Origin of the sequence: Pseudomonas fluorescens, assembly GCF_000968015.1 — a bacterium.
Taxonomy (GTDB): domain Bacteria; phylum Pseudomonadota; class Gammaproteobacteria; order Pseudomonadales; family Pseudomonadaceae; genus Aquipseudomonas; species Aquipseudomonas fluorescens_W.
Window position 1 is genome coordinate 1,536 of sequence record NZ_LACH01000036.1, and the last position, 57,671, is coordinate 59,206.

The window sequence follows — 57,671 nt, forward strand, 5'->3', positions numbered from 1 at the left end:
CAGCCGAACGGGGATAAATCCCCTCACCACAGGGCAGCTACGACAGAGCGGAGTGTTATAGCCGGATCACATGCCCTTCGATCGGTGCGATTTGGCCGTGGAACAGTCGGGAAATGACGCTTTGCGCGGCTTCAAAGCCTTTGTCCTCGACCACGTCGAGCAACGGATTTTCAGCCGCCGTCAACTGCCGGTAAAAACGCTGCAAACCCTCGCCAATATGCTGACTAACCCCTTCCGCCCCCCACTCGGCATTGCGCTTGCGGATCTGGATCGGCGCAAAAAAGAACACCGGTTGCGGCCCTTCAATGGCCGTCAATCGAGCCTCATCGGTGCTTTGCGCAGAACCGGCGAAGCAGCTGTAGACCAACTGCCCGGCAAAATGCTGGTGGACCTGATCCCGTAAATCCAGGTCGCCGGAAAAATCTACATACAACGTAGGGCGGTCATTGGCCAGGCTCGCCAGTTCTGCGTAGGCCACCGTTCGCTCGTAACAACCGAGTTTCTCGAAAAACGCCTTGTTGCCGGTCGAGGTCAGCGCCACTCGCTCCAGTCCAGGGTGATTTTCCAGGCAGACCGCCGTGCCATAGGCGGTTTTGCTCGAAGCGCTGGAGAACACCAGTCGGGTTGCGCCAAAGAACTGCTGGTCCTGCAGGAAATCCGCGAGCATCGACGAAGTCAGGAACAACGGTTTCAGCAAGATCTGCAGGTTTTCGGTTTCAGGGCTGTAGTACGAATCCCAACTGCAACGGGTGTATTGGTTGTAAGCCGACGTCAGTGCCTGCCGATGCTCGGCGGCGTCATAGAAGCCACGCTCGGTGACCCGCTCCGGGCGCATCCACAGATGGCTGGCAATCGGAAAATACCCGTAGAAACGCTCCCCGACCTCAATGCCGGCCACATCAGACGCCACGACATCGGCAAACCCCCACGCGGGGACGTGTCCCCATTCCGCCAACCCTGTAGGAAAGAACTCCCAGTAGTTCATCGAATTGCCATAGGCCGCGTAGGTAATGTTGTTGGTGGTCAATGCGCACCGGTCGATCTTGAAAATCACCTCGCCGGCAGCCGGAATCAGGCTACGTTGCTCCTGCTCGATTCGACTTTGGTCAAGGGCGTTTTTGCGGGTAATCAGCCGTGTTACCGTGCTTGGACTTTGCATTGTTCAGACTCCTGCTGCGTATAAGTGGCGGGTCGCACCAGAGTAGTGGCAGCCGATGAAGAGCGGGTTCGGAAATTCCAGGGGCAGCACCTCCACCCTCAATCCCCGCGCCAAGCCGTTGAAACGGCCGAGCCAGGCCCGGGCGATTTTCACCGTAGAGGCGATTTACGAAGCGTTTGTTCGGATTTGGCAACGCGACGGCTGGTCCGGGTTGACCACGCGCGCGGTGGCCCTGGAAGCAGGTGTCGCCATTGGCACGCTGTACGACTATTTCCCGAGCAAGGAAGCCTTGCTGTCAGGTTACGTCCGACATTGCCTGGAGCAGCTGTTGCAGCAGGTGGATGAACAGGTCATACAGCCCACGGATCTGGATTGGCAGACCCGGACCCACCGTCTGATACGCCTGACCTGTGACCCGGTCGAGGCCAGGCAACCGTTGTTCGACTATGAACTGATGACCCTCGAACACCAGATCGCCGAACCCAAACACCATCGGCGAGTGTTCCAGGAGCTGTCGCAGAAGTGGCGCGAAGCCTTCGCAGCCTGCACCGATTTGCCCGTATGCCCTTCAGAAACAACCATCGATGCCTGGCTAATCGCGGCTTGGGGCGGTCGCCGTTATTGCGTCACCGCACAACCTGCGGCGGCGCAAACCGCCGCATGGCTGCTGGAGATAGAATCGATGATCTGTGGCCGGCTCCGTGGCTAAATGAGCGTCATTGCTTTTTATGCTGCTCGACCCACTGCCCATAGGCATTGATGAATTTTTGCAAAAACGGTTTGAGTGACTCGGACAGGTTACCCGCCTCGTCGAACGCTGAACCGGCGCCGCTCAGATAGGCTTCCGGTTGCTGCATGCACGGCACATCCAGAAACACCATGGACTGGCGCAGGTGGTGATTGGCGCCAAAACCACCGATAGCGCCCGGCGAAGCACTGATCACCGCTCCGGGCTTGCCGCTCCAGGCACTCTTGCCATAGGGACGCGAACCCACGTCAATCGCGTTCTTCATCGGCGCAGGCACTGAACGGTTGTATTCGGGGGTGACGAACAGCACCGCGTCGGATGAACTCACTTGTTGCCGGAAAGTGCTGTAGGCTGCCGGCGGTGAAGCACCATCGATGTCCTCGTTGTAGAGCGGCAGATCGCCGATTTCGACGATAACCAGTTTGAGATTGGCAGGCGCCAGTTCGGCCAGGGCCAGCGCCACCTTGCGATTGATCGATTCCTTTCTCAAGCTGCCGACCAGTACAGCGATCGTATAGACGTTGCTCATGGAAGATTCTCGACTGTCCGATGGAAAGAGCTTGTAGTTATAGATGACGATTCAACCCGTGGGCGACTGAAAAACGCCGCCCCTGACTATTTTTTTCCTGTAGGAAAACTTACCTCGCCCAACCACGGTCTACAGAGCCGCAAATTGAGTGATTTATCCCCAGAGGTTCTAAGCAGATGGCAGCAGTACTCGTCGGTCAGTTCCATGCAAGAGACGCGGAAGGCCGCGTTTATTCCGTGCATGAGTTCCAGGAATCCACCCCGTCGGCAGACGGCCTCACTGGCTCGGTGCCTGTCACCACTTATAAGCTGGCCATTGGCGATCGCGTTAAAAAGCTCGATGACAACCAGTTTTTGCTGGTGCAATCGGACGTTACTATCGTGCGCGAGCCCGACACCTATGTCGGCAGCCGGCCGGAAACCAACGTCGCTTCATAACCCCGTGTTATGAGCAGAAGTCATATGCGCGCACTTGAGTTAGGATTCAGCCACTGACTCCCTCACCTGCTGAACATGGACTTCACGCATGCGTTTACGTCATATCGAAGTGATCCAGGCGCTCTTGCAGACCGGTCACCTGGGCACCGCGGCCGAATGGCTGCAGTTGCCTGTGGCCGAAGTCGAAGGGATTTTGCGCGACGCCGAGGATCAGTTGGGTTTCATGCTGTTTTCCAGCGTGCGTGGACGCTTGCAGGCCACGCGCGAGGCGCGGGAGTTGCAGGTCCAGATCGCCCACGTCTATGAAGCGCTCGAGCCGGTGCAGCGCTTGGCCAACAGCCTCAAGCAATATCAGGCTCCGCCCTTGCGGATCGTCTGCACGCCGCCCCTGGCACAGCAGCTATTGCCACAGAGCATTGCCGCCCTGCGCCGCCGTCTCCCTGACGCACCTTGCACCCTTCTGAGTCAACCGACTCGCGAAATCGTCAGAAACCTGCTGCTGCGCGAAAGCGATCTGGGCCTGAGCCTGCATGACCCCGATCACGCCGACATTCATTGCCAGGTGATTGCCCAAGGCAAACTTCAACTGCTGGCACCCCACGGCTGGTTGCAACCCAAACAAAAGTACATCTCGCTGCAGGACCTGGCCGGCCAATCGATGGTGGGCCTGGAAGGTCATGATCCGCTGAGCCCGGCGCTGGAAAACAAGCTGCATGCCCTGCGCCCTGCCCCGGTCATTCAGACCCGGGTACAGACTCACCAGATGATGCGCAGCATGGTCGAGGCCGGTGAAGGTCTGGCCATCGTCGACCCTTTCACCGCCCTAGGGGCCAAATCGACCGGGCTGGATGCCTGCCCGCTGGCGCCGGCCGTGCCGATCAGCCTTTATGCCTTGACCCTCAAGAACGGCGAGCCATCAGCGGCGATTCAGGCACTGCTGGGCATCATCACGGAACAAGCCGTGGCGATGCTGGCGAACTAATCGGCGCTTCCAGCGGGTTATCGAACAATCGATACCAGAACAGCGCCACTTCGGCGGTGTTCGGATCGATCCCGCGATAACGCAGATGATCGATTCCACCCAGGACGTAACCACGGCGCTCATAGAGCCGGCAGGCCCCCAGGTTGTTGTTTTGGGTTTCGAGCATGATGCCCGGCAGTTTCTTTTTGCGGCTCCAGAACTGCGCCACATCCAGCAACGCCTTGGCCACGCCATGACGGCGCGCCGGCGCATGCACCGCCAACTCGTCGATATGGGCAAAGCCGTTCCAGTTGGTACTGACCACCAGATGCCCCACCGGCTCATCATCGAGATAAGCCATGAAAATCGCGCTGTCAGCGGCATCGCGGAAACTGCTGAACTCTTCGGGATCAATGCCGTAGCACTTGCGATAGGGCGTGATCGGCGTCACCGGCCACTGCTCCACCGGTTTGCCGATTTCGGCTGCGCCGTAGGCCGCGACTTCAAAACTGAAATCACTGCCCCAGATGTAGGCTGCGAAACCATCGTCGGCAACGCGCACCGACAGCCCTGGGTATTTCGGATTCATGATCGGTTGCATACTGGGAAAGGTCCTCATTCCTTGATGCAATCAACGGTGTAACACCGTCCATTGCCCTCGTCTTCGTGTTGCAATCCGTGCACATCAGCGACAAACCCCGGAAAGCTGCTATCGAACGTGCGCGCAAATGCCAGGTAATCGATGATCGAGCGCGTCGACTCGGTAAAGCGCTCGCCGGGCATGATCAACGGAATCCCCGGCGGGTACGGCACCAGCATGACAGCAGCGATCCGCCCATCCAGAGCATCGATCGACACGGCTTCAACTTCGCCACGCACCAATTGATCATAGGCGTCAGACGGCTTCATGGCGATTTCCGGCAGCACCGTGTACATGCGCTTGAGGTGTTTGGCCGTGGCATTGCTGCGGTAGCAGGCGTGCAGTTGATCGCATAGATCGCGCAACCCCATGCCCTGATAGCGCGTGACATTCTCTTGCGCCACGCACGGCAGGCACGTCGCGAGGCTGACATTGGCATCGTAGCTGCGCTTGAACTCCAGTAACTCGGTCAGCAACGTGCTCCATTTGCCCTTGGTGATGCCCATGGAGAACAGCACCAGGAACGAATACAGCCCGGTCTTTTCAACGACCAACCCACGTTCCCAAAGGAATTTACTGACCACCGCCGCCGGAATCCCGCGCTCGCTGAGGGCGCCGCCTGCCGTCAGGCCCGGCATCACCAACGTGACCTTGATCGGATCAAGCAGCACGTAGTCGTCGGTCACGCCGCCAAAGCCGTGCCAGTCGGCGTCGGGCTGCAGCAGCCAGTCATCGGTGATCACACGATTGATTCCCTCCACCGACGGCGGCTGCCAGATGGAAAACCACCAATCGTCAGCGGCGATGTGCTGGCGCAAATTGGCCAGCGCCCGGCGAAAACTCAGCGCCTCGTCAAACATTTCCTGCAACAGTGAACGCCCGGCCGGGCCTTCCATCATGGCCGACGCCACATCCAGCGAAGCGATGATGCTGTACTGCGGCGAGGTAGAGATGTGCATCATGAACGCTTCATTGAAGCGATCCCGATCCAGTTGCCGCGCGCCGCCGTCCTGGACGTGAATCATCGACGCCTGGCTGAACGCCGCCAGCAGTTTGTGGGTGGAATGGGTGGTGAACACCAGCGGGCCGTCTTCGCTGCGGGACGTGCCCATGCCGTAACGTCCGGCGAAGAACTCGTGAAACGCCGCGTAGGCGTACCAGGCCTCATCGAAGTGCAAGACCTCGACGCTGTTACCCAACTGCTGCTTGATCAGCTCAGCGTTGTAGCAGAGGCCGTCGTACGTCGAGTTGGTCACCACCGCCAACTTGACCTTGGGCGCCCGGCCCTTGGTCAGCGGGCTGGCGTCGATCTTGGCCTGAATCGATTCGCGGCTGAATTCGCTCAAGGGGATCGGGCCGATGATCCCCAGCTCATTGCGCTCCGGGCACAGGTACAGCGGAATGGCGCCGGTCATGATGATCGAGTGCAATATCGACTTGTGGCAGTTGCGATCCACCAACACCAAGTCATCGCGAGCGACCATCGAATGCCAGACAATTTTGTTGGCAGTCGAGGTGCCATTAATCACGAAGAAGGTGTGATCGGCGCCGAAATTGCGCGCAGCACGGGCCTCGGCTTCTGCCAGCGGACCGGTGTGATCGAGCAAGGAGCCGAGTTCCGGCACCGACACCGACAAATCGGAACGCAGGGTATTTTCCCCGAAGAACTGGTGAAACGCCTGACCCACCGGGCTCTTGTGGTACGCCACGCCGCCACCATGGCCGGGGGTGTGCCAGGAATAATTGGAGTCGGCCGTGTGCTGCACCAGCGCTTTGAAAAACGGCGGCAGCAAACCATCCAGATATTTGCGTGCCGCTCGGGCAACCTGCCTGGCCAGAAAAGGCACGGTGTCTTCGAACAGATAAAGAATCCCGCGCAGCTGATTGAGTTCGGCCATGGCGTCGGCCGGAGCGTTCTCCAGGGTCACCTGCTCACCCAGCGCGAAGATCGGCAAGTCGGGCGCACGCACCCGCGCCAGGCCAATCAGCTCGGCCATGTTGTGCAATAGATGAGAGTGTGTGCTGGCGTCTTCGGCCGCAATCAACATGCAGGAAAGACCGTGATGGGTCGAGGCAACCAGACGCCCCTCGGTGTAATCCACCGCCGAGACAATGCTGAAGCCTTCCTGCTCCAGCTCCCGGGCGATGCCACGCACGCGATCACCGGCGACGGTGTCGGCCTTGATGTCGCGATGGACGATCAGGACCGGGAATTTCAAATCTTTATACATGGGGCTCAGTGTCCTGAGGCGGCAGACCGTGGTCCGCCAATCACCTCAGGGTAGAGGGTTCGAGCGCATGTGGCGAGTGCCGTGCCCCGAAGGAGGTCATCGCGTGCACCACCGTGAAGCGAGGAATCCAAAGTCGAGATGAGTACTTGTGGCGAGGGAGCTTGCTCCCGCTCGGCTGCGCAGCAGTCGCAAATCCTGAAATTCTGGTGTTACTGGAAGAATGCAAAGGGTCGCTAAGCAACCCAGCGGGAGCAAGCTCCCTCGCCACAACAGCCCTTTCACTAAAGGCAGATTTATCAGGCCTGAGCCTTGGCTTCGACCAGTTGTTGCCAGAGCGATGGGGCGCCGGCGGATTTGGCGATGGCTTCCAGGCGTGCCACGTGTTGGGCCAGGTCATCTTCGCTGGCACGGATAATCCGCGTCGGTTGACGATCGCCCGGCAGACGGCGGATCTCGGTGGCGGAATTGTCCGCACCTTCCCCGGAACCGTTGCCGTCGGAAGCATTACCAGCCAGGGACAGGCTGGTCTGGCCGCCCGTCATGGTCAGGTAAACGTCGGCGAGGATCTCGGAGTCGAGCAAGGCGCCGTGCAGTTCACGACCGGAGTTGTCGACGCCATAGCGTTTGCACAAGGCGTCGAGGCTGTTGCGCTGCCCCGGGTGACGTTCCCGGGCCATCATCAGGGTGTCGAGAATCGAGCAATGCTGCGTGATGTCCGCACGATCGTGCTGGCCCATCAGGGCGAATTCGTTGTTGATGAAGCCAACGTCGAACGCCGCGTTATGGATGATCAGCTGCGCACCCTCGATGAATTCAAAGAATTCATCGGCCACTTCAGCGAAGCGCGGCTTGCCGACCAAAAATTCGTTGGTGATGCCGTGGACGCCAATGGCGCCTTCATCACTCTCGCGGTCCGGTTGCAGGTAAACGTGGAAATGCCGGCCCGTCAGGCGCCGACCGATCAACTCGACACAACCGATTTCGACAATCCGGTGACCATCGGTCACTGGCATGCCGGTGGTCTCGGTATCGAGTACTACCATTCTGTTAGCTATAGCTTTGTTAACCGTCATCGCATCGCCGCCTCTGAAAACGCGCCGAATCTTAACATATGGTCAGAAAATCACCGCAATGACCGACGATCAGGTTTAAACAGCAAATGACAGTCGCCAGACCTCTTCGACCCGCCTGGCCAGCGACTGGCCGGGAGGCAAAGCCTGGGCCTCGGCAGATTGGCCAGTCATAAAAAATCCCCGGGTCAAGAACCGGGGATTTTTTTGCCCCGCGAAACAGCTCCGAACGAAAACCCGGTTAGCTTGGCCGCTGCTTGGTCGCATCCAGTTCAGCTTTCTTGCCGGTGGAGATCTCGGTGATCTGCGAGGACTTGGCAATCGCCATGTCGAAAACGTCCTGCATCCTGGCGATAGCCTCAGTGGACGTCCCCTTCAATCCGCCGCTGGCCGCCCAATCGAAGTTCCACACGCCGGACAGGGTGTCGGCACCCGCAACGTCGTGGGTTTCAATGGCCGTGTACACATCCGGATGGAGCTGCATGTACCTGGCAGCATCAGAAACTTCGACTGGAACGTTGCCCGACGCGTTGTCTGCGAGCTTGATCAGATCCGCCAGGACGATGCCTTGCTTGCCAGTCTGGCGCAGGTAGTCGGCAATCACTTTGCTCGACTTGGCAATGTCCAACTTGTCATTGAACGTAGAAGTCGAAGACCTCGGGTTACTGGGTAAGCCGCCAGCGGCGGTCACGGTGGTAGACATCGGCGTTGCTCCGTCATTGAATGTGGGCATCAGTCACACTGACGATCCCCCCGTCGGAGACGGTAGCATGGGCAAATGGCCTTTACGCCGCTGGCTCACAACGTTTCACAGCAGGCACGAGAATTCACAGCAATACCTGAATTTTCGAGCCTCGAAACTCAAATCAGCCTGGCCGCCACCAACGCATCGGCCACCGCTTGAAAGGTGTTCTCCGGCACTGGATCGCCGAGCACCGCACGCTTGGCAATTTTTTGCGCCAGTGGCGCATCGCGGTGTCGGGCGATCCCCAAAGTAGCCGCCTCGCTCAGCACCTGCGCGCTCTCCTGCCCTTCAGTCTTGCTGACGACAATCGGCACTGGCGTTTCTCCGCGGACATAACGCACACCGATGACCCAGTCGCCAGCGATGCCAATCATCAACGAAGCCTGCTTGAAACCCAGTTTCGTCGCCAGCGCCTGCATTTCCCGGCGCTGGCGCTGCAACTCACCCTTGATTGTCGGGTCGCCATTGGTGTCCTTGCGCTCGCGTTTCTGTTCGCTGAGCGTCATTTTCATTTCTCGGCCAAACAGCCAGCGCTGCATCAACACGTCCACAGCGCCCACCAGCAAAAACGCCGCCAACACCGTAAGCACCAAGGGTTGGAGTACCAGGTAGAAGGTCGACTCAATACAACCGGCACCGCAACGCGCGGATTCCATCAATGCTTGCAACGACTGTCGACCAATAACGTAGAACGCCACGCCAAGCAGGTGGACCTTGATGAGCCCCTTGATGAACTCCACGAAACTGCGCATGGAAAAAATCCGCTTGAAGCCCTCGACTGGATTGATCCGTTTGAACTCCGGCTTGATCGGTTCGATGGAAAAAATGAAGCCGCGCATGGTCACCAGGTTAGTCAGAACCACCATCACCAATGTCACCGTCACAAACGGCAACGTGATACCGATGACCAGTTGCTGTGCTGCTTCACGCAGCCGTGGCCAGACTGTCGCGAAGGGTTCGACGTAGAGTTGCGCCGTCAGGTCGATCAGCGCCGTCACCTGAGCGTGGGCGCGTGGCGCGATCACCGCGATGCACAGCGTACTGGCCAGGATAACCATGCCCGACACCAGGTCTTGACTCTTGGCAACCTGGCCTTTCTTGCGCGCATCACGGAGTTTCTTGTCCGTGGCTGGCTGCGATTTCTCTTCGCTGGTATCACCCAAGGGCGTGATTTCCTTGCTGGTTATTCATAAGGCACCGGCCAAGGTCTTGAGGATTTCGACAACCCCTCTGAACTCACTGAGCTGGTCGAGCATGACCGGAATCAGAAACGCGATGTAGATGACCATCAGCACCGCAAAACACAGGTTCTTGACGGGCATCGACAGGTCGAAAATGTGCAGGTTCGGCGCCATGCGCGACAGGTAGGCGAGCATCATGTCGGTGATCAACAACGTGATGATCAGGGGCGCAATCATCACCACCCCGATCCGCAACACCTGATCGAGGATAGAAAGTACTGCCAGCAGTGCCGACGCCGCGAACAACGGCGTGAACGCCGCCACCGGCCACAATTGATAGCTGTGGTAATACCCGTCGATAACCATGATGAAACCGCCGGACATGAAGAACAGCGTAATCAGCATGACCGTCAACAGCGTCGCCATGACACTGGACTCACCTGATGACAAGGGGTCGACCAGTTGCGCCATGGTCGAACCCCGTTGCAGGTCGATCATTTCCCCCGCTGCTTCCGCAGCCCAGAAAGGAATGCCGAACAATAAGCCGATGAGCAAGCCGATCAGAAACTCCTTGACCATCAAACCCATGAGAAACAGGCTGCCGTAGTCGTTCATTGATGTGAGCACGCCGAACACCGGCATGAACATCGGAACGGAAATGGCCACGGCGACGCAGCCGCGAATCATCCCGGTGAGGCCCAGGCGATTGAACGCCGGGGTAATCAGTACCAGGCCAGTGGCGCGACAAGCCGCCAGTGCCGCCGAGGTAATGACCGGGTAAGCGACGTCGATGAATTGATTGGCGAGGCCCGCGTCCATATCGAACTCAGCGCGTCCACAGCGGGAAATTGTCCAGCACCAGGCTGCCCAACTCCACGACTTGCCCGGCCAGCAACGGACCGACGAAAACGATCACCAGCAGCACTGCCACCAATTTCACCACTTGCGGAAGTGTCTGGTCCTGGATCTGGGTCAGCGCCTGGAACAACCCCACACTCATGCCCACGAGAATCGCCACACCCAGCGCCGGAGCCGATAAAAGCAGCACAGTCATCAGTGCTTGCTTCATCAGCGAAAGAAACATGTCCTGCCCCATAAAAATCACCCGTAGCTGAGAATCAAGCCGTGCATCAAGCGAGACCAGCCGTTTAATGAAACGAAGAGAAGAAGTTTCAGTGGTATCGAGATCAACGGCGGCGACACCATCGACATGCCCATAGCCATGAGTACGTTGGATACAAGCAGGTCGACCACCAGAAACGGGATGTACAACAGGAACCCGATTTCGAAGGCGCGGGTAAGCTCGGAACTGACGAAGGCCGGGATCAACACCACCAGATCGTCATCACGCAGCTGAGCTCGCGCCTCTTCAGACCAAATGGTCTGAGTAGCCGAAACAAAGAAACCGCGTTCGGTTTCATTGGCGAAACGTGCCAGATGTGCTTGCAATGGCGGGCGCAAGGCTTCACCCAGCTCCTTCAGTTGCTCGACGTTTTCCAAGCTGATTTCCTTGCCCTGAACTTCCTGATAGAGCGTGGTGATCAGCGGCGTGGTGACATACACCGAGAGGATCAGTGCGATGCCATACAACACCATGTTCGGCGGCGTTTGCTGGATACCCAAAGCGTTGCGCACCAGAAACAGCACGACGGAAATTTTCATGAAACCCGTCAGGGTCACCACCGCCAACGGGATCAGTCCGATGGTGGCGACCACCAGAATGATCTCGATCAGGTTGGGCTGAAAACCACTCACGGCTTGGCGAAACTCTGCAATCGCACGCCCAGGCCATCACCGACCTGGACCAGGAAGCCGCGCCCGACACAACGCCCGTTGATCATCAGGTCAACGGTGTCGTGCAGGCCTGTCGTCAACGGCAACACACTACCAGCCCCCAACTGTTGAACCTGTGCCAGCGACAAATCGACCGTCCCGATCTGGCACACCAATTTCAGTTGCAGCTCATTCCATGTCTCATTCACGGCGGATAACTCGTCAGGTGGGTTCATCGGGTTTTCCATGTTCGGATTGACAGGATTCAACGCCTCCAGCAGGCGAACTTTGCGGTCGCTGTGGTGTTCGCCTTGCGCCTGCAGCACATCGTTCAGCACCAGTCTCACGCCCGAAGCTGCGAGCATCACCACATCGCCGGGAACCAGGGAACGTAACTCTGCGAGGCTGAACCAGCTGTGCCCCGCTTCAACGGCGAGGCAAAAACGTATTGCGACAACCTCATCCAGCAGCGGCTGAGCATGAGCACGCAGCAGGTCCGCGATCAGTGCCGCCGCCCCCGGAGTCATGTCCAACTGCAGGGCTTGCTCGGGGGTGTCCGCCAGCGCAACCGTCAATCCCAGGCTCAACACAAACATTGCCGACGAAGCGGCACGTACCTGCAACGGCAAACCGAACAACCCTTCCAAGGGTTCAAGCAACTCCAGCAACGCCAACTCCATCAGCAGCGCATCCAGCTCGGGGTCGAAGGCTTTAAGGGGCAACGAAGCGTTCGGCTGTGCCGCCCACTGCGCCAGTGTGTTTGAGGCAAAGCGCAGCCGCAGACATTCATCACCCAACCACAGCATCAACGACTGCGTTGGCTCGATCGGGGTCTGGACGCCGCCCCAGCGAATCTGGATCCCCTGTCCAGCGAATTGCCCCGCCCAGGTTTCGCACGGGACATGAAGCCGGTTATGCAGTGCCAGCCACTCGACGTCATACGACTCCAGCATGAGGGGTGCGAGATTTTCAATGGAGCGAGAAATCGGTTCGGTTGGCAGGTAGAGAATGCTGTGGTTCATACCGCCCCCGAATCAGCGGCGGAGGGTAACGACACGCCCTCTTCCGCATCATCGCGTTGTTCCGTCGCCCGAAGATCCAGGCTTTGTCGCTGATCGAGCAAACTGTCCCAGGCGTCACACTGGCGTTGACGAGCCATATGCTCCCGTCGATACCCTTCGCGCTCACGTACGTACGCAGCTAGTTTTCGCGTGACGTCGCTGGTGGCTGTCTCCAGCAACGACTGATCGCAGGTCAATTCGTCGAGTCGCGCACGGGCCGCTTGCCATTGGGTTACCGGTAGCCCTTCGGCCAGATCGGCATAAAGGCGATGCGCCTCGAGGGCCAGGTGGTCACGGTGCAGATGCAAACGTGCCTTGGCCGAACTGAGTTCGCACTCAGCCTCCTCGCAGAGTTGCTGCCCGGACAACAATTGGTTGGCCGCTCGCTGCTCGCGCAATTGCCGCAATGCCTGCAAGCTTCGCAATTCGTGATTTTTCATCGGGATTTTCGCTCGTTCAGGAAAAGGCTGAGGTTCATGCGAGCACCTGTCGCATGTGACGCAGAGTGTCTTCGGGGCTCGCTGGCTGCTCGTTACTCTGGCGCAGGAAATCTTCGATTGCGCCGTGCCGGGCAATGGCTTCATCAGCCAGCGGATCGCTCCCTGCGGTGTACTCACCCACCCGTATCAGCAGCTCGATTTCCGAGTAGCGCGCCATCAATTCGCGAATGCGCATTGCCATTTGGCGTTGATCCGGATGGGTAACGTGATCCATCAATCGACTGCGACTGCGCAGCACATCAATGGCCGGAAAGTAGTTACGTTGCGCCAATTCGGCACTCAGGACGATGTGCCCGTCGAGAATCGAGCGCACTTCTTCAGCCACCGGGTCCATTGATGCATCGCCTTCGGTGAGGACCGTATACAACGCACTGATACTTCCTTGTGCTCCGGGGCCCGCGCGTTCAAGCAAGCGCGGCAGCGCCGAAAAAAACGATGGCGGATAACCCCGTCGAGTCGGCGGTTCGCCGACCGCCAGGCCGATTTCACGCTGCGCCCGCGCGAAACGCGTCAGGCTGTCCATCAGCAACAACACGCTGCGGCCCTGATCGCGGTGATACTCGGCCACGGCGGTGGCCACGTAGGCCGCGCGTACTCGTTCGGCGGCTGGCCGGTCAGACGTGGCGACCACCGCCACCGTTCGAGCACGCGCATCGGCATCCAGATGCACATCCAACAGTTCGCGCACTTCCCGACCCCGCTCGCCGATCAACCCAATGACAATCACATCCGCATCCGTGCGGCGAACAATGCTCGCCAGCAACGACGACTTACCGACGCCGGGTTCGCCGAAAATGCCCATGCGTTGCCCCTGGGCCATGGTCAACAGGCCATCGATTGAGCGGACCCCCAGCGACAAGGGATGGCTGATGAGTTGCCGGGTAAAGGGTGACGGTGGCTCCGCATGCAGTGGATACCGCTGGAAGTGACCCTGGGCCGGAGCGCCCTGATGATCGAGAAATTCCCCCATGGAACTGACAACCCGGCCCAACAGGCCATCGCCGACGGCGACTCCCAGGGTTTCACCCGTGGCCACGATCCAGGTGCGGGTCGACAAGCCTTGCAGGGAACCGATGGGCGACAGGATCGCTACGTCCTCTTCGAAACCGATGACCTCTGCCGAGAGCCTGCGCCCGGTATCCGGGTCATTGAGTAGACACAACTCACCAATACGCACTCCTGGCAGGCTGGCACGCAGCAGCACACCCCGAATACTCCGGACGGTATTTCTCATCGGCCGTGGCCGCGCCCCGTTCAGTCGCTCGACCAGTTGCGGCAGCAATGACTCCAGCGGCGAGTTCACGATGCGCGCTCCTCGGCAAAGGGCAACAAGCTGCGGCGAATATGCTGCAGTTGCTCCTCAAGCCCCACCTCTACCGACCCGACCTCTCCGCTCAAGCAAGCTTGCCCTGGGGCCAGTTCTTCATCGGCTTCGACGAACAGCACCGGCCGCCCTATCGGGTCCAGGTTGAGTCGATCACGTACGGCTGCGACCTCCAGGCTCGGCACAAACAACGTCAGTTGCTGATCGCGCCGGAATGCGAGAAGCGCGTTGCGGGTACAGTCCAGCAATACCTCGGGCTTGCTCAGATGCCCCATTACCTGGCGCACCACCCCCAGCACCAGGTCGACCAGCGCCGGTTCTATTCCCGCCAGGTACGCATCGACCTGTGAGGCGACGCTGGCAAGACGTTCGATCATTTGCTCATCCGCTTCCCGGCGAGCCGCTGCGAAACCTTCTTCACGGGCCTCTTGTAGCCAATGGGCAGTGTCATCACGTACCCGTTCGGCCTCATCACGAGCCGCCTGCATAAAGGCGTAGCCGTCAATCCACAGGTCTGCTTCAGCGGCGCGCAGGATGCGCGACGCGGGACGTGTCGGTAGTTTGCTCATGGCTGCGAGGCCTCCTGTTCCTCAAACAGCAGACTGGCGAGTTCGCGAACAACCCTGGCGCCCGTTGGGAGTCGTGCTCGCTCTTCGGTGAACCGTGGCAGACGCAGGCTCAGCCAGCCTTGCAACGCAGGAGTCTGGGTGTGCAGCCAGTCATTGACACAGGCTGCACCGTCGAGATCGATGGCTTCGATCAATTGCGCCGGCTCGCGTAACAGGTTCGCCGCACCGGCAAGATGACGATGCGCCAAGGCGTGGGCGTAGACATCGTCTCCCAAGGCACCACGCAATTGCGTGACGACATCGCTGCGGATCTCCCGACTCAGCGCCGCACCATGCCAAACAGCGCCACACAAGCGCGGCAACTGCGCAAAACGCTCGGGCGTCAGCAGCAATACGGTCAAGTCGCACTCGTCAGAAATTGACAACGAGTCAAGCGGTGCCAGTTGTTGACGCTGCATCAGCAGGTGCAGCAGGCGCTGAGAGAATCGCGGCAACTGCAGCAGTTGCTGTATCTGTGCGCAAGGCGCCGAAGCGCTCAGACAGGCCTGAACCTCGCGCGCAGAAACGAACGCCAGCGGTTGCGCGATCAACTTGTGCCAATGAGCGTGCAACTCACTCATGGCTGCGCCTCCAGGCGATACACCGCCTTGGCTCGATGCCGCGACCAACGTTGTTCGATCAGCACTCCACCGAGCACCAGGGCAATCAGCAATGAACCGCCAAACATCCATCGCGCCTGGGTCAGATTGTCTTCGAGCATCCACAATCCGAGAAAACTGGCGAGCTGAGGTTGACGGCTGGCGTTGCGGGTGGACACGGCGGCTTTAACCGCCGTCACCGATACCCCTTCATAGTTCAGGCCAGAGATGCCATTGGCGACCAGGGTCTTGATGTGTGGAATCAGTTGATTGATGTCCGTCGCCGGATCGTAGCGGACCAGCACTGAGGCCGATGAAGGTGAGATTACCCGCTTGAGCAGGTCGTTGTCGGGTAGCACAACGTGTACTCGCGCCGAAACGATGCCGTCGATTTGAGACACGCTGTGTGACAGCTCTTCACTCAAGGCGTAGACCATTTGCGCGCGTTCCTGCACGGGCGAGGACACCAGGCCGTTACCCTTGAACACCTGGCCCATGTTGGCAAAGGTCTGCTGGGGCAACCCCGCGTTGTCGAGCAACGCCATCGCTTCGGCGAAGCGTTGCTCATCGACCACCACTTTGAGCTGACCGTCGGGCTGAACCTTGCGCGCGGCAGCAATACCGTCACGCAGCAACACCGCGACCATCGAGTTGGCCTCTCGCTCGCTGAGGTTGCTGTACAGGTCCATATCACAGCCCTGCAACAGGCTGATCGTCAGCACGAGACTGATGAATTGCAACGTGGAACGACACCTGCGCATGGCTTATTGCCCCTTGAGTAAGGTGTTGGCTGCACCGGAAATTTGCGTCGCTCCACGCACCACCATCTGCGTTTCGATTGAGTAGTCGAACATTTTTCCCAGCGACTGCACGAGCTGGTCCATCTGTTTTTCGCCGACAGGCTTTGGCGTCTCAGTGCCCGGCGCAGCGGTTTTTTCCGCGCCCGCGCTGGACGCCTGCGCGGCAGGTGTCGGTTTTTTTTCCAGGACCTCGGTGCGTTCGGTAAACCCACGGGAGCGGTCAATGAAGCTGTTGAGTCGTTCCATCAAATTGTCGCCCAATTGCTGTGGACCGCCGCCTTCGGGGACGCTTTTTGCGGTATTGGCCATGTGTTCGAACAGGCTCTGCGAAGCCGCGACGCCTCCCTGCCCTCCCGCCGGCGGCAAGGCCGCCAGCGCTGTATTACCTGCAAGATTGATGGACATGGGTTGACCTCATTCTTCGTCGTCTTCCTGGGCTTCTTTCAACAGGTTTTGCGCCATCGGCATGATGATGAACTGGCCGCCAAGCACCATCGCCTGGGATACCAATTGATCAAGCTCGTCATCACTGAGCTCGCCGGAAGGCTCACCTTTCGCCGTGGCCCTGGTGGTGGCGTTATCCAGTGCGACATTGAAGTTCGCTTCGGCAGCGCTACCGGCAGGTGCGCCGTTTTCGATCGGGTTGACAGACATGGTGTTTCTCCTGGTGGTGATTACGAAGGTTGGGGATAGCTGGCTCGTCGCTTCAAGGGCTGCTGACTTCACTGACGTTACTGCCGCGATACACCCGCATCACGTGCGCACGCACTGGTGCTGCCACTTTGGGTTGCTGCTGATCGACATGCTGCTGGACCAACGCCAGATAGGGTGGCGGGCCGTACACGAACAGCTCGTTGCCATCGGGGCTGCTCCACACCGACAGTTGCTTGCCGGACACGTCCAGTGTGTTCAACCAGGTCGTCAGCTGTTCGAGGTTCACCGACTTTTGGTTGAATAGACGGGTGTCGACTTCGCCCGCGTTATGGACGTACAGCACGTTGCCGTCGAAGTACCAGGTCAGATGGTTGGCATCGCTGAGCAGGGTGAGGAACCCGCCGGCGCTTTCGGCGCGCAGATTGCCCCGCGATCGGCCATGCACCTTGTCCGACAGGACGACCACCAGGCCGAGTTGCTGTCCAAACTCTGCGAGTGCCGCCCGCAGGTCCTGATCTACCAGGACGTAGGGGTAAGGTTGGAAGTACCAGCCCGGCATGCCTCGCGGTCCGTTTTGCGCGGCGACGGTGACCATGGCTACCAGTGCGACGAAACCGACCAGCCGCGAGACGAGCTTGATCAGCGCATTAGCCATGATCGTCTCCTGCGTGCGCAAACAACCGATGCAGGTGCGACAGCCATAAAGAGGTCGCTATTAACCCTAAAATTGGTAGAGTCGCTGGCATGTTCCTCCCCTGCTTCGGTCATCCTCGTGATCCCGCAACCGCAGATGCCACTTACGACTCGAGAGCCCTGTTCATGTGTAAAAACTTCCCTTCTATCCTGCTGCTCGCGGGCGGGCTGTGGCTCAGCGGTTGCGCCAGTCATTCGACGCCCGACGGCAATTACGAGCGCTTCATGCGCCTGGCTGCTGACGTGGAAAAACGCGGCGATCCGGCGACGGCGGCCGCGTTGTACGAGCGTGCGGCCGAGCAGCCTGGCGCCGATGTCGACGTCTGGTTGAAACTCGGCCAGACACGGCTGGCCAGCGGCGATTCGCGCGGTGCAGAACGGGCGTTTCAGCAAGTCCTGGAACTGGCCCCGAAGAATGCTCAAGGGATGCTGGGGCTGGGCAACGCGCAGTTGCGCCAAGGCAAACTGGATCGCGCGATCAATGCCTTGACCCAGGCCGCAAACGTGTCGAGAGAGCCCACTGCTTACAACCTGCTGGGCATCGCGCAAATTCTGCGTGGTCAATCGGGCGAAGCGCAGGCCGCCTTCAAACAAAGCCTCAGCCTGGCGCCCGGCGACCTCGATACCCAAGCCAACCTGGCGTTGGCGTACGCGCTGAGCGGTCAATCGCAACTGGCCCTGAGCAGTATCCGCAACGTTAGCCAGTCGCCCCGTGCCCAGGCGCGCCATCAACGCAATGAGTTGCTCGTGATGGTGCTCGCCGGTCGCGCGCAGGACGTCATGAGCACCTCGCTGGACGACATACCGCCCACCGAGCGCCGGCAACTGATGGCCGAGGCCGAGCGCATCAAGGCAATTGAAGATCCGCAAGCCCAGGCGCGGGAACTCGGGCTGATCGCCACCCACTGAGCCGCAGCGGTTCATTGCCCCTCCCGTGCATTGACGCTCGATTGCTGTTCGGCCTGGCGCCGCCGTAACTCTTCGCGGTCGTAGCCATCAATGTAGACCTGCGCGGCACGCCCCACGGGGGCGGCCATCGTCGGGCCCGTGGCGCGGCCCTGAACAACGTCCTGGCGCTGCTCGACCATCTGCAACAAATTGAGCGCGTTGGCACATCCGGGCGCGAGTGTCGGCCGATAGTCCTCGGCCAGAGCGAACTCATCCGACGCGGAGGGCTTGAGGCACTCGATGGGCGTAAGTTCGACGCGGCCATCGGTGCCGCTCCTGACCTGGTAATCCGCGGAATAGGACACCGGGTCCAGGTGGGTCTTGCAGCCCGCCAATAACGTCAGCGAGAGCACGCAAAACCAGGGTGGGGAAAGCCTCATGGGTGTGCCTCGCTCAGTTCATGTAGAAGCCGAATTTGCCGTTGCTGCGCGGTCCGGCGGAGGCGGCGGCCGCCTCGCCGCGTTGGGCTTCCAACGGCGTGGCTAGAGTGCGCGCACGCACCGGTTCCACTAGATACGGGGTGATCAAAATGACCAGTTCGGTTTCATTGCGTTGAAAACGTTTGGAGCGAAACAGGTTGCCGAGGATCGGCACATCCCCCAGCAGCGGCAGCTTGTCCATGTCCTGACTGCTTTCACGCTGGAACAGACCGGCAATGGCGAACGTCTGGCCGCTCCCGACTTCGACTCGCGTGTCAGCGCGGCGTACACGAAACGAAGGCACGCGGAACTCGCCAAATTCCACGGTATTGCCCATCAGGCTGCTGACCTCCGGGCGCACTTGCAGGGCAATGCGGCCGTTTGGCAACAGGGTCGGCGTGAACATCAGCGAAACCCCGAAAGACTTGTATTCGATGCCCACCACATCGCGATTGACCGGCACCGGAATCGCCACTTCGCCGCCCGCCAGGAAGCTTGCGGTCTGTCCGGTCATGGCCGTGATGTTCGGCTCTGCGAGGATTTCCAGGATGCCGTTGCTTTGCAACGCTTCGAGCAACGTGTCGATATTGACGTTGCCGGAATCGAGACCAGCGCTGATCACGTTGGAGGCACCCGACGCCGCATCCGCTGCCAACGCGCCACCGCTGATCAACCCAAACGAAAACGTGCCGTTGTTGAACAAGGCATTCCAGTTGACCCCATAACGCAGCAGCTCAGAGCGCGACACTTCGGCGAAACGCACACGAATGTTGACTTGGGCTGATCCGGCATAAGTCGCGCTGTTGAGCGCGCTCTGGAAATTCTGGCCTTCGGTGCTGAGCAGTGCATTGAGGTCAGTGGCTTCAGCGACACTGCCCAACTTGCCTTTAGCGACCAGGCGATTACCGCTGGCGTCTATTTGCGCGCCGCTATTGGGGTGTAACGCTTTCAATGGCTGCGTCACCGCTTGCGTGCCGCTGTTGACGCTGACGCCCAGCGCGGCGACTTCCCGTCCCTCGGCGCCCAGAGCAATCAGCGAGGTCAGGCCCGGGGCTTTGCCAAAGACATAGATCACGCCCGGCGAAATCACATGCAAATCAGCGACGGCGGGATCGGCAACCAGCACCGACTCCACGGGGGCCGAGAAGTGCAGCACCTTGCCTTGACTCAGTACAAGGTCGAGCGTCGATTGGGTGCCAGGCCGGATATCCTGGGCGTTGGCCAGCGCTGTTGGCCCCGTCCCGCACAGGGTGATCAGAAGCAGGGCAAAGGGCCGAAACCTTGAGCGACGAATCGCGGGACAATACGTCATGAGGCATTCGCCAGAGGAGTGATCGGCGCGGCAACAGGCTCGCGTCGGTTGGAGATTGCGGTAAGGCCGATGGTGGCGAGGGCTAGCACGTTGTATTCGGTGGCCAGTTCACGGAACGACAGCACCGCCATGTCGAGTTCGCCACGATCCACAAGACGCCGAAGGCTGCGGCGCAGGCCCGGATGCACCAGCAACGCGGCGTTGGCGCCGCGCACCAGCGGTTCACAGGCTTGGCGCAGCTGCTGCAAGAGTGGTCGACTCAGGTCCTCGGTCAATGCGAAACGCCCCAGGTCCTTGCGGCGCAAGCTCGAAAGCAGTTGCTCCTCAAGATGTGGCTCGAGCATAAAGACACTGATGACGCGATGCCCGTCGGCATGCTGGTGACAGAGCTGCCGGGCCAGGGCCGCACGCAGATGTTCGGCCAGATTAGAGGCGTCCGTTTCCTTCGGCCCCCACTCCACCATACCTTCCAGCAACGCACGCTGATTGCGGATCGACACGCCTTCACCGATCAGCAAACGCAACACCTCCGCCATCCGCTGCAACGGCACGCTTCGCAGCACCTCTTTGATCAATTCGTCGAAACGGCCTTCAGCCCGTTCCAGGAACGAGCGGGTTTCCTGGATGCCGACGAAGTCACCCGCATAGCGGCGCAACGTACGGTCGAGCAGGTTGCGCAAGACATCGTCTGGATACAGAAACTCGACACCGGCAGCCTTCAACGCCTCTTCGTGCAGGTGCTCGAGCCAGTGCGCGGGCCGACGGTCGAGAGGCGACGACGCTTCCAGCCACGGGATCTGCAACAAGTGCAAATGAACGGGATCGTCATGCAGCAACAATTGTCCGGCAGGCAATAGACCTTCGTTCACCGGTACACCTTCCAGCTCGATGCGAAACTGATTCCCCGGGGCTGACGGGTCCACGTAAACCTCTGCGATCGGCACATCGATGCCCAATTCGCTACGGAGCTCGTGACTGAGCGATTCCATGCGCTGGCGCAGTCCGTGGGGCGGCGCGGATGCAGCCAGGGCCGACCCCAAAATCAGCAACAAACGGCTGTCCAACGGTTTGCCCAAGTCTTCACTCAATTGCGGGATTGGCTCGGCGCTGTCTTCCTCGACTGCCGCGACATCGCCTGTGGCATCCTGGGGCGTTTTTTGCCGGCGATACATGATCAGCGCCCCCGCCCCGAACACCATCGCGAGGACGATGAATACTGCCGCCGGGAAACCCGGCAACAGACCGATGCCCACCAGCACCAGCGCGGTCAGCGCCAGGGCTCGGTGGTTGGCGCCCAACTGCCGGATGATCTCCGAACCCAGGTCGCCTTGCCCCCCGTCACTGTTGACTCGGGTGACCACCATACCTGCCGCGACAGAAATCATCAGTGCCGGAATTTGCGCGATCAAACCATCGCCCACCGACAGCAATGCATAGGTGCGCGCCGCCTCAGCGAACGCCATGTCACGCTCGACCATGCCGATCAGAAGACCACCGAGTAAATTCACCGCGAGGATCACCAGGCTGGCAATGGCGTCGCCCTTGACGAACTTCATCGCGCCGTCCATTGCGCCGAACATTTGGCTTTCACGCTCGACGCGAGAACGGCGAAGGCGCGCCTGGGGCTGATCGATATCGCCGTTGCGCAGATCGTTGTCGATGCTCATCTGTTTGCCGGGCATCGCGTCCAGGGTGAAACGTGCCGCCACCTCGGCCACACGCTCCGCGCCCTTGGTGATAACGATGAATTGCGCGATGGTGATGATCAGAAACACCACCAGCCCCACCACTACCTGCCCGGCGATCACGAAGTCGCCGAACGCCTTGACGATGTGACCCGCATCACCGTGCAGCAGGATCAGGCGCGTGGTTGTAATCGACAGCGCAAGGCGAAATAGCGTGCTCAGCAAAATCAGCGGCGGTAACGCGGAAAAATCCACCGAGTGGATAATGTAGAACGCCACGATCAGGATCAGCAGGCTGAGCGCGATATTGACGCCAATCAAACCGTCAACCAGAAAGGTCGGCAGCGGAATGATCATCATCGCAATGGCCATCAGCATGAATGCGACGATAATCACGTCGGTACGCTTTGAAGCCACTTGGGCGAGGCCGTTGAGCCGGGCAACTACGCTCATTGAGGAAATTCTCCTTGAGGGGCGCGACGGGCGACCAGATAACGTTTGAAGCACAGCCGCGCTTCGTTCTGGCTGGCGCCGGCCCACAGAGCGCGGCTGCGCAACAGCAGTGAACTCGCCGACTCGCCGTGTAAGGCGACGAGACGATCCACCGCGTTAAGTGCGCGCGGCGCATCGCCGGCGTCGGTAAACAACAATGCCAACCGGCTGAGCAACCCGCCGTCCGCGGGGGCCACGTGAGCGGCGATCAGCAACAGCACCAGGGCTCGCTGCGATTGACCGTTGCGTCGATACAGATCAGCCAGGCCTTTGAGCAATTCGACGCTATCGTGATCGTCTGTGGACATCATTCGCGGACCTGCGAACGTTGCTGCTCCACCGCGCGACGCATCCGCACCTCTTCGCGGATGACATCCTCAGCCAATTGCCGGGTGTGCGGGTCAGTGTCCATCCGCGTCACGATGTGCCGTAACACGTGATCGAGAATGTCCAGGGAACGGTTATTGCCGAAGAGCTCGGCGCTGATGCTCGTACTCTCGTTGAGTTTCTCCAGGTCCCCACGCGTGGAGTGGCCTGCACGCACTTCACGCTTGCCCAACACCGCGTCGAAGCGGCTGGCCTGACGCCCGGCCAGCGATTCGAGCGCTTCCAGTGGCACGGTTCTGATGCTTGGCGACATCTGCTGATGAGGTTCGATTTTCATTCGAAGGCCTGCATGAAAGTAAATCGGGGCAGCTTCAAAGCGTGAGGGTGAAGCGTTCTTCACCGCGAGACAGCACCACTTCGTGAGCTTCGATTCGCTCCAGGACCCAGTTGTCCGGGAGTGCCGCGCCGGGGAACAGGCGCTTACCGTTATCGTTGATCACGTAAGGATCATTGCCGAACCACACCGCTTGGAAACGTACCCTGGGCGCGGCGATTTCGGCCCGCACAGTGACGCTGGAGCGCAAGTTCCACTGCGCACCAAAGCGTTGGTCAAACGCTTGCTGCAAAGCAGACCAGCGGGACTTCTTGCTTCGCTCTACGGAACCCATTGCCACCAGTTGATCGCCGGCTTCAGCCAGTACTACCGAGTGCATGTCTTCGGCCTGCAACCGCTGCTCGACCCATTGCCGGGCCTGCGCCATGGTCACCGCCATGGGCGAAGCCAACGGCGCGGGCGTCGCCGCTACTGACGGCAAAACCTGGTCGGGCTTGTCTTGCAACGCGAACGCCGAACCACCGAGCAACAGCACGGTCAATGCGCACAGACATAGCCATCCTATTTCTCTTGTCGAAGTCAGGCGGCGTGCGCTGGGTGCAGCGCGGGCCGGGTTTTCGGCTTGCGTCAGCGACAAACGAACGCTGCCGATATGGATCTCGACCGGCAATCGCGTGCGATGGCCGCTGCCCATAAGTAATGAAACCGGCTGCGCCCCTTTGCCCACGACAAGAACATCACCGCCCCGCGCCTCGATGGCCACCTCGTGATCACTGACGCGCAGCAGCAAATGCTCTTTCGCAATATCGGCGTCACTGAGCACCAAGTCGCAATGCAGGGCCGATCCGAGGGTGTAAAGCGGCTTGTCGAGCGATAGAACGACGCCCTGATGCACGCCGCCAACGACGCTCAACGCGGGCGATCGGAAATCAGATGGGGAAGAGAGTGAAATCAAGGCAGTCATGATGGGGATACCGCCTATTGAATCAGCCGGGCATGTCGAAGTGACTGCCGAAGAGAAAACTTAAGTTCAAGCATTTAAATGAATATGTGCAACAAACGGGCAGCAATCGCTGCTGCCCGCAGTACGACTTATTAGTTAGGTCGTTGTTTCGTTGCGTCAAGCTCGGCTTTTTTCTGAGTACTGATCAAAGTAATTTGAGAGGACTTCTCAATTGCCATATCAAAAACGGCGGCCATTTTATCAATAGCGCCTTGGGAGTTACCGGAACTTACTGGAGGCACGTCAGCCATTTTTCAATACCCTTAATTATGTATGGAGTTTCTCTGGAGCCAATTGATGCCTGGCGTGTGTGCTCACCATGAAGTCTGTTTGGCTGGCACACTGAAAGACTACTCAGAAACGGCTGTACATCGGTGTGAATCGTTGTGAAAGGTTCTTCGCAACTTCGAAACACATTAAAAACAATGCCAGTCAGCCACGCTCTCGTTCTGATTGAGTTTATATGTGCAAGGCGAATCACAGTGATTGCGCTCACAGTACTGATCGACAATAAACATCCCGAGAGAAGCGATCCACGTCAGGATGGCTAGACCTCGTACTTTGCGTTGTCTTGTTTAAAGCGAAAACCTCGCCACCAGTTTGCTCATGTCCACCGCAAGGCGTGAAAGCTCAAAACTCGCAGCAGTCGTTTGATGAGCTCCCGTGGCACTCTGGATAGAAAGATCGCGAATACTCATCAGATTGACATCGACCGAACGTGCTACTTGGGCCTGCTGCTCCGATGCGGTAGCGATCATCAGGTTCATTTCGTTTATCTCGTTTATTGCTTTCGCTATCAGCGTCAGCGCCGCCCCCGCTTCGTGAGCAATAATCAGCGTTGCCTCAGCCTGTTCACAACTCTCACTCATGGCTTTCGTCGCTTGTTTGGTGCCTTTGAGAATGCCTCCGATCATCTGCTCAATTTCGTGCGTGGATGTCTGGGTTCGATGTGCGAGCGCCCTGACCTCATCGGCTACGACTGCAAAACCGCGTCCTTGCTCTCCTGCCCGCGCTGCTTCGATTGCCGCGTTCAAGGCAAGTAGATTGGTCTGCTCCGCAATCGTGCGGATAACTTCCAGTACTTTACTTATATCTTGGGACTGGACTGCCAGGCGCTCTACGTCGGCGCTGGTGCTCTGTATCGTCCGACCAAGACTTTCGATGGCGTTAACGGTGCTCGTCACCCTGGCGGCGCCGGTACGTGTCGATTGATCAGAGGACTTGGCGGCACCGGACGCGGAGGCGGCGTTACGAGATACCTCATCAACAGCGACGGTCATTTGGTTCACTGCAGTGGCCGCCTGATCGATTTCGTCGTTCTGGCGCAGTAAACCTCTGCTGGACTCTTCAGTGACTGCGTTCATTTCCTCAGATGCTGATGCAAGTTGAGTGGATGAGTCCCCAATCAGTTTGATCGTATCTCGCAGATTGCTCTGCATGGTTTGCGTAGAGCGCAACAGTTCGGAAAATTCGTCATTGCCCGTCACCGTAATGGTGCTACGCAGATCCCCTTTGGCGATGGTTTCGTTAATCCGCAACACCTCGCGCAACGGGACGATGATGCTTTTGGTGAGCACCATTGCCAACACAATAGTTGCCAGTGTCGCCGCTAAAATAATATAGATGATAAACATCAAACCGCTTTGATAGGTTTCCTCGGATGCGCGGCCTGCAATAGCGGCCTCTTCAATGTTCATTTGAACAAGTCCATCCACCGCTTCGGCGAGAACACCCGTGACAGGCCTGATATTAGAATCATTGAAGGCTTGTGCTTCAGTCATTGCATTGCGACTGACGAGCTCTATCACATGATCAATCTCGGTTAAAAATTTCCCACCATTATCCGAAACGGCTTTGAATAATTTAGCCTCTTTCTCGCTGCCCACAAATTGTGTATAGGCTTGAATCTGAGCTTTCAGATTCTCGCGCACAGTATTGATGGTTTTGAGTGTGGTGAAGATTTCTTGCGGGTCAGTCTGAAATATCAGCCGGCGGTTTTCCAATCGCAACTGCAACGTGGCCACTTTGATCTTGTCTGCAATGACGATGCTTGCCATTGAGTTGTTTTCCAGGCTGCTGGCTGTCTCTCTGATTTGCCCCATGTTCCAGACGGAAATACCGCCCAGCGCGACCAGGAGCAGAGCAATAAACGCAAAGCTGAGTGTTGCGCGAACCGATACTCTTAAATTTCTCATCCCCATCGCTCCCAAGACTAGCTTCCAATTGATATCGGCAGTGCATCACTTACCCGAGGTAGGAGCCGTATGCGGTAGGTCCACGCGTATAACTTTGCGTGGGGACGGCGGGTAACGACCGTCCCTTACGCGAGCCATAATTTGCTTTATGGGTTAAAGGCCTAGCGTACGCTGGCTTGACGCAGTTTTGCGGGTGTGAAGTCATCCGACTCCACCGGAACTCCAAACTCGTACGCGACCTCCTCGTTGCTGAGGTTACCGATGCTGTATCGGCCCGCGATCAAGTCATAGCTAGCGTCCCCAACGGTCCACACCAAGGGTTGATCGTAATAATTTATCGTGTAGCTTTCAGCATGTCGCCACAGGACATCGTGGTTGTCGAAGTGATCGGCCGTCAGGATCTGGTAGCTGTCCTCATCCAGGTAGAAATCGCGCTGCTTGTAGATATGTCGCTGACCAGGCTTGAGTTCGGCACGTACATGCCATACACGATGCAACTCATAGCGCGGAAGTTCAGGATTGATATGTCCAGGCCTGATGATGTCGCTGTATTTATTGGTTTTGGCAGCAAACCGGTAGTTGTTATAAGGAACGTAAATCTCAGACTTTCCTATGAGTTTCCAACTGTAGCGATCGAGAGCGCCGGAGAACATGTCGGCACTGTCTACAGTGGTCAGACCGCTGTCAGCCGGCGTGTCATAAGCAATGCTCGGCGTACGCCGAACTCTGCGCTGGCCAGCAGAATAAAGCCAACCTTGGCGCGGCGTTACCACCTGGTTGACCGATTCATGCAACAGCAGCGATTCCCCCGCTACGCGCGCGGGCGCCAACGTAAGCTGCAAGAAATAGAAAAGTATATTTCCATTAGACTTGCTGCTGTCGGAAACATCTTGATTAAAAAGCATGGTCTCGATGGCCTTGGCCACCACAAAATCACCGTTACGTTGAGGTGTTGCACTTGCAAAAACCCGTTTTACCGTCGTACCGCGGTAACGCATCAAGTGATTCCACATCACTTCCATACCCGATTGGGGAATTGGAAAGGGCTGTGCGTGCTTGACGTTTGAAACGCCGTTACCTTCATCGACCAACTTGGCGTTGGTGGCATTGGCTTTTATTTCCCCGTAGACATTGCTCGGATAGGACGCCGAACGCCGAGTGGGATAGATCGACATTTTCCAAGTGTCCGGATAGCGCTTGAGCATCGCCAACTCCCCGGCAGTGAGTTTGTCGCGATACTTTTCGGCGTTGGCTGCGGTAATGGTGAAAAGCGGTTTATCCGCAGCAAAGGGATCTTTGTAGCCAATCGCTGGATCGATGGCGTTACTTTGGACGGCCAGTCCACCCGTCCACGCTGGAATGCTTCCGTCCGCATTCGCGCTGGTTTGCGCCCCAATCGGAGTCAAGTCCTTGCCCAGTCGGGCGACCTGCTCAACGGAAACCTGCGCAAATAGCTGCGGTGAAGCCACCAGGGCCGCGGCTAAAATAGCTGCACGTGAAAAGTCTAATTTGAACATGATTTTTCCTCTGCCCTTAAAAACTGTATTTAGCATTGAAACTGATAAAGTCTTTATCGCGAGCCCCATTATCAGAACCGGAGAAATTTACATATTGGGCGCCTACCGAGAAGCTGTTTTGATAGATCGCATTAATACCAAAAGACGTGCTCCACGCCTCTTCATTCAGCCCGTTGGTTCCAAGAGGTGAAACACCGTTGAACGTGCGTCCGTGGCTGATAGTGGGGACCAAATCGATAGCATCAAACAGGTTGTTGTAGGTCAGAGACATGGTGACAGTGGCACCGTAAGCAGAACTTGTAACCGCTCCGAACTCACCTCCGGAATCAAGGCCCGAAATGTGGCTGGCCACGGCCTCCGCAATAATGTTGGACGAGCCAGCACCCAGCACTCCGACCATGCTGCGAATTGTCCCAAGTGAGGCTTGATACATTTTTTTCTCACGGTAACCGTCAATACGCGTCCCCTTCGGCAAGCCATCAGGGTTAAACAGGGCATTGGATAAGGTAATTCCCGAATCAGTGGCTATTGCGGCGTTAGGTCGATAACTGAGCTCACCAAACAGCGACTGCCCACTGAAAATGCTGTCGCCGCCAATCGTTGTGTTAAAGCTCGCGCCAAACAGATCCCGGTTCTCAAGGTACTCGGCGTAATATCGAGAGCTGCTCGCGTTGGGCACCCCTGGAGCCAATGACGAGCCAACAGATGCACCCAGTAGCGGTGTCTGAGTGCTGTAACGCAGGTAGTAAAGCCCCACTTCGGTTTCGTTTAATTCCGGTAGGTACCAACGTAGCGCCAGACCATATTGATCGGCCGAATCTGCATCAATATCATGACCGCGCGGTACAAATGTGGTCGCCAGAATCGGATTGAGACCAGCCACATCGCTGGGGCTGTCAAAAGCCTTGCCACCGGTAAATGCTTCTTGCAGCTGCGGAACCACCAAGTAATCGCAACCCTTGCCGAGGACGTCTCCCGCAAAATAAGTACCGCAAGGGTCGAGTTGCGTTTTTTCCCAGGCCCAGCCCGGCTGCCAGTAACCTTCAAGCGTCAGGTTCTCGCTTAGGTGGAGAGATCCAAAGGCCATGGCCGTCGGCGTGAAGGCTTCCTTCAACTCGGAACCCGGGGCGCGCAGCGCGCTGAGGTCTACCGGATTGGTAGCGGCGATACCATTTTGATAGAAAAGCCCCTCGCCCCAGTTAATAACCTGTCGTCCTACGCGAGCGCTGACTTCGTGCTCGCTCAAGTCCCAGCTGCCATAAACAAATGCGTCAAGCAATTCAACTGAAGAGCCGGCTTGTTTTTTTCCACCATCACTAAGCTGGCGGTGCCTGAGCTCATCATCTTCCAGTTTGAAGTCGTAAAAAGCACGACCACGGACGAACACTCCATATTTGTCCTGAAACTTCAGATCCATCTCGGAAAGAACTTTTACTACTTCGGAGAACACGTCTCCCTTTCTGAAGTTAAGGTCGCTGTCGTCGCTGTTAATGGTCGCAGCATTAGCACCGCTGCCACCATTGGCTTTGGCAATCAACTTGTTATCCTGACCCGCTGCGCGATAACTCACACCGTAGGAAACGGTAGTGTCGAGAGACATAGCCCAATCGCCTGATGTGTCCTGATAGGCATACGCAAATCCGGACGGCAAAGCGCCCGAAAGCGCCAGACCAGCTATAACAAAAAATCTATCCCTTTTTTCGAACAACCCCGTAGGCGTCCTGTCGGAATCTATCTGCTGGCCACTTATGAACCTATTCATGTCGACCTACCTTTTTTTGTTTTTATTGTATATAAGCTTTGTGCATATAGACGAGTTTACTTATTGCCCGCCTTGTACGCCTCCGCTCTGCCGCACAGCAAGTGTCTCGATTTGCAAACTGGACTCATTACTCCTTTGTTCATTATAGATAATGAATATTTAAACTTTTAAAGCTGACCCTGGACAAGCATTAGCGTTTATCAAAACAGGGGCGGCATTGGCCCGACGCAATAAACTTTGTCAATCGCACCTACTACTGCCGCCACTTCAACTGTTGATGAATTGGACTCTGTTAATTACTTGTTTTGCTGCATTTCGGGCGTTGAAACCGGCGTCCCGATTTTTGCCAACCCATTACTCACATCGGCCAGTTTTGCGTCAGTGATAAGCCCGTCGGACAGCGGTTGCAGGTCACGCAGGCTCATTCCTTTGAGAAGGTCATACATGGGATGCTTGGTCAGCCCCGGGAGATCGTGATCCAGAATTGCCTTCGCAGCAGGATCCTCTACCAATTCCTCAATGGGTGTTTGCAAGGTGTATTTGCTCAGCACTGGGACATTCGATGCAGGTTGGGCAATAAGCGCTGGAGCAGGCTTGGACAACCGGCCAAACTGTACTGGCAGGGCCCCGCCCCGATAGGTTTCACTAATACCATCAAGCCTCTGTGCCCATGGGTCCGCGCTCGCAACCGGGCCTTCGTTGGTAAAGGTCAACAGATTCTTGCCGTCGAACCGCGGCCACGCCTTCAAACCTTTGGCGTTACTCGGGTCACCGGTAGACGCAAACGCAACCCAGTAAGCACTGACGGCTTGGGACAACTGCATATCGCGCTCTTCAAGCTTCCAGGCAGACTCTTTCAACGTCTTGAAAATGTAAGGTTGTTCAGAGGCGTGAGGGGCGCCTTCAAGCATCTTTGGAGCCAGTGCGGAAAGTATCGAAAAACGGTAAAAAAAGACTGGCGCTCGTTTTTCGTGAATCAGCGCCAAGTGCCGAGCAGGTTCGGTGAAAACCAGATCTGAATAAAAGTGCTGATCATAGTCCTCCTTACTTTTGTAACCACTCTCGATACTGCTGATTTGTTCAGGCGTCAAATGAACCCGACGAGGCAATGTCGCCGGGGTATACAGCTTTGGCAGCTCAATATCAGTGGTACCTGTCAGGTACGGCACCGGTGCTTCAAGACCTGCTTCGAACGCGTCACTGACCGGTTGTAGTAGAACCTTGCCATCAAGCATCGGCATTTCACCGTCAAACAGGTCAGGATCGATCTGGTCACGGAGTTTTTCGGCAGGAATCGCACGTAATGTTGCGGCGTCGATTGCTTCTCCGGCGACCATGCTCGCTGCAAATTCGCTTCCCGCTTGCTCGGCCTGTTTGAACGTTAGCGGGCGTTCGCGCCCCAATCCTGACTGACTGATTGCCTTATGGAACAAACCTCTGGCCAGCGGTGAAACCATCAGCGAGTTCACGGATATCCCGCCTGCAGACTCGCCAAAGATGGTGATATTTGAAGGATCACCGTTGAAGCTCTTTATATTGTCACGCACCCATTGAAGTGCCGCAATTTGATCAAGCAGCCCATAATTGCCCACTGGCTCGTCGTGTGCTTCGTTGGTCAAGGCCGGGTGGGCAAAAAATCCGAAACGTCCGAGACGATAGTTGAAGGTGACTACCACTACCCCTTGACGTGCCAACTCGCTACCGTCGTATTGAGCCGCCGTGCCAGAGCCGCCGATGAAACCCCCGCCATGAATCCATACCATTACCGGTAACTTGGCGTTTTTTGCCCCAGCAGGTTTGAACACGTTAAGTGTCAGGCAATCCTCGCTCCCTGGCCCTGGACCGACACCGTTATCGTTGCGCGGCTTTTGCATGCAAATAGCACCCAGCGTCGTGGCCGGGCGTTCGCCCTTCCAGGCTGCAACAGGTTGCGGAGCACGCCAGCGCAATTCGCCCACCGGCGGTTTGGCGTAAGGAATTCCCTTGAAGGAGATCACTCCATCCACATCCTGGCCTTTGACAACCCCCGCAACCGTTTTGGCAAGCGTGTTATCCGGCGAATTGGCGAAGGCTGGCAAGGTGATGAGCAGTGCGCCCAACATGGCGACTAATTTAGTTTGCAGTGAAACGTGCATGACGACCTCTACTGACTCAAAAGACTGACGTATTCAAACCCGATTGCGCTGCGCGATGCTTCCAAGGTGGTAAGCGCTAGGTTTGGGCGTTCGAGCAAATGTCTGAGGATCGACTGCCACCAAGCCAAATTTAGGTTCGAGACCACGGTGCCATTCGTAGTTGTCCAGCAGTGACCAATGGACGTAGCCACGCACGTCGATGCCCTCATCCAGACACGATTGCACCTGCAGCAGAGACCGATCTATAAAATCAATTCGACGTGTATCGTCCGGAGTAGCTACACCATTCTCGGTAACATACACGGGCTTGCCCGTTGCTTTGGCTGCATATCGGATAGTGGCACCAAGGGCCTCAGGGTAATACTCGTACCCCATGGTCGTTAACTCGACACCTGGTTCCGGAGCAAGATTGCCCTCAGAACCCACCAGCTCGCGTGAGTAGGTTTGTACACCTACAAAATCGCTCTGAGCCGCGGCGCGCAACCAAGGCTCATAAACTTCGCGCTGTTTGGCAGCAACCAGGTTGCTAGGTCCGACTCCTTGTTCATCCATGATCGCAAGGCTGACACCAACCGGGAACGTCCCGGGTCCTGCCTTGATTGCCTGATAGGCCTTCGCATGAGCATCCAGCATGATGGCCTCGGCCACATTCGGATCGCTGAAAATAACTGTACCAAACCGATCTGATCCGACTGCTTTGGCCGAAGCAGCAATCATCGCGTCTATTATGGGTTTGGCCCTCCTGACGGTGGGAATCCAGTGCAACTGACGGGCGATATTCGGTTCATTGAATGTTGTGGCTACGGCAAAAAGATCTCCGAGACGCTGGGTAGTTCTTTCCGCAAATCGCGCGAACAAGTCAGCGCCATCAGCGACTTCAAACCCACCGCGAGCGGCGAACCAACGGGGCACCGTGTAATGATTGAAGGTGACCATCGGTGCCAGATTGTGACGGTGACAAGCTTCAAGAACACGGGCGTAATGGTCCAGTTCGGCAATCGAGAAAAATCCCTCTACCGGCTCGATTCGTGACCACTCCAGGCTTAAACGCTGGCAGTTGAACCCAAGGCTCGCAGCCAGGGCAGCGTCCTCCTCGTAACGCGAATAACTGGCACAAGCGTCACCGGAACGTTGCGAAAACATGGTCGGCTTTACGTTTTCCAGTACCCAACTATCTGCGTTGATATTACTGCCTTCGGTTTGATGGCCCGAGGTCGCCGTCCCCCACAGAAAACCTTTAGGCAACCCTTTCATCTTTGGCCCGCTTTTCACATTGAGTTTCTGCCCGGCGGACGATGGGATGGTTGAACTCGCTCCGACTAGAGATGAAGCGCAGATCGCTGCAGCACCGATTGATGCTGCCGCTACAAAGTTACGACGGGAAACGCCTGGGTTAGTCATTCCGAATACCTTTCTTATAATTAGACTGTTCTGTTTGTTTTTAATTGCCAACAAAGCCGTACGTTATCCTTCAGGGCCCTTCAAATCGGCCGGGGTTGGGTAGAGAAGATGCAAAATCATCACTAGTGCATCTACCGAAGCGTGGATCTCTTTACTGGAGCCAGCAAACAGCGAGTCAATAGCCAGGCCTCGCATAGCCGCGACGAATAGGCGCTGAATCGCCGCCCCGTCAGGGCGCAGGTCAAAACCCGCATCTTGCAAGATCATCTTCACACCCTCTCCCGCAGCACGCTCGATGGCTCGCTGCGTAGGTTTTAAACCTTCGGCAAGCGCTGGATCGGAGCGAGAAGCCATCAGAATTTCGGTGACTGCCATACTGTCGGGGCGGCGTAGCACTTCCCACATAATGTGCGGGAATGAAAACAGGATTTCACGGGACGTACCCGCTGTTGATAGCAGACGTTTGTACTGCTCGACCTCATCCTCGAATACATGCTGGACAACCGCCAGCATCAGGTCGACCTTTGTCGGAAACTGGTGTGTCATCGCACCGCGACTGACCTGGGCTTCCTGAGCGACTTTGATAACAGTTGTCGCGCTGTAACCAAGACGATGCAAACAAAAAATCGCCGCAGCGATAAGCTTGGCTTGTGTTTGTGCACTTCGTTCAGCCTGAGGGCGTCGCGAAGGGGTTTTGCGCGCATCGGGTGCATGAATGGCCGCAGCAGCGATCTGAACTTTTTCCACTGCTGTTGATAAAGATTTCATCTCTGTACTTCTCCTTGCCCAACTCAACCCGACAATCAGCAGATGCGCCAATGAAATCGAGAATATGAGCGAATTTACGAACAGTCAAGTCTGTTTTTGTATTTCGTACAGACGGCAGAAATACAGGGATAAGCTGACGATGAAGGGGTATCGATCGACCTTGGGTATACTGCTACTCAGCGCTAAAACGTTACCAACCTAATCATCGGTAAGCAGTGAGTTTATGACCCCGTCAAAACCAATGGGATTGCGCGATAGACGCAAGGCAGAAACCCGGCAAATGATCCTTCAGGCCGCAATTACGGTATTTGGGCAGTTTGGCTTTGAAGGTGCCTCTACTCGAGATATTGCTCAGCGGGCAGGTGTTGGCCAAGGCCTGGTGACCTATCACTTCGAAAACAAGGAGAACCTTTGGCGCGAGACAGTGAAGGCGATCCTCGAGGATTTCTCATTAATCATTTTGCCATTGCCCACCGACCCAACCGCTACCCAGGTGCGCCAGGCATTCAGGGAGTTCGTCCTGCGCTATGCCAGATTTTGCCAGCAGTCAACGGGCATTCCGATGCTGCTCTATCAGCAAAGTAGCCAGAAGGATGAACGCTTCGACTGGTTGGTCACCGATCAGATTCTGCCCTCGCAGCTAGGAATTCGGCCTCTGTACGATGCCTGCGTAGAGACCCGGATCATCAAGCCGATGACGTTCGAACATTTCTGTTTCAGTCTGGCCGGCTTAGTTAATACCTATTTTGCGCTGGCCGACGTTTACCGCAAGGCGACCAATCAAGACCCTCGAAAAGACGACGTGTCCTGCATCATTGCGGATCACATAGAGACGTTGTTTTTTCTTTAAAAGACTCCGACTTGTGCCTGCAGCAAAACCCGTTCCACCCCTCCGCGTCCCGCCTTTGCACTGGCTCTAGACACCCTCCTCGTCCAGCAACATATCTGGTCTGTAGCCCGTTATCACTCAACGGGCGCGCGACCGATGACGATCCCCATTGCTCTTTTGTATTTTATCGACCTATTGACTAAATACAATTCGCATGATTAATGACTGGTCACTTGAGCAGCCAAATGCTGCAGAGACTTCCGGGAGCAGGTCGAAGCTCATGATCAACGCAATGGTAAATAAAACGATCCTCATCACAGGAGCCGCCAGCGGCATCGGGCGAGAACTGGCTTTGCAACTGGGATCACGAGGCAACCGGTTGATACTGGTCGATGTGAACGACGTACCGCTGTACGAAACGGCAATGGTGGTACAGGAAACCAGCGACGCTCAGACGATGATCGCGGTAGTCGATGTTGCGAACGAAGTTGAAATGACTGAATTCGCGCTGACCGCCATCAAGGCGTTTGGGGGGATCGATGTGGTGATCAATAACGCAGGCATCACGCGATTTGGGGATTTCACCTCGACATCGCCAGAGGCTTTTCGCAACGTGATGGACGTTAACTTTTGGAGTGTGGTCTATTCCAGCAGAGCGTTCATCGATGCCCTATGTCTCAGTAAGGGCAGCCTGGTCAATGTATCGAGCCTGTTTGGTTTCATCGGCATTGCAGGCCAGGCTCATTACTGCGCCAGCAAATTTGCAGTGCGAGGCTTTACCGAGGCCCTTCGTTCGGAGTTGACACCTCGTGGGGTGCATGTCGCCTGCGTTCACCCTGGTGGAGTACGCACAAGCATTGCCAGCAATGCCTCATTTGATCAATCACCGGAACTGAAGGATGACTTGGTCAAGCAAATTGAAAAAACAGCTCTGAAACTAACTGCTGGCGATGCAGCCCGCATTATTATCAGGGGTATCGAGCGTCGCCAACTGCGCATTCTGGTCGGGCGCGACGCCAAAGTACTTGATCTTGTTCAGCGTTGCTTCCCGGTCTCCTATCCAAAAATTCTCGGTCTGCTGATGCGTAAAACATCAGCGTTGCGCAAGAAAGTCAGCGCATGATCGAAGAACGTTTCATTCGCGCGCGCTCGTTACGCTCACGGCTGCTATGCATGATCTTGCGCCTGAAACTAAAACCGAAGCTCACTTCGCTGGAGTTTGATGTTCTACGTTTTCGTGCCTGGCTGGAAACCCGTGCGGCTGAAAAAAAACCAGCGGAATCAGTCTCTATCCGAATGATTGATCAACAGTTGGTGAAGGGCGAGTGGCACGTCCCGGTCCATGCAAAATTCGTTCGCTGCATCTTGTACCTGCACGGGGGTGGTTACATCTTCGGCTCGCCAAGAACTTGCCGTACCTTCACTACCCGGCTAGCCGAGCTGTCAGGGATGCCGCTGTTTTCCCTGGACTATCGACTTGCCCCGGAAAACCCATTTCCCGCCGCGTTGAACGACGCCATTGCGGCGTACAAATGGCTGCTTGCTCAAGGATTCAAACCTGAAAATATTGTGCTGGCCGGCGACTCGGCAGGTGGTGGTTTGGCGGTTGCACTGTTACACGCAATCCGCGCAGAAGGTCATCCAACGCCCGCTGGTTGTATCTTGATGTCGCCCTACACCGACCTTCTCGCCACCGGCGAATCGGTCGAGCAGAACAGCAAAAGTTGCGTCATGTTTAATGCGGCGAGTATTCGTCGCGCTGCCGCTATGTACTTGGGCACTGAAAATGGCATGTCACCATTAGCCTCACCACTGTATGGAGATTTTCCCGGGTTTCCTCCGATCTCCATATATGTCAGCGACAACGAGGTTTTACGCGACGACTCCTTGCGTCTCGCACAAAAACTGGATGAAGCGGCTGTACCGGTACATTTAAGTATCTGGAAAGGCCAACCACACGTATGGCCGATTTTTTACCCGGTGCTGCCAGAGGCAGATATTTGCCTTAAAGAAATGGCCAGGTTTGCAAATAAATGTCAGGACCTCTCCTTGTGTGAGAAAACAATAACGTCCAAAGTCGGGGTTGAGTGATGAACTCACAACAAAACAGCGGTGAAAAAATATACGAATATGCCATCATCGGAACTGGATTTTCCGGCTTGGGAATGGCAATTAATCTGAAGAAAACAGGGCGGAATGATTTCGTCGTACTTGAGAAGGCTAGCGATGTTGGGGGGTGTTGGCGGGACAATACTTATCCAGGTTGCGGATGCGATATTCCCTCGCATCTATATTCATTTTCATTTGAGCAAATCCCTGACTGGACGAGAAAATACCCTCCGCAGAAAGAAATCCACGAGTACCTCAGAAACTGCGCGACAAAACACGGCATCAATTCACATATCAGATTCAACTCCACCGTGCAGCGGCTCGTTTACCTTGACGCTGAACGCGTCTGGCAAGTCGAAATCGAGAATGGAACTGTCCTCTTGGCGAGATTCGTCATGATCGGAAAAGGTCCACTGCATGTTCCCTCGATTCCAAATTTACCGGGGTTGCAATCATTCACTGGCAAGGTATTTCATTCCAGCAATTGGGACCACAGTTACGACTTGCGCGGCAAGAAGGTCGCCTCGATCGGAACCGGCGCCAGTGCCATACAGTACATTCCCAAAATAGCGCCGCTCGTGAGCGAACTCACGGTATTTCAGCGTTCTCCTGCGTGGATTTTGCCTCGTCCTGACAGCAAAATCAGTAGGACTATGCAAGCGCTGTTTGCACGATACCCAGCCCTGCAGAACATCTACCGCAAGTCACTGTTCTGGCGTCATGAAATTCGCCTCAAAGCGATGAAAGAAGGTAGCTTCGTCAACCGTATCGCACTCAAACGGGCCACCAAACTAATTGAACAGCAGGTGACTTCAGCGCAAAAGCGAGAAAAGCTCACGCCCTCCTACGTATTAGGCTGTAAACGGATTCTGATCTCTAATAACTTTTATCCGGCTATGGATCGGCCGAACGTGGATTTGATTGCCTCTGGTGTCAGCGAGGTGACTGAACACTGCGTCGTCGCAGCTGACGGCACCCGTAAAGAGGTTGACGCGATAATTTTCGGCACAGGCTTCGAAGTCACGGATGCGATAGTGCCTCCCGGGTTCATTATTGGCCCCAGCGGGGAAGATCTCGGAGAACGTTGGCTGAAAAAAGGCACGACAGCATTCCGTGGTGTTTCAATCTCAGGCATGCCCAATTTGTTTTTCCTGGTCGGCCCTAACAGTGGTCTAGGTCACAACTCGATGGTTTTGATGATCGAAGCGCAAATCCGCTACATCCTCGACTGCCTGGATCACATGCAGAAACACGGTCTAAAGAATTTAGCTGTAAGGGAACAAGCAGCCAAGGAATTCACGTCCCACATGCAGGAATACCTGAAGGATTCGGTCTGGCTGGCCGGGTGCACCAGTTGGTATCTGGATAAGAATGGGGCCAATCTGGCGCTGTGGCCGACGTCAGTTGCAACTTATCAAAAGTTGATGAAATCTGTGCCGCACTCCAGTTACATCTGGACGAAATAGCTGGATATCAGATTGCAGGATAGAATTCCGGAACTGTAAAAACGTTGCAATCCCGTTAAGGAGTTCAAAGAGCAACTCACGTTATCCCGAAGAAGTAAAAATCCAAACACTCACTCAAGGACTTAAATAAATTTCCTGTCGCAGATGTGGCCGAACGCCTGGCCGTTCGGCCACCATGCACATATAAAACAGCTTGATTAAAACGTGCGTCGCCTGACGGGCATCCAGCCGCGCGCTCACAAGATAATTTGATATTTATCCGGCATTACACAACTGGATCAGGGTGTTCCTATTTTCCCAGCACATGGAAAATACGATCACCCGCGAGCCTGTTTTCAAACAGACGTCATACCAGAGACCAGCCCTTTTTATACCCGGTTTTATACTCTTTTATATTGCCTTCATCATCAATAACTTTGATCCTTGTGCCGTCGCCAAGTCCTTTCAAAGCGTCACTCCGCCGATTATAACCGTCGCCCTTGTAATCAATGTGCACTTTATAATCATGCTCTTTGAAAGGCCACTCTGGACTTTCGAAGTCTTCTCTCCTGTAATCAAACACACTTTGATCATCCGGCGTGTCACGTTGGTTATAGCCATGCAAATACGTCTGCAGCCAGACATAATTCCCAGTGCCATTCTCAGCAAGCAGTCCGTCTGCCTGCATTTTCTCCAGGTCTTTATAATTATTCAGCGATGCTTTATGCAATCTGCGGTCTTGATCCACACTCAACATTGCACCGACGAAAGATGTGGCCGCCGCAATCCCGAAACCTATAGGACCTGCCCACGCTGCAACACGACCGCCTTTGCCAAATATCTCCGCGAATGTACCTGCCCCGCCAATCAATCCACCCACACTACCAACAATATCCAGGGAGCCGCCAGCGATCGCGTAGGGATCACCGCTCTTGATGCCTGCTCGAAGGTTCATCGAGCCTAAGGTAATACCCAGAATACTGCCGGCAACGTCGCCTATGCCACCGAGTATTCTGGGCACGGTGGCTGCCACTTGTTTGAGCCTTGAGTTAACGACACCGCTGTTCTTTGCCATGTCTTGTAACTTGTTTGAGTAGGCTTCGCTCACCTTGGAAATATCGTCCGTGGTCAGGCTATTTCCACCGCGGGGGTTTTTACTATCAAAGAGCGTGTCAATGGATGAATTAACATCACCATTGATAACACTCATCGCGAACGCTTCTTTAAAGTCTCGCGGTTTCAAGATGTCCTGAATAGGACGATCCATTCCTAACTCTTTCATCAGTCCAGTCCCACTTAAAGCATCGTGGGTTTTTACACCTAACGTAAAAAAATTACTTGAGCCACTTAGAACACCCATAAAAGCGGCTGCAACCGATAACCGTTCCTGGTGCGTAGCACCCAGGCTACCGCCGCCACCATTGAGCTGGTAAGCAGCTGAAGCAATCGAAAAGGTCCCACCTATTGAACCCAGCGAGCCATTGTCCGCCATGAATTTCAACGCTTCAAAGAGCTTGTTCCTGGACGGTAGTCCACTGCCGGGCACAATACGTTTTTCAAGAATGGTTTTAAGTTCAGCATCTTGTATTTTTCCGTTCTTTGCCCACGTTTCGCCTACGTCTTTGAGAACAGCCCCCCAACTCGGGGACTGGGTCTTGGAGATTTGATTCATTGTCTCTCTCCAGACAATGGCTCCGACTACCCCCATTTTACTTGCACCCATGGCAGCCCTGGTCACATCCTGGGCCGCAAGTCCCATATTTTCATCAGAGATTCCCCCAGGCTCGGATATCAGCCTTTCCATCTCTATCACCAGTCCAGCGGACTCTACCTCTGCTCTAAAAGATTCAGCTTTCTCCGGATCAATAGCTGCGAGCTGAACATAGGTTGTCCGGAAGTCCTGCATTGCCAGGTTTTTGTCGGTTCGCGCCAGATCACTGAGGTATTTGACATAGCTTTCCGATGAGGCGCTGTCGATCAACTTCTGCTGGGTTTCTTTGACTTTTGTATCACCGCCCTGGACTTTTTCCAAGGCCTTGTCCTGATATTTAATAATGTCTTGCTGAATCTTCTCGTCGCCCATCATTTCATTGAGCTTGGTATCAATTTTTTTCTGATCGAAGATTTTCTCGTCAACATCTCGTCCGGTAACGAGCATCGGCTTGCCAATTTTCTTGTCGTTCGCGTGCTCGGGAATTATGTACATTCCGCCGACAGACATTGATTTAGCGTCAATTGCACGAAGGTATTGCGCACGTATGTCATCCGCGCCAATGTCGCCATCTTTTACGCCTTTGCGATAATCATCAATCATGCTTTTAAACGCTAAGTCACCCACGCTCAAGACACTATCGTTTTCGGATTTTTCAGTCGTTGGCAAGTCGTCAACTGAAACATCCTTTAAAGCAGGCAATCCAGCCGCCTGTCGTTTGGTCTCCGCCGTGCCACCGACCATATCCGTAAAAAGCGATGACACCTGTTCGAACAGACCGGGATTATCTTCCTTGCTGACATAGAGCTTTTGCTCAGGCATGCCCGGCTTGTGATAAGTGAACCTGACTACTTCAAAGTTCTGATTATCCTCCAGGATCGTTATATCTTTCACATCAGCTGTACCGGACAAATACATATTGTCATCTGCCTTGACATAGCCGGCGTCCTCGGCCTGCTTAACTTGCACCTCAGCTAAATGCTCACCCTGCAACTGACGCCCCAAGCCTTTATAATAATCATGAGCACTGGGGGTCAGCAGCGAGTCAACGACAACCTTTTCGCCGTTTTTCAACGTCAGCATCAAGTATCCATTAAAAGCTTCCACGCTCGCTGGATCTAACGGCTCAGTGACGGGATTATCATCGCGTAACAGAGTTATTCCGGACCCCGTGCGTTCAGCGTCTCTCAGGATGCCAGCCAGTGGGGTATCTTTACTCTCGTGCAAGAGATTCAGGTAGTCATATAATTGATACCCCTTGTTGTCACCATAGAGGGAGGCATTATCTTTATTATCAAGTTCGCTAAATTTTTCAGCCTGGTCTTTCTGTATTTTGAATTTCTCCCCCTTGTATTCAAAGTAAATTGTCTGTATTCCAGGGTTCTTTGCGACAATTGTAAGTTCACCGACATTCATGTCTGCCGACATCGCCGTTATAGGTCTATATTGGTTTCCATTACTACTCCCAACGTAGAGTTGCTCACCCGCATCATTAACCGCGTTCGGATTGGTCAAATGACCAGCCTCGTCGGGCTTTCGTGTGTAGTCGGAGAATGCCTGAGGAGTCAGGTACTTTGATACGATCAATGTTTTGCCACTTAGCAGGGTGACTTCAGCGACATCGTCCGTTGGCGTACGGACGATAACAGCGCCCTCGCGCAGCTTCCCTTGACTCGCCTCCTCTCGCGACAGAAGTTCATGATTTGGCGTTTTCAAGGAATCTTTAATCAGTTGTTCCGCTGGAGTTCCTCTCGTAGCAAACAGTAATTCGAGCGCCTCTGATCGTGTTTTACCAGAGCTAGGAAAGCCTGGACTGTGAATAAGCGAGGTAACGTCGTCCGTGATTGCAGACTTAGCTAGCCCTTTCTTTTTGTCAGAGGAGTCAACTTGCTTATCGGCAGTTTTTTTTAGCGATGTTTTCTGCAAGCTTTTAACCGAATCAGCTATCCGGCTTTCAAAATCCTTCTTTCCCTGCTGTTCCGGAGTCGATGTTTTAGATGTTTTGTTTTGCGTGCTTTCAATCATTGAATAATCCATCCGAGGAAGTTTCAGCTGACGCGCTGGCGATAAACTGGAAGGTAGCGCGGACAATCGCCCGCGATATACTAGGATAAAGATTTCAGCGGATGATCAATAATTCGCAACATTTCACAAGTATTCTACGGTTGCAGTTTTCCCGTCGCGTTTAACGACGTTAAACTACGATGACTGTGCACGGCATCAACCATGACCTGCGGGCGTTATTAGTCATGTCCTTTCGAGTTTGAATTCCTGACCAACTGGAAAAATTAATGCCCGAATCGAATGCCTCAAAAGCTCTGAAGTTGCCACATGCCCCGCTGTATTTTGGGGCATTCGAACTGTGCCCCCACAGGCTGATGCTTTTCAAGAATGGGCAGGCGGTTCAGATCGGTAACCGTGCGTTATCTGTGCTGATGGCCTTGGCAACACGTCCCTTCGAGCTGGTCGAAAAAGCAGACCTCATTGCCTTCGCGTGGCCGAAGTCTGTCGTCGAAGAATGCAACCTGCGCGCGCAAATCGTGGCGTTGCGTCGAGTATTGGGTGATGGGCACGGCGCTTACGTGATTACAGTTCCGGGAAGGGGTTATCGGCTTGCTGCGTCAGTGACGCGAAAGCTACAGACCCCGCCTGCCGAAGAGAGCTTGCGCGTCACCACTCTCCCTCTGGGCTCGTTGAACATAATTGGTCGCACAGACCAGGTGTGTTTGCTTGGCCAGCAATTGCTCAGCAAGCGCTTCTTGACCATTACCGGGTCGGCAGGGATTGGCAAAACGACGGTGGCACATGCAGTGGCGGATGATGTTGCAGAGCGATTCCCCCAGGGTATCTGCTTTCTCGATATCTCAAGTGTGATTTCGCCGCACTTGATACCTGGCATGTTGGCGGCGGCACTGGGTATCACGTCTGCAATAGATCAGCCATTGCACAGCATTGCCGCAAGCCTCGCCACTAGCCGCATGCTGCTGGTACTGGACAACTGCGAGCATTTGCTGGAAACGGTCGCCGAATCCGTTGCAATCATTTTGCGGGACACTGAGGAAATCTGTGTGCTGGCGACCAGTCGTGAGCCGATAAGAGCGCCAGGCGAATCAGTCCATCGCTTGGCACCCATGACACTTCCGCCTGCTGGGGTTCGACTGACAGCAAAACAAGCGCTGGCATTTTCCGGGATTCAGTTATTCGTAGAACGTGCCAGTGCCCACGACCCTGCGTTTTTGTTCAATGACAATGATGTAAATACAGTAAGCCTCATTTGCCACAAGCTGGACAGCAACGCACTCGCCATCGAAATCGCAGCGGCAAGAGTTCGTACCTTCGGCATTCATGAACTGGTGGTCATGCTCGATGGCACCTTTCGACTGCAAATGACCGGCAAACGAACATCTCTCGAGCGTCACCGAACGCTGAGTACAGCGCTCGACTGGACCTTCTCGATGCTAAGTACCGACGAACAAACCATGCTTTGCCAACTGTCGATATTCCCCGTGGCGTTCACACTTGAAGCCGTTACCGCCGTTGTCGATAAACAGACTTTCTCCCTCCGTGAACCCTTGCCGTTGCTGGACAGCCTCGTCGATAAATCGCTGCTCAGTAGTCTCGATGATGAGCGCGGCCGCTGTTACCGACTTCTCGAGACCACACGTGTTTACGCTCATGAGAAACTAACGCAACGGGGTGACATGAACGCTGTTGCCGCGCGTCACGCACGCTATACCTTACTTAGACTTCGCCAGGCCGGCGAACAATTGAGCACTCTGTCGGTGCAACACTGGTTAGCGTTGTATGGGATGGAAACCGACAGTGTTCGCGCTGCACTCGACTGGGCGTACTCATGGCAAGGCAACCGGTCGCTGGGTATTGAATTGACGCTGCTAAGCGTTCCCCTCTGGTTGAGAAAGCCGCTTATCGGTGAATGCAGGGTTTGGGTGGATATGGGCCTCAAAGCCGGGCCTCACGCAGTTGCGAATTCACCACACCAACGGATGCTGTTGCAGACCGCATTGGCGAGCGTGCTGATGCTCACCTTTGGTGCAAATGAGGAAATACGTACAGCCTGGATGCAGACACTTGAGGATGCAAAGAGACTGAACGATGTCGAGCACCAACTGCGCGCATTGTGGGGACTGTGGAGCTATTGCTGTTGCAGCAATCAATATGAACAGGCGCTCGAACTGGCCAGGCAATATGACGAGATCGTTGACAGCCAACATCAGCACGATTATCAACTATTAGCAAAACGCATGTTAGCGACCGCGCTGTTTTACCGGGGTGACCTGACCAATGCCCGACAGACTGTGCAACAGGCTTTGAGTTCTGATGACGTACCGAATTCGCACCTTATTGACGTTTACTTTGATCAGCGAATTGCTGCCGGATGCCTCTGCGCTCAAATCCAGCTCTCGGATGGAAATATCGAAGATGCCTGGCTGCAGGTCGAGCACAACGTTGCGCAGGCTACGCAACTCACTCATCCACTGACCCTTTGGTACACACTTTGCCTAAGCGCTCTTCCAATGGCATTGATGGTCGACAACATGGCGAAGGCGCGGCATTTTCTTGCGCTGCTGCAAGCAAGCACAGCACGGCATGATTTACCTTTTTGGCGACTGCTCACGCGCAGTTTCGAAAGCATATTGTTGATACGCGAAGGCGACCCTGAGGCGGGGTTGCCACAGTTGGGCGAAGTGATTCATCAGATTCGCGCCAACGGCGGCAGCCCTCTTTTCAGCCTGCTCCAGAGAGAATATGCCGCCGGACTTTCTTCTGTCGGTTTGCACGAACGGGCCGGTGCCATCATTGACGAAACAATACAGATTGCTTCGGCGCGCGAAGAGCAGTGGTTCATGCCGCAATTGCTAACATTAAAAGCGTATCTGGTATGCACGGAGAGCTGAAGCACTAACAAAATGTTGATTGGCATGACACAACAATATCAGGGTGATCGTAATTGACCAGTGAATGGCCAATAACGATCACCCATTTATTGATAGGTAGAACGAGATGGTGTCGACTGTCAAAACATCTTATGCGCAGTCAACACTGTCATCGGAGGCTATCTTTAAACAGACGTCATACCGGCGACCAGCCTTTCTTATACCCGGTCTTTAACTCTTTTATATTGCCTTCATCGTCAATTACTTTGATCCTTGTGCCGTTACCAAGCCCCTTCAAAGCATCACTGCGCCGATTATAACCATCACCGGTGTAATCAATATGCACTTTATAATCATGCTCTTTGAAAGGCCACTCCGGGTTCTCGAAGTCCTCTTTCCTGTAATCAAACACACTTTGATCATCCGGCGCATCACGTTGGTTATAGCCATGCAAATACGTCTGCAGCCAGACATAATTCCCGGTGCCATTCTCAGCAAGCAATCCGTCTGCCTGCATTTTCTCAAGGTCTTTATAATTATTCAGGGAGGCTTTATGCAATCTGCGGTCCTGGTCCACACTCAGTATCGCGCCGACGAACGAGCTGACCGCCGCAAAACCGAAACCTATAGGGCCTGCCCACGCCACCACGCGACCACTTTTGCCAAATATTTCGGCGAAAGTAGCTGCCCCGCCAATCAATCCACCCACACCGCCGCCAATTTCCAGGGAGCCCCCAGCGATCGCATAGGGATCACCACTTTTAATGCCTGCTCGAAGGTTCATCGAACCTAAGGTTACGCCCAGGATGCCGCCACCTACGTCGCCTATGCCACCGAGTATTCTGGGCACCGTGCCTGCCACTTTTTTGAGCCTTGAATCAATGACGCCGCTGTTTTTGGCCATATCTTGCAACTTGTTCGAGTAAGCTTCGCTCACCTTGGAAATATCGCCCATGGTCAGGCTATTTCCACCGAGGGGATTCTTACTGTCAAAGAGCGTATCAATGGATGAATTAACATCACCATTGATAACACTCACCGCGAACGCCTCTTTAAAGTCTTTAGGTTTCCAGACACTCTGAAATGACCGATCTGTGCCCAACTCTTTCATCAGGCCTGTTCCGTTTAAGGCGTCGTAGGTTTTTACACCCAAAGTGAGAAAATGGTTAGAGCCACTTAGAATGCCCATGAAAGCGGCTGCAACCGATAACCGTTCCTGGTGCGTAGCCCCCAGGCTGCCACCGCCGCCACTGAGTTGATACGCGGCTGATACAAGCGAAAAGGTCCCACCCGTTGAACCTAGCACGCCATTGTCCTTCATGAACTTCAGCGCATCAAAGAGCTTATTATTAGAGGGTAATTCACTGCCGGGGTTAATACGTTTTTCGATAATGGCTCGAAGTTCAGCATCCTCGATTTTTCCATTCTTTGCCCAGGTATCGCCAACTTCCTTGAGCACAGCCCCCCAACTCGGGGACTGATTCTTGGAGAGTTCCGTCATTGTTTCTTTCCAGACGCCAAATCCGCGCCGAGGTATACCATCCCCCCACGCTTTGCCTGCGGACAGGGCAGCCTTGGTTACATCCTGGGCCGCAAGCCCCATATTTTCGTCAGAGATTCCCCCTGGCTCGGATATCAACCTTTCCATCTCCAGCACCAGTCCACTGGTCTCTACTTCTGCTCTGAAAGCTTCGGCTTTTTCCGGGTCGATAGCCGCGAGCTGAACATAGGTTGTCCGGAAGTCCTGCATCGCCAGGTCTTTGTCAGTTCGCGAAAGCTCGCTGAGGTAGTTGATATAGGTTTCCGATGAAGCGCTCTCGATCAACTTCTGCTGGGTTTCTTTGACCTTAGCATCGCCGCCCTGGACTTTTTCCAAGGCCTTGTCCTGGTACGTAGCGATGTCTTGCTGAATCTTCTCGTCGCCCATCATCTCACTGAGCTTGGTATCAATTTTTTTCTGATCGAAGATTTTTTCGTCAACATCCCGACCGGTGACGAGCATCGGCTTTGCGATTCTCTTATCGTTCGCATGCTCGGGAATTATGTACATACCATTGATAGACATTGATTTAGCGTCAATCGCACGCAGGTATTGCGCACGTATGTCATCCTCGCCAATGTCGCCGTCTTTTACACCTTTGCGATAATCATCAATCATGCTTTTAAACGCTAAGTCACCGACGTTCATGACACTGTCGTCTTCAAATTTTTCAGTCGTCGGCAGGTCGTCAACTGAAACATCCTTTAAAGCAGGTAATCCAGCCGCCTGCCGTTTGTTCGCAGCCGTGTCAGAGCCCAGTTTTGTATAATTCGAGGCCATTTGTTCAAACAGGTCAGGATTACTTTCCTTGCTGACATAGAGCTTTTGCTCAGGCATGCCCGGCTTTTGATAAGTAAACGTGACCACTTCAAAGCCCTGATTACTCTGCGCGATCGATATATCTTTCACATCAGCCGTATCTGACAAATACAGGTTGTCATCTGCCTTGACATAGCCGGCCTCCTCAGCTTGCTTTACTTGCACCTCAGATAATTGTTCACGCTCCAACTGACGCCCCACGCTTTTATAATAATCGTGAGCATTCGGGGTCAGCAGCGAATCAACGACCACCTTTTCGCCGCTTTTCAACGTAAGCATCAGGTATCCATTGAAAGCTTCCACGCTGGCCGGATCCAACGGTTCGGTGACGGGCTTGTCGTCTCGTAACAGGGTCATTCCGGACCCCTTGCTTTCAGCCTCCCTCAGGATGCCAGCAAGTGGGGTATCTTTGCTCTCGTGCAAAAGATTCAGATAGTCGTAGAGTTGAAAACCCTTGTTATCTCCATTGGAAGAGGTATCGACGTTATCAAGCCCGCTGAGTTTTTCAGCCTGGTCTTTCTGTATCTTGAATTTTTCACCCTTGTATTCAAAATAGATCATCTGCATTTCAGGGTTTTTTGCGACGATTGTGAGTTCGCCCGCATTCATGTCTGCCGGCATCGTCGTTACAGTTTTATACTCACTTCCGTTACTGCCCCCGAAATAGAGACGCTCACCCTGCTCGTTAAGCGCGTTTGGATTGGCCAAATAACCAGCCTCATTGGGCTGTCGCGTATAGTCGGAGAATGCCTGAGGCGTCAGATACTTTGACACGATCAATGTTTTGCCATTCAGCAGTGTAACTACAGCAACATCATCAGTTGGCGTGCGGACGATAACAGCGCCCTCCCGCAGCTTCCCCTGGCTCGCCTCCTCTCGCAGAAGCAGTTCCTGATTCGGCGTTTTGAAGCTATCTTTAATCAACTGTTCGGCTGCAGTCCCTCTCGTAGCGAACAATAACTCAAGCACTTCAGAAAGTGGTTTTCCAGAGCTCGGAAAGCCTGGACTGGCAAAAAGCGTGGCCAGTACATTCTTCGCTGAAGAATCACTCAATTCCCCTTTGGCGTATGAGCGCTCTGCCTGCGCGGGCGCTCCGCGAACACGTGCATCTTGTGTATAGGAGGTGCCTGCACCACCTAGGAAGCGCGCCTCGAGAATTTGATATTTTTCTGCCCCGTATTCGAAATAGATCACCCCGCCTCTTACATCGACAACGTTGACCTTTTCAATATCGACCTTACCCTTGAATGCACTTACTTCCTTGTAATCAGACGGATCAATTGGCTGACTGCCAATCTTTTTTATCAATGAGTTCAGTGAACTTTTTACCGAGTCCGCTACCCGGCTTTCAAAATCATTCTTTTTCTGTCGGTCAGGAATCGACGTCTTAGATGTTTTGCTGTGTGTGCTTTCAATCATTGACTTATCCACCTGTGGAAGTATCCGGCTGACGCATTGGTCGAAAACTGGGAGTGGCGCAGGCAATTGCCGGGCTCATACTAGGACATAGTTTTCAGGGGATGATCAATAATTCGCAACATTTCACAAGTATTCTACAACTGCAGTTTTTTAGTGGCATTTGAACACGTTAAACTGTGATGACAGTGCACGGTATCAGCCCTGCCCTGCGGGCGTTTTTAACCGGGTCTTTTCGGGCTTGAATTCCTGACCCACGGGATAATTAATACCCGAAACCAATGTTTCAAAAGTGCTGATGCAGCCACATGTCTCGCCTCATTTTGGGGCATTGGAACTGTGTAATCACAGGCGCAGCATGATCGACAAGGGACTGAATATCGACAAGGGACTGAAGCACCAGCAGTTGTTGACGATTGGCGCGGAGCCTGCTTACTCAAGCAGTGAAGGTTGCCGATCATTCTATAACGCGTCGGTATAGGGCTATTTATGCAAAACAGTCATCCCTCCCCCATCGCACCGCTGGCGGTAATAGCAGACACAGTCCATTTTGGTGCGTTTGTGTTGTACCCACATCAACAACTGCTGTTCAAGGCAGGCGCATCCGTTACCTTGGGTGGTCGCGCAATAACGTTGCTTATTGCACTGGCGACCCGAAGAGGCGAAACGCTCAAAAAGTCCGAACTGATAGCCATTGCCTGGCCCAAGGTGTTTGTTGAAGAGTGCAACTTGCGCGCGCAAATTCGCGATCTTCGACGCATCCTGATTGATCACGATAAGGTTGAAATTATTGCCACCGTACCGGGCAAGGGCTACCGCTTTGTTGCCCCTGTCACCTTTGATGCGCCCAAGGAGGACACAGCCGTATTTCTTCCGGCGTCCAATCACGTCATTGGTCGGGCCGAGCTGATCCAGACATTAGGCTATCAACTGAACATGCGGCGCTTCGTGACGCTGCTGGGACCTGGTGGTGCTGGAAAAACCACCGTGGCAAAAGCAATAGCATCGGAAATGACAGGGGAATTTGCTGGCAGCGTGTGCTTTGTTGACCTGGCACCCGTGACGTCATCAGACCTGGTGCCCGGCGTAATTGCATCTGCAATGGGTATTAGCTGTGCGACCAGCACGCCCTTGCGCAGCGTTACTGAGAGCTTGGGCCTACGCCGTTTTTTTCTTGTTCTCGACAACTGTGAACACCTGCTGACCGTGCTGGCGAGCATCGTTGAAACCATCCTGTTGAATGCTCCCCATGCCTGCTTACTCGTGACCAGCCGCGAACCCCTGCACGCCACAGGTGAATTTATCCACCATATTCCTTCGTTGCTGCTACCTGACGAACTAAAGAAAATCACTGCAAAAGAAGCCATGGGCTATTCCGCCATTCAGTTATTCGTCAGCCGCGTAATGGCGCGCGACCCTGGTTTTCTACTCGATGACAGTGAAGTCGAAACAGTCTGCGCGATCTGTCGCAAGCTTGACATCAACGCTCTGGGAATTGAGATCGCGGCAGCTCGAGTACCAACAATGAGCCTCCAGTCGCTCGTTAAAATGCTTGATGGCAACTTCCGCCTGAACATGGCCGGTTGCGACAGATCCCTCGCTCGGCACCCAACATTGAGCGCGATGCTGGACTTGACTTATACAACGCTGTCGACCCAAGAACAGACAATGCTGCGCGCGCTCTCTATTTTCCCGGGGTCATTCACTATTGACGCCGTTAAAGCCATTCTCGACGATCTGGTCATTAATGCATCGGTATTACTGCCGCTGGTAGAAAGCCTCGTAAACAAATCGCTTCTATCGACTCTGGGGCTCGGAGCCGATCGGCGTTTTCGTTTTCTTGAGACAACCCGGGCCTACGCTCGGGAAAAACGTGAACAGTTCGGCGAAACAGGCGAACTGTCTCGGCGCAACGCTGCCTTTGCTAGTGCTCTGTTACGCGAGGCCAGCGCCAATCTGAGCAAAATTCCACCACCGATTTGGGTCGCGCAGTACGGACCCGAAATAGACATCATTCGCGCGGCACTTGATTGGGCTTATTCGCCAGACGGCAATACTGCATTGGGAATAGAACTAACGTTGTTGTGCATACCACTCTGGCTAAGGCTATCGCTTATCTGCGAATGCCGTGACTGGGTGGAAAAAGGATTGGCTGGCATCAAGCAATTGCTACCCCTGCGCAGGCGGCAAAGGATGCTTCTGCACACGGCAGCCGCCAGCGTTTTATTACTGAGCTACGGCACAGGACCGAAAATTGGTGATCACTGGCGACAAGTGATGGAAGACGCCATCTACCTTGACGATGTCGAACATAAGTTGCGGGCGCTTTGGGGATTATGGAGTGAATCTACTTGCGGAAATCAATATCCACAAGCGTTGAGATTAGCAGAAGATTATATTGAGCTAACCTACGAGCAAACGCTTACACATCACCAGCTATTGGCAAAACGTATGCACGCCTCCACACTGTTTCACATGGCCAATCTGGAGGGGGCCTTACAGAGTATCAACGAGGCTTTGGTTGCGCCCTATTCCCATTCTTCATACATTATTGACGTGCACTTCGATCAGCGAATTGCTGCTCACGCCGTGAAGGCCCATATCGAGTTACTACAGGGCGATGTCGAAAAAGCGTTGCAGCATATCGACGAAAATGTCGCACAGTCTGTCACGCTAAATCACCCCGCTACCCTTTGGTACACCCTATGTTTCAGTGCCCTGCCCATGGCATTGATTGTCGACGACCTGAGCAAGGCGCGCGCCTACCTCGCCACTATGCAAAAAAGCATCGCCAAACATGACTTACCGATATGGCGCCAACTCACTCATTGCTATGATTGCGTACTTTTAATTCGTCAAAATGGACCCGAGGAGGGTCTGCGGCAGCTAACTCAAACGATGAATGACATGGCCAGTCAAGGCGCTTATCCATTTTACAGTTTGCTACGGTGCGAAGTTGCAAAAGGATTGGCTACGCTAGGCTTTCCCAGGCAAGCCATAGACTCCATCGAGGAAACAATGAAGGTTGCCGCTTCACGGGACGAACGATGGTTTATGCCGGAACTGATGAGAGTCAAGGCACAATTATCGTTCCAGGACGCCACATTGCCTTCTTACAGGAACGCAAATCAATTGTTGAATCAAGCCTTGAATCAAGCCAAAAACCAGGGTTCCGGCCTTTGGCTTGCGCGCATTGAAAAAGAGTTGAGAAGTTCAATCAAGTAAAAAACTGAATGCGCTGAAAGTCTCAGCGCAGGTTTAAACCAAACAAACCAACACCTCTCTACATTGACATTGCAACAACATCAAGGACCGACTGAACTTTTATTCCCAGGTGATCACTGAGCCGGTAAAACCGCAACCACCTCGATTTCGAAAAGTGCGCCGGGTAAAGCCAGCCGACTCACTTCGACGGTTGTCGAGGCCGGCGCATTATGTATATTTACATAGGCGTCACGAACTTCTCGCAACTCGGGAAGCTGGTGACTGATATCCGTTAAATACATGTTCATCTTGATCACATCATCAAAGTCTGCTCCAGCCGACGCCAGTGCAATTTTAATATTTTCAAATGCTTGATGTGCCTGTGCTTTAAAATCACCCGATTCTCCAACCAACTTTCCATGAACATCCAGCCCTAGTTGCCCCGCAACGTAAACGGTCCGGAGCCCGGCAGGCACCTCTACAACATGCGAGTATCCAGCGGGCCTGTGAATCAAGGGTGGATTAGAGAACGTAGGAGAAGGCTGCGAAACCGCTTCATTGGCAGAGCTGGGTTCGATCAGTATCAGGAGAGCAGCCCCCATGCCCAATCGTGCATATCGGCGAAATACAAAGTTAAATCCATTCAATGCAGAGGATAATCGCATTCTGACTCCTTAAGTTTGCAATAATTAAAACCATGTAAATATAGCGGCTAACTAAACCGGACTATAGATTTATTTAATTACTCGAAAAGTGTAGACCTGCCTGGAACAGGAATTTATCAACAGCGGACATCTAATCCACTGGCGATGGTAATGGCCGTCATGCCGGGAGTCTTGAGGTCATTGAATGCGCCACCCATAGCCTTGGCGATCGGCGTGCGAGCGGTGGAAACAATCACCGCGTCTTTCACGGTTCAAGTTCCTTTCTTTGAAGACGGCAGGCAGTCGCCAACCAGCTCGCTCAGTGCCAGGCGCAGCCGTTCAGGAATCGGAGCCGGGCGGCGTTGAAGACGGTCAACAAACACATGCACGAAACGCCCGGTCGCACAGGCCAATGCCTGGCCTTCACGGAATACCGCAAGCTGATAATGCACTGAGCTGTTGCCCAGTCTGCTTACCGCCAGCGCCACCTCGATGGGCTCCGGGAACGCCACCGGCGCGTGGTAATCGCAGCCGGAGCTCACCACCAGGCCGATAACCGGACCAACATGGATATCCAGCCCGCCATGCTCGATCAGCACGCTGTTCACGGCACTGTCGAAGAAACCGTAAAAGACGACATTGTTGACGTGTCCATACACGTCGTTGTCGTGCCAACGGGTGGTGATGGCTGTGAAGTGCCGATAGCTGACGCGATGTCTGAGGTCTGTCATCAGTAAGCCGCTTCATAGATGGCCAACGCGTCGGCTTCGGTGAGTGCGCGCGGATTGTTCACGAGCAGGCGCTGCTGTTGCATCGCGTCATTGGCCAGTTGGACCAGGCTTTCTCTGGGAACGCCGACATCACGCAGCCTTGTCGGTAAGTCGCAACGAGATCCCAATTGCGCCAATTCAGAGACAAATTCTTCGGCACGACTCTGGCGATCACCTGCCTGCAGCCTTTTCCCCAGCAAAGGCAGAGCGAGTTCGGCGTAGTCCGCCATCGCTACCGGCAGGTTGAAGCGCAGCACATGAGGCAGCACCAGCGAATTCGCCAGCCCATGAGGAATGTGAAAGTGCCCGCCCAGCGGGTACGCCAGCGCATGCACCGCCGCCACCGGCGCGTTGGCAAATGCCTGGCCGGCCAGGCAGGCACCCAGCAACATTGCCTGACGCGCGGCCAGGTTACTGCCGTTGTACACGGCCTGGTCGAGGTTGGAGGCCAAAAGCCGTAACGCCTCTCGCGCCAACAGGCCGGACAGCGGATTGCGCTTGAGTTTGCTGGTGTAGGCCTCGATCGCATGCACCATGGCATCAATGCCCGTGGCCGCCGTCACGGCCGGCGGCAGGCCTAACGTACAGACGGCGTCGAGTACGGCGAGATCCGGCAGCAGCAGCGGCGAGACAACGCCCATCTTGGTCGTGTCACCGGTGGTGACAATCGCGATCGGTGTCACCTCCGAGCCGGTCCCGGCGGTCGTCGGCACCTGGATCAGCGACAGGCGCCGTCCCTTGGCCCTGTCGACGCCGTACAGCTCGGTGATCGGCTGGTCGCACTGCGGATGCGCCAGCAGCGCGACCAGCTTGGCCACGTCCATCGAACTGCCGCCACCGAAGCCGACGATCAGGTCGGCACCGATATGCCGTGCCCGTTCCACGGCGGCAAGCACGCAGGCCTGGCTCGGATCCGCCGTCACGTCACTGAAGATCGCCACGGCAACTTTTGCGAGGGTGAAACCAGGCAACACATCATCAAGCATGCCCAGGCGAGCAATACCCGGGTCGGTGACTATCAATACACGGCGCGCGCCGCGCTCGCCGCACAGATTGGCAAGACGCTGCGCGGCGCCGGTTTCGCAGAGAATCTGCGCCGTAGTGGCAAAGCTGAAAGGCTGCATGTCAGCGACTCCTGATTTTTGTAATACGTCTGCAATCAGCAACTGAAGTCGCTCGCCGGCATCGCCATCAGGCAGCTCGCGCCACCCAGCAATGCTTCCCGGTGTGCGCTTGCACGGGGTAATACGCGCCGCCAGTAGAAGTCAGCGGTCTGCAACTTGGCTTGATAAAAGGCGCTTTCACCGGTCCCGTCAGTCAGGGTTTCGCCAGCTCGAACCGCTGCCTGCAGCCAGAGCCCGGCCAGCAGGACGTAAGCCGAATACGCCAGGAAGTCCACAGAGACCGCGCCGATTTCCTGCGGATCCCGCTGGCAGGCCTCGATGATGGTCTTGCCCAACGCCCGCCATTCCTCCAGACGCTGACTGACTGCGCACGCCATTTCCTGCAACCGTGGTTGATGGCCTGCAGCCTCGACGTGCTGAGCGAGCTCATCGACCAGCGCGTGCAATTCGGCACCACCATCGCCTATCAGCTTGCGCCGGACCAAATCCAGCGCCTGGATGCCATTGGTGCCTTCATAGAGCTGGGTTATGCGACTGTCACGCATCAACTGTTCCATACCCCATTCGCGGATGTAGCCATGCCCGCCATACAGTTGCACGCCGAGGCTGGCGACCTCCTGGCCGACATCGGTGAAGAACCCTTTGACGATCGGGATCAATAGCGCAGCGCGGCGCATGGCTGCCCGACGATCATCGGGCTCTGGCGCAGCGTGCTCGAGATCGAGTTGCCGTGCGGTGTAGGCGCCCAGCATCCGGCAGCCTTCGGTGAGGGACTTCTGCGTCAGCAGCATGCGGCGCACATCCGGATGAACAATGATCGGGTCGGCGGCCTTGTCCGGCGCCACTGCACCGGTCAGCGAACGCGACTGCAGGCGTTCGCGGGCGTAGGCCAGGCCGCCCTGGAAAGCTGCTTCAGCGATCCCCAGCCCCTGCAACCCGACCTGGAATCGCGCATCGTTCATCATGGTGAACATGCAGGACAGGCCCTGGTTCGGCTCACCGACCAGCCAGCCCTGGGCACCGTCGAAATTCATGACGCAGGTCGAAGCCCCCCTGATGCCCATCTTGTGTTCCAGCGCGCCACAGCTCAGCGCATTGCGCCGGCCGTCGGTGAGGATTTTCGGCACCAGAAACAGACTGATGCCTTTCACACCCGCCGGCGCATCGGGCAGACGGGCCAGCACCAGATGAATGATGTTATCGGTCAGGTCGTGCTCGCCGCCGCTGATGAAAATCTTGCTGCCAGTGATGAGATAGCTGCCGTCGGCCTGAGGCTGCGCACGGGTGCGCAGCAACGCCAGGTCAGTGCCTGCCTGTGGCTCGGTAAGACACATGGTGCCGGTCCAATCGCCACTGACCATTTTGCTCAGCCAGGCTTGCTTGAGCGCCTCACTGCCATGGCAATGCACGGCCAGCACTGCCCCCTCGGTCAGGCCGGAATAAATACGAAACGACAATGACGCCGCCATCAGCATCTCGTGCACACAAGCCGAGACCATTTTCGGCAATCCTTGGCCGCCGTACTCCATCGGCCCGGTCATGCTCGCCCACCCATTGTCGACGTATTGGCGATAGGCATCGCGGAAACCGTCCGGCGTGCTGACCTCAGTCCCGAGCAGTTGGCAGCCTTGCTCGTCACTGTTGCGGTTGAGCGGTGCAATGACTTCGCCGGTGAAACGTCCGGCCTCTTCAAGAACTCCTTCAAGGGTGTCGCGGTCCAGTTCGACACCCAGCTGTTCGCAGTGGCCAGTGACGTCGAAGAGTTCATGCAATACGAAGCGCATGTCGCGCAGGGGTGCTTGATAGTTCATGCCCGGGCGTCCACGACATCGGCAAAACGTTTGCCGTTGGCCATCAATTGGTGGATCAGTGCTGCGGGGCGCCAGTGCTCACCGAGAACGCCTTGCAGATGCTCCAGTCGAGCCAGCACTGGGTTCATGCCCTGCTCATCCGCCCAGTGCATCGGCCCGCCGGTTTCAGCCGGAAAGCCGTAGCCGTTCAGCCAGACCTGATCGATGTCATGACTGCTGGCAGCGATACCTTCTTCGAGGATTTTTGCACCCTCGTTGACCAGCGCCAGGAGGCAGCGAACGAGGATTTCCTGTGCATCGATCTCGCGGCGGCGATAACCCAGGCCTTGGGACACCTTGAGCACCAGCTCGTCGACCAATGGATCATGCTCGGCCCGGCGGCTACCGGGCGCATAGCGGTAATAACCCTGGCCGGACTTCTGACCCAGGCGATCGAATTCGCACAAGGCGTTGTCGATTTGTACCAGGGGATCTTCCATGCCGTGCCCTGCCAGTTGACGGGCGCGCCATTCCAGGTCGATGCCGACCACGTCATACATGCGGAACGGCCCCATAGCGAAACCGAATTGTTGCAACACCTCGTCCACCTGATGCGGCAACGCGCCCTCGAGGAGCAACTTCCTCGCCTCGGCCACGTAGTTACGCAGCATGCGATTACCGATGAAGCCGGGGCAGTTGCCCGCCACCACCGCCACCTTGCCAGTCCGCTGGGCGAGCACCCGAGCAGCTTCCAGCACCGCGCTGTTCGTGTGCTTTCCGCGGACAATTTCCAACAGTTTCATGATGTGGGCCGGGCTGAAGAAATGTAGACCCAGTACTTGTTGCGGTCGCCCCGTGACCGCCGCAATGGCGTCAATGTCCAGTGCCGACGTATTGCTGGCCAGGATCGCCTGCGGCTTGAGCTGCGCATCCAACTCACGGAAGATTTTTTGTTTGAGTTCCAGGCTTTCGTACACCGCTTCGATCACCAGATCCGCCTCGGCCAGCGCAGCGTAATCTTGCACAGGCGTTACACGCCTCAGGTTGGCGTCAGCCTCCACTTGGGTGATGCGCTCTTTGCCAACCTGCTGCGACCAGGTTTGTTCAATCATTGCCAGGCCCGCGTCGAGTGTCGGGACATTGCTCTCCAGCCAAAGCACCGGCAACCCGGCGCTGGCCAAGCTGACGACAATGCCCCGGCCCATGGTGCCAGCGCCGATGACCGCGACCTTTTGTATATCGAAAGTGGTGCTCAAACGTGGCGCTCCTGCATCTAGGAAAAATGAACAGCGGTCACCGTAAGCAGACTTCAAGTATTTTTGAAATTTCGATTTCATATGCCATATATTTGCAGCATGAATACT

General features: G+C 55.5%; 50 protein-coding genes and 1 pseudogene (1 of these 51 only partly in view). 11 read left to right on the forward strand and 40 right to left on the reverse strand.

Annotation, left to right across the window (positions count from 1 at the left end):
• Window positions 1-55: 55 nt before the first annotated feature.
• A complete protein-coding gene (locus VD17_RS16910) occupies window positions 56-1,159 on the reverse strand; it encodes a DUF2855 family protein (RefSeq protein WP_046054771.1) in 1,104 nt (367 codons plus the stop codon).
• Window positions 1,160-1,214: 55 nt separating this feature from the next.
• On the opposite strand from VD17_RS16910, the gene VD17_RS16915 reads away from it, so the two are divergent.
• Complete coding sequence (locus VD17_RS16915) at window positions 1,215-1,868, forward strand: TetR/AcrR family transcriptional regulator (RefSeq protein ID WP_046054772.1); 654 nt, start codon at window positions 1,215-1,217, stop codon at window positions 1,866-1,868.
• A 7-nt stretch (window positions 1,869-1,875) separates the two neighbouring features.
• On the opposite strand, the gene VD17_RS16920 is transcribed toward VD17_RS16915, so the two are convergent.
• Entirely contained in the window at window positions 1,876-2,436 is a 561-nt protein-coding gene (locus VD17_RS16920) for an NADPH-dependent FMN reductase (RefSeq protein WP_046048836.1), read from the reverse strand.
• Window positions 2,437-2,612: 176 nt separating this feature from the next.
• On the opposite strand from VD17_RS16920, the gene VD17_RS16925 reads away from it, so the two are divergent.
• Both VD17_RS16925 and VD17_RS16930 read left to right on the forward strand, forming a co-directional pair.
• Entirely contained in the window at window positions 2,613-2,873 is a 261-nt protein-coding gene (locus VD17_RS16925) for a hypothetical protein (RefSeq protein WP_046048837.1), read from the forward strand.
• Window positions 2,874-2,961: 88 nt separating this feature from the next.
• Window positions 2,962-3,855, forward strand: a complete 894-nt coding sequence (locus tag VD17_RS16930; RefSeq protein WP_046054773.1) for a LysR family transcriptional regulator — start codon at window positions 2,962-2,964, stop codon at window positions 3,853-3,855.
• Here VD17_RS16930 and VD17_RS16935 read toward each other — a convergent pair.
• The 17 genes from VD17_RS16935 to VD17_RS17015 form a co-directional block, all read right to left on the reverse strand.
• Complete coding sequence (locus tag VD17_RS16935; protein WP_046054774.1) at window positions 3,821-4,435, reverse strand: GNAT family N-acetyltransferase; 615 nt, start codon at window positions 4,433-4,435, stop codon at window positions 3,821-3,823. The genes VD17_RS16930 and VD17_RS16935 overlap by 35 nt on opposite strands.
• Window positions 4,436-4,449: 14 nt before the next feature.
• Window positions 4,450-6,705 (reverse strand): Orn/Lys/Arg decarboxylase N-terminal domain-containing protein, encoded by a 2,256-nt coding sequence (locus tag VD17_RS16940; protein WP_046054775.1) that lies wholly within the window; start codon window positions 6,703-6,705, stop codon window positions 4,450-4,452.
• A gap of 296 nt (window positions 6,706-7,001) precedes the next feature.
• Complete coding sequence (dnaQ, locus tag VD17_RS16945) at window positions 7,002-7,778, reverse strand: DNA polymerase III subunit epsilon (RefSeq protein ID WP_440130573.1); 777 nt, start codon at window positions 7,776-7,778, stop codon at window positions 7,002-7,004.
• Between the two features lie 238 nt (window positions 7,779-8,016).
• Window positions 8,017-8,478 (reverse strand): hypothetical protein, encoded by a 462-nt coding sequence (locus VD17_RS16950; protein WP_046054776.1) that lies wholly within the window; start codon window positions 8,476-8,478, stop codon window positions 8,017-8,019.
• Between the two features lie 158 nt (window positions 8,479-8,636).
• Complete coding sequence (locus VD17_RS16955; protein ID WP_046054777.1) at window positions 8,637-9,683, reverse strand: EscU/YscU/HrcU family type III secretion system export apparatus switch protein; 1,047 nt, start codon at window positions 9,681-9,683, stop codon at window positions 8,637-8,639.
• Between the two features lie 24 nt (window positions 9,684-9,707).
• A complete protein-coding gene (sctT, locus tag VD17_RS16960; protein WP_046054778.1) occupies window positions 9,708-10,520 on the reverse strand; it encodes a type III secretion system export apparatus subunit SctT in 813 nt (270 codons plus the stop codon).
• Between the two features lie 7 nt (window positions 10,521-10,527).
• The gene (locus VD17_RS16965; protein ID WP_046054779.1) at window positions 10,528-10,797 is read right to left on the reverse strand and encodes an EscS/YscS/HrcS family type III secretion system export apparatus protein; all 270 of its coding nucleotides are present in this window, start codon (window positions 10,795-10,797) and stop codon (window positions 10,528-10,530) included.
• A gap of 5 nt (window positions 10,798-10,802) precedes the next feature.
• Window positions 10,803-11,456: a type III secretion system export apparatus subunit SctR gene (gene sctR / locus VD17_RS16970; RefSeq protein WP_046054780.1), complete on the reverse strand. Its 654-nt coding sequence runs from the start codon at window positions 11,454-11,456 to the stop codon at window positions 10,803-10,805.
• Window positions 11,453-12,496 (reverse strand): type III secretion system cytoplasmic ring protein SctQ, encoded by a 1,044-nt coding sequence (gene sctQ, locus VD17_RS16975; RefSeq protein ID WP_046054781.1) that lies wholly within the window; start codon window positions 12,494-12,496, stop codon window positions 11,453-11,455. The genes sctR and sctQ overlap by 4 nt, the downstream gene beginning before the upstream one ends.
• The gene (locus VD17_RS16980; protein ID WP_046054782.1) at window positions 12,493-12,975 is read right to left on the reverse strand and encodes a hypothetical protein; all 483 of its coding nucleotides are present in this window, start codon (window positions 12,973-12,975) and stop codon (window positions 12,493-12,495) included. Before VD17_RS16980 ends, sctQ begins: the two co-directional genes overlap by 4 nt.
• Window positions 12,976-13,009: 34 nt before the next feature.
• Entirely contained in the window at window positions 13,010-14,269 is a 1,260-nt protein-coding gene (locus VD17_RS16985) for a FliI/YscN family ATPase (RefSeq protein ID WP_440130574.1), read from the reverse strand.
• 65 nt (window positions 14,270-14,334) lie between these two features.
• Complete coding sequence (locus VD17_RS16990; protein ID WP_046054784.1) at window positions 14,335-14,928, reverse strand: FliH/SctL family protein; 594 nt, start codon at window positions 14,926-14,928, stop codon at window positions 14,335-14,337.
• Window positions 14,925-15,548: a hypothetical protein gene (locus VD17_RS16995; RefSeq protein WP_046054785.1), complete on the reverse strand. Its 624-nt coding sequence runs from the start codon at window positions 15,546-15,548 to the stop codon at window positions 14,925-14,927. Before VD17_RS16995 ends, VD17_RS16990 begins: the two co-directional genes overlap by 4 nt.
• On the reverse strand, window positions 15,545-16,327 hold the full coding sequence (gene sctJ, locus VD17_RS17000) for a type III secretion system inner membrane ring lipoprotein SctJ (RefSeq protein ID WP_046054786.1): 783 nt from the start codon (window positions 16,325-16,327) through the stop codon (window positions 15,545-15,547). Before sctJ ends, VD17_RS16995 begins: the two co-directional genes overlap by 4 nt.
• 3 nt (window positions 16,328-16,330) lie before the next feature.
• A complete protein-coding gene (locus tag VD17_RS17005) occupies window positions 16,331-16,771 on the reverse strand; it encodes a hypothetical protein (protein WP_046054787.1) in 441 nt (146 codons plus the stop codon).
• 9 nt (window positions 16,772-16,780) lie between these two features.
• A complete protein-coding gene (locus tag VD17_RS17010) occupies window positions 16,781-17,020 on the reverse strand; it encodes a hypothetical protein (protein ID WP_046054788.1) in 240 nt (79 codons plus the stop codon).
• 52 nt (window positions 17,021-17,072) lie between these two features.
• Window positions 17,073-17,615: a hypothetical protein gene (locus VD17_RS17015; RefSeq protein ID WP_052962701.1), complete on the reverse strand. Its 543-nt coding sequence runs from the start codon at window positions 17,613-17,615 to the stop codon at window positions 17,073-17,075.
• 224 nt (window positions 17,616-17,839) lie between these two features.
• Here VD17_RS17015 and VD17_RS17020 point away from each other — a divergent pair, with 224 nt between their 5' ends.
• Window positions 17,840-18,622 (forward strand): tetratricopeptide repeat protein, encoded by a 783-nt coding sequence (locus VD17_RS17020; protein ID WP_046054790.1) that lies wholly within the window; start codon window positions 17,840-17,842, stop codon window positions 18,620-18,622.
• 11 nt (window positions 18,623-18,633) lie between these two features.
• On the opposite strand, the gene VD17_RS17025 is transcribed toward VD17_RS17020, so the two are convergent.
• From VD17_RS17025 to VD17_RS17080, 13 genes are all read right to left on the reverse strand, one after another.
• Entirely contained in the window at window positions 18,634-19,041 is a 408-nt protein-coding gene (locus tag VD17_RS17025; protein WP_046054791.1) for a hypothetical protein, read from the reverse strand.
• A 13-nt stretch (window positions 19,042-19,054) separates the two neighbouring features.
• The gene (locus VD17_RS17030; protein ID WP_046054792.1) at window positions 19,055-20,392 is read right to left on the reverse strand and encodes a type II and III secretion system protein family protein; all 1,338 of its coding nucleotides are present in this window, start codon (window positions 20,390-20,392) and stop codon (window positions 19,055-19,057) included.
• Window positions 20,389-22,530, reverse strand: a complete 2,142-nt coding sequence (gene sctV / locus VD17_RS17035; RefSeq protein ID WP_046054793.1) for a type III secretion system export apparatus subunit SctV — start codon at window positions 22,528-22,530, stop codon at window positions 20,389-20,391. The genes VD17_RS17030 and sctV overlap by 4 nt, the downstream gene beginning before the upstream one ends.
• Entirely contained in the window at window positions 22,527-22,877 is a 351-nt protein-coding gene (locus tag VD17_RS17040) for a tetratricopeptide repeat protein (protein ID WP_080932018.1), read from the reverse strand. The genes sctV and VD17_RS17040 overlap by 4 nt, the downstream gene beginning before the upstream one ends.
• The gene (locus VD17_RS17045) at window positions 22,877-23,233 is read right to left on the reverse strand and encodes a hypothetical protein (protein ID WP_046054795.1); all 357 of its coding nucleotides are present in this window, start codon (window positions 23,231-23,233) and stop codon (window positions 22,877-22,879) included. The genes VD17_RS17040 and VD17_RS17045 overlap by 1 nt, the downstream gene beginning before the upstream one ends.
• Before the next feature lie 34 nt (window positions 23,234-23,267).
• A complete protein-coding gene (locus VD17_RS17050; RefSeq protein ID WP_046054796.1) occupies window positions 23,268-24,194 on the reverse strand; it encodes a SctD/MshK family protein in 927 nt (308 codons plus the stop codon).
• A 131-nt stretch (window positions 24,195-24,325) separates the two neighbouring features.
• Window positions 24,326-24,484: a hypothetical protein gene (locus VD17_RS32215; RefSeq protein WP_185753170.1), complete on the reverse strand. Its 159-nt coding sequence runs from the start codon at window positions 24,482-24,484 to the stop codon at window positions 24,326-24,328.
• A 324-nt stretch (window positions 24,485-24,808) separates the two neighbouring features.
• A complete protein-coding gene (locus tag VD17_RS17055) occupies window positions 24,809-26,434 on the reverse strand; it encodes a methyl-accepting chemotaxis protein (RefSeq protein WP_440130575.1) in 1,626 nt (541 codons plus the stop codon).
• 155 nt (window positions 26,435-26,589) lie between these two features.
• Window positions 26,590-27,945, reverse strand: a complete 1,356-nt coding sequence (locus VD17_RS17060) for a DUF1329 domain-containing protein (RefSeq protein WP_046054798.1) — start codon at window positions 27,943-27,945, stop codon at window positions 26,590-26,592.
• Between the two features lie 16 nt (window positions 27,946-27,961).
• A complete protein-coding gene (locus tag VD17_RS17065) occupies window positions 27,962-29,707 on the reverse strand; it encodes a DUF1302 domain-containing protein (RefSeq protein WP_046054799.1) in 1,746 nt (581 codons plus the stop codon).
• Between the two features lie 296 nt (window positions 29,708-30,003).
• Window positions 30,004-31,842, reverse strand: coding sequence for a carboxylesterase/lipase family protein (locus tag VD17_RS17070; protein ID WP_052962695.1), 1,839 nt, complete (start codon window positions 31,840-31,842; stop codon window positions 30,004-30,006).
• Window positions 31,843-31,875: 33 nt separating this feature from the next.
• On the reverse strand, window positions 31,876-33,243 hold the full coding sequence (locus tag VD17_RS17075) for a glycoside hydrolase family 1 protein (protein WP_080932014.1): 1,368 nt from the start codon (window positions 33,241-33,243) through the stop codon (window positions 31,876-31,878).
• Window positions 33,244-33,306: 63 nt separating this feature from the next.
• Window positions 33,307-34,011 (reverse strand): TetR/AcrR family transcriptional regulator, encoded by a 705-nt coding sequence (locus tag VD17_RS17080; RefSeq protein ID WP_052962696.1) that lies wholly within the window; start codon window positions 34,009-34,011, stop codon window positions 33,307-33,309.
• 223 nt (window positions 34,012-34,234) lie between these two features.
• Here VD17_RS17080 and VD17_RS31225 point away from each other — a divergent pair, with 223 nt between their 5' ends.
• The 4 genes from VD17_RS31225 to VD17_RS17100 all read left to right on the forward strand — a co-directional run bounded on the left by VD17_RS31225 (window position 34,235) and on the right by VD17_RS17100 (window position 38,415).
• Window positions 34,235-34,861, forward strand: a complete 627-nt coding sequence (locus VD17_RS31225) for a TetR/AcrR family transcriptional regulator (RefSeq protein WP_080932015.1) — start codon at window positions 34,235-34,237, stop codon at window positions 34,859-34,861.
• A gap of 259 nt (window positions 34,862-35,120) precedes the next feature.
• Window positions 35,121-35,963 (forward strand): SDR family NAD(P)-dependent oxidoreductase, encoded by an 843-nt coding sequence (locus VD17_RS17090; RefSeq protein WP_052962698.1) that lies wholly within the window; start codon window positions 35,121-35,123, stop codon window positions 35,961-35,963.
• Window positions 35,960-36,931 (forward strand): alpha/beta hydrolase, encoded by a 972-nt coding sequence (locus VD17_RS17095; RefSeq protein ID WP_052962699.1) that lies wholly within the window; start codon window positions 35,960-35,962, stop codon window positions 36,929-36,931. Before VD17_RS17090 ends, VD17_RS17095 begins: the two co-directional genes overlap by 4 nt.
• Complete coding sequence (locus VD17_RS17100; protein ID WP_052962700.1) at window positions 36,931-38,415, forward strand: flavin-containing monooxygenase; 1,485 nt, start codon at window positions 36,931-36,933, stop codon at window positions 38,413-38,415. Before VD17_RS17095 ends, VD17_RS17100 begins: the two co-directional genes overlap by 1 nt.
• A gap of 346 nt (window positions 38,416-38,761) precedes the next feature.
• Here VD17_RS17100 and VD17_RS17105 read toward each other — a convergent pair whose 3' ends face one another.
• Window positions 38,762-42,130, reverse strand: coding sequence for a hypothetical protein (locus VD17_RS17105; RefSeq protein WP_046054801.1), 3,369 nt, complete (start codon window positions 42,128-42,130; stop codon window positions 38,762-38,764).
• Window positions 42,131-42,396: 266 nt separating this feature from the next.
• On the opposite strand from VD17_RS17105, the gene VD17_RS17110 reads away from it, so the two are divergent.
• Entirely contained in the window at window positions 42,397-45,021 is a 2,625-nt protein-coding gene (locus VD17_RS17110; protein WP_046054822.1) for a winged helix-turn-helix domain-containing protein, read from the forward strand.
• Between the two features lie 175 nt (window positions 45,022-45,196).
• Here the strand turns inward: VD17_RS17110 and VD17_RS17115 are convergent, their stop codons facing one another.
• The gene (locus tag VD17_RS17115) at window positions 45,197-48,778 is read right to left on the reverse strand and encodes a hypothetical protein (RefSeq protein WP_046054802.1); all 3,582 of its coding nucleotides are present in this window, start codon (window positions 48,776-48,778) and stop codon (window positions 45,197-45,199) included.
• Window positions 48,779-49,264: 486 nt separating this feature from the next.
• Here VD17_RS17115 and VD17_RS17120 point away from each other — a divergent pair, with 486 nt between their 5' ends.
• On the forward strand, window positions 49,265-52,000 hold the full coding sequence (locus VD17_RS17120) for an ATP-binding protein (protein ID WP_046054803.1): 2,736 nt from the start codon (window positions 49,265-49,267) through the stop codon (window positions 51,998-52,000).
• A 113-nt stretch (window positions 52,001-52,113) separates the two neighbouring features.
• Here VD17_RS17120 and VD17_RS17125 read toward each other — a convergent pair whose 3' ends face one another.
• From VD17_RS17125 to VD17_RS17145, 6 genes and pseudogenes are all read right to left on the reverse strand, one after another.
• Complete coding sequence (locus VD17_RS17125; protein WP_221174437.1) at window positions 52,114-52,644, reverse strand: RidA family protein; 531 nt, start codon at window positions 52,642-52,644, stop codon at window positions 52,114-52,116.
• 128 nt (window positions 52,645-52,772) lie between these two features.
• Window positions 52,773-52,892, reverse strand: a pseudogene (locus VD17_RS32615) (acetyl-CoA C-acyltransferase); the annotation flags it as partial.
• 3 nt (window positions 52,893-52,895) lie between these two features.
• The gene (locus VD17_RS17130) at window positions 52,896-53,354 is read right to left on the reverse strand and encodes an acyl-CoA thioesterase (protein ID WP_046054804.1); all 459 of its coding nucleotides are present in this window, start codon (window positions 53,352-53,354) and stop codon (window positions 52,896-52,898) included.
• On the reverse strand, window positions 53,354-54,517 hold the full coding sequence (locus VD17_RS17135; protein ID WP_046054805.1) for an iron-containing alcohol dehydrogenase: 1,164 nt from the start codon (window positions 54,515-54,517) through the stop codon (window positions 53,354-53,356). Before VD17_RS17135 ends, VD17_RS17130 begins: the two co-directional genes overlap by 1 nt.
• A gap of 35 nt (window positions 54,518-54,552) precedes the next feature.
• The gene (locus VD17_RS17140) at window positions 54,553-56,328 is read right to left on the reverse strand and encodes an acyl-CoA dehydrogenase C-terminal domain-containing protein (RefSeq protein ID WP_046054806.1); all 1,776 of its coding nucleotides are present in this window, start codon (window positions 56,326-56,328) and stop codon (window positions 54,553-54,555) included.
• Window positions 56,325-57,563, reverse strand: coding sequence for a 3-hydroxyacyl-CoA dehydrogenase (locus VD17_RS17145; RefSeq protein WP_046054807.1), 1,239 nt, complete (start codon window positions 57,561-57,563; stop codon window positions 56,325-56,327). The genes VD17_RS17140 and VD17_RS17145 overlap by 4 nt, the downstream gene beginning before the upstream one ends.
• An 81-nt stretch (window positions 57,564-57,644) precedes the next feature.
• Here VD17_RS17145 and VD17_RS17150 point away from each other — a divergent pair, with 81 nt between their 5' ends.
• Window positions 57,645-57,671, forward strand: partial view of a LysR family transcriptional regulator gene (locus VD17_RS17150; RefSeq protein WP_046054808.1) — the 5' portion only. 891 nt of this gene lie beyond the right edge of the window; only the first 27 of its 918 coding nucleotides appear in the window; it begins with the start codon at window positions 57,645-57,647; its stop codon lies off the right edge, out of view.

Coding starts and splice junctions, on each gene's coding strand:
- VD17_RS17095 (WP_052962699.1), top strand. CDS start 35,960: ATGATCGAAGAACGTTTCATTCGCGCGCGCTCGTTACGCTCACGGCTG.
- VD17_RS16930 (WP_046054773.1), top strand. CDS start 2,962: ATGCGTTTACGTCATATCGAAGTGATCCAGGCGCTCTTGCAGACCGGT.
- sctV (WP_046054793.1), bottom strand. CDS start 22,530: ATGAGCGTAGTTGCCCGGCTCAACGGCCTCGCCCAAGTGGCTTCAAAG.
- VD17_RS16940 (WP_046054775.1), bottom strand. CDS start 6,705: ATGTATAAAGATTTGAAATTCCCGGTCCTGATCGTCCATCGCGACATC.
- VD17_RS17010 (WP_046054788.1), bottom strand. CDS start 17,020: ATGTCTGTCAACCCGATCGAAAACGGCGCACCTGCCGGTAGCGCTGCC.
- VD17_RS16995 (WP_046054785.1), bottom strand. CDS start 15,548: ATGAGTGAGTTGCACGCTCATTGGCACAAGTTGATCGCGCAACCGCTG.
- VD17_RS17065 (WP_046054799.1), bottom strand. CDS start 29,707: ATGAATAGGTTCATAAGTGGCCAGCAGATAGATTCCGACAGGACGCCT.
- VD17_RS17120 (WP_046054803.1), top strand. CDS start 49,265: ATGCAAAACAGTCATCCCTCCCCCATCGCACCGCTGGCGGTAATAGCA.
- VD17_RS17140 (WP_046054806.1), bottom strand. CDS start 56,328: ATGAACTATCAAGCACCCCTGCGCGACATGCGCTTCGTATTGCATGAA.
- VD17_RS17055 (WP_440130575.1), bottom strand. CDS start 26,434: ATGGGGATGAGAAATTTAAGAGTATCGGTTCGCGCAACACTCAGCTTT.
- VD17_RS17070 (WP_052962695.1), bottom strand. CDS start 31,842: ATGCACGTTTCACTGCAAACTAAATTAGTCGCCATGTTGGGCGCACTG.
- VD17_RS16980 (WP_046054782.1), bottom strand. CDS start 12,975: ATGAAAAATCACGAATTGCGAAGCTTGCAGGCATTGCGGCAATTGCGC.
- VD17_RS16985 (WP_440130574.1), bottom strand. CDS start 14,269: ATGAGAAATACCGTCCGGAGTATTCGGGGTGTGCTGCTGCGTGCCAGC.
- VD17_RS17060 (WP_046054798.1), bottom strand. CDS start 27,945: ATGTTCAAATTAGACTTTTCACGTGCAGCTATTTTAGCCGCGGCCCTG.
- VD17_RS17015 (WP_052962701.1), bottom strand. CDS start 17,615: ATGGTCACCGTCGCCGCGCAAAACGGACCGCGAGGCATGCCGGGCTGG.
- VD17_RS16990 (WP_046054784.1), bottom strand. CDS start 14,928: ATGAGCAAACTACCGACACGTCCCGCGTCGCGCATCCTGCGCGCCGCT.
- sctQ (WP_046054781.1), bottom strand. CDS start 12,496: ATGAACCACAGCATTCTCTACCTGCCAACCGAACCGATTTCTCGCTCC.
- VD17_RS17130 (WP_046054804.1), bottom strand. CDS start 53,354: ATGACAGACCTCAGACATCGCGTCAGCTATCGGCACTTCACAGCCATC.
- VD17_RS17090 (WP_052962698.1), top strand. CDS start 35,121: ATGATCAACGCAATGGTAAATAAAACGATCCTCATCACAGGAGCCGCC.
- VD17_RS16910 (WP_046054771.1), bottom strand. CDS start 1,159: ATGCAAAGTCCAAGCACGGTAACACGGCTGATTACCCGCAAAAACGCC.
- sctT (WP_046054778.1), bottom strand. CDS start 10,520: ATGGACGCGGGCCTCGCCAATCAATTCATCGACGTCGCTTACCCGGTC.
- VD17_RS17080 (WP_052962696.1), bottom strand. CDS start 34,011: ATGAAATCTTTATCAACAGCAGTGGAAAAAGTTCAGATCGCTGCTGCG.
- VD17_RS16965 (WP_046054779.1), bottom strand. CDS start 10,797: ATGGGGCAGGACATGTTTCTTTCGCTGATGAAGCAAGCACTGATGACT.
- VD17_RS16925 (WP_046048837.1), top strand. CDS start 2,613: ATGGCAGCAGTACTCGTCGGTCAGTTCCATGCAAGAGACGCGGAAGGC.
- VD17_RS31225 (WP_080932015.1), top strand. CDS start 34,235: ATGACCCCGTCAAAACCAATGGGATTGCGCGATAGACGCAAGGCAGAA.
- VD17_RS17025 (WP_046054791.1), bottom strand. CDS start 19,041: ATGAGGCTTTCCCCACCCTGGTTTTGCGTGCTCTCGCTGACGTTATTG.
- VD17_RS16915 (WP_046054772.1), top strand. CDS start 1,215: ATGAAGAGCGGGTTCGGAAATTCCAGGGGCAGCACCTCCACCCTCAAT.
- VD17_RS17100 (WP_052962700.1), top strand. CDS start 36,931: ATGAACTCACAACAAAACAGCGGTGAAAAAATATACGAATATGCCATC.
- VD17_RS17115 (WP_046054802.1), bottom strand. CDS start 48,778: ATGATTGAAAGCACACACAGCAAAACATCTAAGACGTCGATTCCTGAC.
- VD17_RS17030 (WP_046054792.1), bottom strand. CDS start 20,392: ATGACGTATTGTCCCGCGATTCGTCGCTCAAGGTTTCGGCCCTTTGCC.
- VD17_RS16920 (WP_046048836.1), bottom strand. CDS start 2,436: ATGAGCAACGTCTATACGATCGCTGTACTGGTCGGCAGCTTGAGAAAG.
- VD17_RS17045 (WP_046054795.1), bottom strand. CDS start 23,233: ATGAAAATCGAACCTCATCAGCAGATGTCGCCAAGCATCAGAACCGTG.
- VD17_RS17005 (WP_046054787.1), bottom strand. CDS start 16,771: ATGTCCATCAATCTTGCAGGTAATACAGCGCTGGCGGCCTTGCCGCCG.
- VD17_RS32215 (WP_185753170.1), bottom strand. CDS start 24,484: ATGGCTGACGTGCCTCCAGTAAGTTCCGGTAACTCCCAAGGCGCTATT.
- dnaQ (WP_440130573.1), bottom strand. CDS start 7,778: ATGACGGTTAACAAAGCTATAGCTAACAGAATGGTAGTACTCGATACC.
- VD17_RS16950 (WP_046054776.1), bottom strand. CDS start 8,478: ATGTCTACCACCGTGACCGCCGCTGGCGGCTTACCCAGTAACCCGAGG.
- VD17_RS17110 (WP_046054822.1), top strand. CDS start 42,397: ATGCCCGAATCGAATGCCTCAAAAGCTCTGAAGTTGCCACATGCCCCG.
- VD17_RS17050 (WP_046054796.1), bottom strand. CDS start 24,194: ATGACTGCCTTGATTTCACTCTCTTCCCCATCTGATTTCCGATCGCCC.
- VD17_RS17020 (WP_046054790.1), top strand. CDS start 17,840: ATGTGTAAAAACTTCCCTTCTATCCTGCTGCTCGCGGGCGGGCTGTGG.
- VD17_RS17125 (WP_221174437.1), bottom strand. CDS start 52,644: ATGCGATTATCCTCTGCATTGAATGGATTTAACTTTGTATTTCGCCGA.
- VD17_RS17040 (WP_080932018.1), bottom strand. CDS start 22,877: ATGTCCACAGACGATCACGATAGCGTCGAATTGCTCAAAGGCCTGGCT.
- VD17_RS17135 (WP_046054805.1), bottom strand. CDS start 54,517: ATGCAGCCTTTCAGCTTTGCCACTACGGCGCAGATTCTCTGCGAAACC.
- VD17_RS17075 (WP_080932014.1), bottom strand. CDS start 33,243: ATGACTAACCCAGGCGTTTCCCGTCGTAACTTTGTAGCGGCAGCATCA.
- VD17_RS16935 (WP_046054774.1), bottom strand. CDS start 4,435: ATGCAACCGATCATGAATCCGAAATACCCAGGGCTGTCGGTGCGCGTT.
- VD17_RS17105 (WP_046054801.1), bottom strand. CDS start 42,130: ATGATTGAAAGCACGCAAAACAAAACATCTAAAACATCGACTCCGGAA.
- sctJ (WP_046054786.1), bottom strand. CDS start 16,327: ATGCGCAGGTGTCGTTCCACGTTGCAATTCATCAGTCTCGTGCTGACG.